This window comes from Chromobacterium sp. FG89 (genome assembly GCF_057808735.1).
This window is the reverse complement of the sequence record NZ_JBMDIQ010000001.1, coordinates 338,104-395,774: the sequence shown is the minus strand read 5'-3', so window position 1 is coordinate 395,774 and position 57,671 is coordinate 338,104. Positions and strand designations below refer to the sequence as shown.

Genomic DNA, 57,671 nt, shown 5'->3' with positions numbered 1-57,671 from the left:
CTCTTCCATCGCCGGGACGATTTCCTCCGGCGTGGAGATCATGCGCGCGAACTTGCTTATCGGGCTCACCAGAGCCACGATGTCGGCCTCTTGCTGCCCGTAGGTGCGCAAGGGAATGCCGGTATGGCGGCTGGTCTCGCGCAGGGTATTCTGGCCCGAGATGAAAATGCACGGCACCGCGTCCTGCCAGGCGCAGAGCACGCCGGTCAAGGTATTGGTGGATGCGCAGCCGGTAGACACCAGGCAAGCGCCCAAGCCCCCTCTTTGCTCCGCATAGGCCAGGGCGGCGAACGCGCAGGACTGCTCATGATGCAAGGACACCGGCTGCAAAGCCGCATGCTTGGCCAAAGCGTCGTTCAGAAACAAGGAGCCGCGCCCAGTCACCTGGAACACATGTTCCACGCCGGCTTGCGCCAGCCGCTGCATGATGTAGTCCGCAACCCGCATCATCATGCTTCCCTCGGCGCCTTGGGTTTGAACTGATCAAGAATATCCGGCACCGCCACCACGAATTCGGCGCTGCACGCCGGCTCGTCATCCACAAAGCTTTCGGCCGAGCCGATGGCGATGCCGCGCTTGAAGGACTTCAGGCTGGCTTCGATGCGCAGGGTGTCGCCCGGCACAATCTTGCGTTTGAACCGGATATTGTTGATTGAGACGAAGTTGGTCTTCATTCCCTTGTACTCCTCCTTGCACAAGAAGGTGAGGATGAAGGTCTGAACCAGGGTTTCGATCTGAACGAAACCGGGCACATTGGGCTCATCATCGAAATGGCCGGGAAAGAACCACTCGTTGTAAGTAAACCGTTTGACGCCGGTCGCCCGTTCTCCGGGCTGCAACTCAACAATCTTGTCGATCAACAGCACAGGATAGCGGTTGCGCTGACACTGGATGATGTCCTTGATATCGAGGGCCGCCGGTCCGTTCAACGTGCTCATGCCGCCGGCTCGATGACGACCTTGTACTTGGCCAAAATCCCCTGGCCCGCCGCATAGCTGGAAAACTCGATGATGTCGTCGATATCCATCTCGATGTCGAACGCCTCTTCCAACGCCGCCATCAAGGCCATATGCCCCACACTGTCCCAAGCCGCGATGTCTTGATACTTCAGCGCAGCCAAATCCTTTTGCTCCACCATGAAGGTTTCCATGAAAGCCTGGTCGTATTTTTCAAGATGACTCATCGCTTAATCCGTCGAAAGTTGAAAAACCTTAGTTTACCGGTCGCTGATCACTCTAGATAGCGTGCCGACCAAGTCGTAGCCGTCCCAAATCACGCCGATATCCAATGCTTTGCCCACCGGAACCACCCGGTCTATGCCAATCAGGCCTTCGGCCACGACAAACTGGATCAATTGCTGCCTGTCCACGCCAAAACAACTCAGGGTTTGATAACGCTCGCCCACTATCCGCTTCAGGCAATTCAGATCGGCGCAGACATATTCAAAAAAGAAACCATGGCTCCCTCGATGAATATCGATATCCTCAGGCAATTCCGCCAAACGCACGCGATAAATATCGTTGGCGTGCCGGTTCGAAGAAACGGCCGCATCCAAATGAATGGCCGTGCGGCACAAATGCGTAAACTTCTCGACAGCGTGCAGCGCCGGCGTCGCGCCCTTGCTCGCCAGCAAGCGCTGCATCCCCGGCCAGAAACGAAGCATCGCCGCTTCCGCTTGCTCTTGGCCGCCCAGCCATAAAATCAGATGCGGCGACGAGCAAGCGTTCTGATCCAGGAAAAACACATCGTTGTAAAACCCTTCGGCCAGCCCCCTCAGTTGCGGCTCGGAAGCCGTTAGCACCGCCTCCGCCGCCATCACGCACAGCGAGTAACGGTCGGCAAAAGCGACATCCACGCAACGCGCCTGCGTCGGCATCGCCCGCAAGTGGGCAATGGTGCCGTCTCCGCCCCACAGCACGCGCGCATGGCAGGCGCGGGACAGCGCCGCCGTGACCTCGTCGTTGCGCGGGTAACGGATCAAGGCGTTCATCGCCGCGATATCCGCGTGTTCCGGCAGGGCAAACAGGCGCTCTATCTCCTCGCAGATCACCGCCACTTGCGGATGAGCCACGCCGGGAACGCGCACGATATTGGCGTTGCCCGCCAGCAATCCGAAGGCGAACGAGAAAGCGAAATTGACCGGCACATTGGATGGCGCGATATGCAAGGCCAGGCCACGGCCAAGCCTATGCCCAGCCGAGCCAAAGGCGCCGGCCAGCCGCCTCAGGTTGGCTTTGCGGCACCAGAAGGCAAACGCGGCGATATCGGGATAGCGCCGCAGCTCCGGACGCGACAACAAGGCCTTGGAAAGATCCGCCAAAAACGCGATGGCGCTAGGCGAGTAAGGCGGCAACGGCCGGCAGGCGATCCGCTCCGGGCTGGCGCCGGCCAGAATCTCTACGGGGATATCAGACATGCGCTTCATAAGCATAGGTATCGCTGCAACCACGCGCTTCGGCCCGCGCCACGCGGCCGGACACTTTGAAATACTTGCCCAGCCGACCGCAAGGACAATCGTCCTCGCCCAGCACGGCGCCCAGATCCTCGGTCAACAGCGCATGGCCGGGGTAGCTGCGCGGCGCCAGCGACAAGACCTCGATCAAGCCCTCCTCTCCCACGTCCGCAAGACTGAAATCGCCGGGTCGTCGAACCAGGACATCCGAATAGATGGAGGCATGCAAATGGCCTTGCCCGCACTCCAGAAAGATGGAGCCGGTCTGCTCGACCATGCCGTAATAATTCACCACCTGCTCAACGCCGGCGCACTCCTGAAGCGCGCGGCGGAAATCCTCATTGCCCACGGCCAGATCCTGCAACTTTTTCCAGCCCCCACCATGCAGCACGATACCGCCGGCGATAGCCAGGCGTTGATTCATTTTCCGCAGCGGCAGCACCAAATGCTGCCAGATCATGAAGGTAAAACCGAAGATGAAGATAGGCTTCCCCGCATGCCGCTCCAGAAAGGCCTGCACCAGGCCCAGATCCAGTTCCATTCTCTCATTCAGCGCGTACGTCACATCCTGTCCGAACAGGGAGAAGCCCAGTATGCCGGCTCCCCGCGCGGAAAACGCCGCCCGGTCCCGCAGCACGCTTGGCGAATCGATCACCAGCATCGGCAATCTCTTCTTGCCCAGCACCGTTCCCATCAGCCGAGTCAGGATCTTGGTTTGCCAGGCCGCCGTCTCCTTATCCAGATAAATGCGCGACACTTGCTGACCAGAGGTGCCCGACGAAGTCATGGTCTTGAATACCTGGCTGCGCTCCACGCTGAGCAGATCAAACTCCTTGAACAAGCGGACAGGCAGGTATGGAACCCCCGCCAGCCCAACGGCCGACGCGTCTTCCCCGCCCTGCAATGCCAGGATTCGCGCATACTCCGGGCACTGGCCGGCATGCCATTGCGTCAGTTCCCGCAAAGCGGCGGAGAGCGCGGCGGATTTGGCCGCCGCATCCAACGAATACGGTCCCCACTCCAGCCATGGCGTGAAATCCGGCGCGCTCATGCCTGAGCTCCCCAAGCTTGCGGCGTCAATTCCGAATACAGGATTTTTCCCGAAGCATTACGCGGCAAATCGCCTCCCGTCATCACCTTGACCGACTGCGGCGTCACAGTCAGGTAGCGCGCCAGCATGATCTTGATCTCCTTGGCCAGGGCGGCGTCACCCTGCGGCACATAGACCTCGAGCCTGTCGTCGACGCCGGCGCAAGCGGCGACATGGCCAGCGTCAAGCAGATACTGCTCCACTTCCTGCAAATTGATTCGATGGCCGAACAGCTTCAAAAAACGTTTCAACCGCCCAACAATGTAGTAATCGCCGTCGCCATCCCTACGCGCGACGTCTCCGGTTCTCAGCACGCCCTGGCGCTCGTCGCCCGCGGCAAGATCGCCGAATCCGCAAGCATAGCCCATAGAGACATTGGGGCCTTGATACACCAGTTCCCCTTCCGCCTCCGCGCCGTCGAGCCGCTCGCCGCACTCATCCTCCAGCCAGAACTCGCCGCCCGGCACCGCCGCGCCTATGCTGCCCGCCTTGAGCGCCGCCTTGTCCGCCGACAGATAAGACATCCTGGCCGTGGCTTCGGTCTGACCATACATGGTGAAAAACCGCATGCCGCGGCTCTGGCAATGCAATGCGAACTCGCGGCTGAGCTCCGGCGCCATTCGCCCTCCGGCCTGGGTCAGCGTGCGCAAGCTGGGCAGCTCCATGCCGGTGAAGCGCAACTTCCTCAGCATCTCGTAATGGTAGGGCACGCCGCCGAAACTGCTCGCGCGCACGGCTTGCAGGAAGCCCCAAAAACCGCGCTCGAGAAACGTTTTCCGGCTCACCGCGATCTTGCTTCCCGCCAAGGCATGGCTGTGCAGGATCGACAGTCCGTAGGTATAGCTGGGCGCCAAAGTGGTAATCGGCACTTCGTCGGCATCCAGCTCCAAATACTGGGCGATGGCCATGGCGTTGCTCAACACATTGCGCTGCGACAGGCGCACAAACTTGGGACTGCCGGTGCTGCCCGAGGTGCTCAGCAGCAAGGCCAGCTCGTCATGAACGCGATAGTCGGCTTCCTCTTGCGCAATCAGGCAGTAATCGCGGTAGGCAAACAGAGCCGTCGCCTCTGGAAACTCTGCGCGCCTCGCGGCAGGCAGCCAAATGAACGCGGGCCGATACGCGTCCAGCAAGGGCTGCAATTGCTGACTGGGCAGATTGGCGGCCAGCATCAAAGGCACCGCGTTGACGCTTAGCAGATGGAAATAACCGGCCAAACCGCCTATATCGTTGTCGCAAAGACAGAACACCAGCCGCCGCGCCAAGTCGCTCCCCAGCGACGGCGGCGCCAGCGCCAGCACCTCGCCATATGAGACGACCTCGCCTTGCTCCGACTCGAACAGCGGACGCGCGCCATGCTCCGCGAACGCGCCGGTCATGGCTTCCATCAGGCTAAGCGCCCTCATCGCAGAATGCTCCATCCGCTCAGCGGCCTTGCAGCACATCGCGCACCACGCCCGCAATGCGCTCGATGTCATCCGGCGTCATATCGTGAAAGCTGGGCAGATTGATGGCGCAGGCCGGCAAGGCCCAGGCATTGCGGTTTTCTGGCTTGGCGTCAAACATCGGCAAGCCCGACAAAGGCCAAAAGAACACCCGCGCATCGGCGTTTTCCTCAGCGAACGCCGCCTGCAGCGCCTCGCGCGTAACCCCGGTCTCAGGCGAAAACACCGCGGTAGGCATCCAGGCGCCATTGACGACGCCCTCGGGTTCCGGATTCATCCTCACGCCGGAGAGCGGCTGCAACCGTTGGCGATAAGCGTCGAATATCTCACGCTTGCGCTGGATCAGTTCCTCGATGCGCTCCATCTGAGCGCAGCCCAGCGCGGCTTGGATATTCGACATCTTGTATTTGAAGCCCACCAAGTCCGGCCAGAACTGCTTGCTTTGACCGCTGGCGCGGCCATGATTGCTGAGGGTCAGCACGCGCTGATAGAGCTCGGCGTCATTGGTGACGAACATGCCGCCTTCGCCGGTGGTCAAGGTTTTGGTGCCGTGAAAGGAAAATGCGCCGAATCGCCCCATAGAACCGGCCCGCTTGCCGCGATACTCGGAGCCGATCGCCTCGGCGGCGTCCTCGATGACGGGAATCCCGTGACGTTGCCCTATCGCCAGCAAAGCGTCCATATCGCAGACATTGCCGTACAGATGCACGGCCACAATGGCCTTGGTCCGCGGCGTGATGGCCGCCTCCACTTGGGCCGGGTCGAGGCACCAGGAGTCGGGCAGGATATCGACGAACACCGGCTCGGCGCCGAGATGGACGATGGGAGAAGCCGTTGCAATCCAATTGGTGTCGGCCAGGATCACTTCATCGCCGGGACCGATGCCAAGCGCGGCCATCCCCATATGCAAGGCCCCGGTGCAGCTGGAGGTCGCAATCGCATAGCCCACCCCCAGATGGTTTTTGAACGCGGCCTCGAACTTGACGATGTAGTCGTAGCAGTGCTCGCCCCAGCCGTTGCGGGCGGCATCGGTCGCGTATTCGACCTCCAGATCGGTGATGGACGGCTTGGTGTAATGGATACGCGGTTTCATCTAATCTCCAGCGCGGGAGCCGCGGTGGCGAAGCGGCCGCCCCACTCCCGGATATAGTGAAGCTGTTGCATGACTTCGGCAGCGATATTCCAGGGCAGGATCAGCACGATGTCGGGTTTTTCCTGCTCCATCCTTGCCGGCGCGAAAATAGGCACATGGCTGCCCGGCAGGTATTTGCCCTGTTTCGATGGCGCGGCGTCGCAGACGAAAGGCAGCAGATCCGGCTTCACCCCGGCGTAGTTGAGCAAAGTATTGCCCTTGGCCGCAGCGCCGTAGGCGGCCACTTTCTTACCGGTCCGCTTTTGTTCCAGCAGGAAAGTCAGCAAGCCATCCTTCACCTCGTCCACCCGCTGCTGGAAGGCCGCATAGACCGTCAGTTGACGCAGCCCGGCCGCGGCCTCCGCGGCCAACACGGCGGCGATGGCGGGACCATCGGCTCTCTCGTCGTCAACGTGGCAGGCGAACACGCGCAGGCTGCCGCCATGGGTCGGCAGTTCCTCCACATCGAACACGCGCAGGCCGGCGGCGGCCAAAATGCGGGAAACGGTATACAGCGACAGGTAGGAGAAGTGCTCGTGGTAGACCGTATCGAATTGGACATGCTCGATCAGGCGCATCAGATGCGGAAACTCCAGCGTGATGGTTCCCCCAGGCTTGAGCGCCGCTTTCAGACCACGGCTGAAATCGTTGATGTCCGGGATATGGGCAAACACATTATTGCCGACGATCAAATCCGCTTGTCGTCCTTCCCGCGCCAGACGCCGCCCCAAGTCCTCTCCAAAGAACTCGCGCAACACCGGAATGCCCAAGCGCTCCGCGGCCGCGGCGGTGCTGGCGGTCGGCTCGATGCCCAGGCAAGGAATGCCGACGGCCAGCACATTCTTCAACAGATAACCGTCGTTGGCGGCAACCTCGACGACAAAGCTGTCCGCGCCCAGTCCCAAGCGCCCAAGCATCTCGTCGACATAGCGCGCCGCGTGAGCCAGCCAGCTGCTGGATGTCGAGGAGAAATACGCGTAGTCCTTGGAAAAGAGCAGGTCCGCCTTCGCGTAATCCTCGGTCTGAACCAGCCAGCAATTGCCGCAAACTTTCAGCTTGAGCGGGAAATAAGTTTCCGGCGCGCTCAACTCCGCCTCGCTTAGATAGGCGTTGGACGGCGGCGCGAAGCCTAGATCGAGAAAGGTGTGCTGCAACGGCTCTGCGCAGTGTCGGCAATTCATGGTTCAAGCCCGGTGAAATCAGAGGACAACAAGGGATGGTTTTGGTCCCGCGTGGAAAGATCGCGGACCGGCAGCGGCCAGCGGACGGCCACCCGCGGCTCATCGTAACGCAAGCCTCCTTCGGCGGCGGGCTGATAGAACGCCGTATGCAGATACAACAGCTCGCTGTCCGGCTCCAGCACCTGGAAACCATGCGCGCAGCCCTCGGGAATGATCAGCATGCGTCCCGTGTCGGGGCTCAGCTCTTCCGCATGCCAATGCAGGAAAGTGGGAGAACCCGCTCGCAGATCCACCAGCACATCCCACACCCGGCCGCGAATGCAGCGCACCATTTTCATCTCAGCATGCGGCGGGTGCTGAAAATGCATGCCGCGCACCGCGCCAAGCGCCTGGGTCCGCGAGTGATTGATCTGAACGATGCGTCGGCCGCCCAGCAAGCCGGCCAGCTCCTGCTCGCAAAACAAACGGGAAAACGCGCCACGGTGATCGGCATAAGGCGCAGTCTCCGCAAGCGCGGCGCCGTCTATGCTGGTTTGTCGAATACGCATCAGGACACCCAAACCGCGTTTGCCGCGCGAGCGGACTCGATATAGCTCGCAAGTTGATCGAAGGTGATGATCTGCCCGGAGGCGTGGTGATGACGATACCAGTCCGCCGTCATCTCCAGGCCTTGCTCCAAGCTCAATACTGGAAACCAGCCCAAGCGACTACGGGATTTCGCACAATCCAGGTACAACAAGCCAGCCTCATGCGGCTGCTCACCGACCGCCGCTTGCCAAGCCAATTGCGGCCAAAACCGCTGCAGCTTCGCCAATACATCCGCCACGCTGCGGTTGGCCTCCGCCTTCGGGCCAAAATTCCAGGCCTCGGCCAAGGCTCTCTCGCCCTCAAGCAAACGCTGGCCAAGCAGCAGATAGCCGGACAGGCACTCCAACACGTGTTGCCATGGCCGCGTAGCGCTGGGCGAACGGATGTGCAAGGCCCTTCCTTGCGCCACGGCGCGCACCAGATCAGGAATCAAGCGATCCTCGGACCAATCTCCTCCGCCAATGACGTTGCCGGCGCGAACCGTTGCCAACAGCGGCGCGTCGTCGTTCTGCCAGAAAGACTTCCGATAACTGTCCACCAGCAGCTCGCAAGCGGCCTTGGACGCGCTATAGGGGTCATGGCCGCCCAGCGCATCCACTTCTCGATATCCCCAAGACCACTCATGATTGGCGTAGACCTTATCGGTAGTCGCCACCACTACGGCGCGCACGCTAGGGGTTTGACGACACGCCTCTAGAACATGGGCCGTTCCCATCACATTGCTTGACCAGTTCTGCAACGGGTCGCGATAGGAACGTCTGACCAAGGCCTGAGCCGCCAGATGAAAAACCATCTCCGGCTGCGCCTGATCAAATGCGGCGCGCACGGCTGCGGGGTCGCGAATATCCGCTCGCAGATCCCGAACCGGGCACGCCAGCAGATCCCAGTGATTGGGCGAGCCGTCCGGGTCCAAAGCCAGACAGGTGACATCGGCCCCCAAACGCGTCAGCCAGGCGGCCAGCCAGCTGCCCTTGAAACCGGTGTGGCCGGTCAATAGCACCCTGCGGCCGCGATAGCGATCGCCAAACAGTCTCACGACCACACCTTCCACGGAGGATTGCCGTCCGCCCACAGTTTTTCCAACTGGTTCTTGTCGCGCAGCGTGTCCATTGCCTGCCAGAAGCCTTTATGCCGATAGGACATCAACTGCCCCTCCTTGGCCAAGCGCACCAGAGGCTCAGCCTCCCAACTGGTCTGATCATCCTCGATGTAATCGAAGATCTGAGATTCCAACACGAAAAAACCGCCGTTAATCCAAGCCCCATCGCCGGCCGGCTTTTCTTGAAACCCGCTCACCGTTTCACCCTTGATTTTCAGCGCGCCATAACGGCCAGGCGGCTGAATTGCGGTAACCGTGGCCGCCTTGCCGTGCGAACGGTGAAACTCAATCAAAGCCCTAATATCGATATCGGCCACCCCGTCGCCGTAAGTAAAGCAAAAAGGCTTGTTATTCAAATGCTCTCGGACTCGCTTAAGCCGCCCACCAGTCAACGTATCCTCACCGGTATTGACCAGCGTCACTCGCCAAGGCTCGACATAGCGCTGATGCACCTCGATCTCATTATTGGACATATCAATAGTGACATCGGACATATGCAAGAAGTAATTCGCAAAATACTCCTTGATAATGTAGCCCTTGTAGCCGCAGCAAATCACAAACTCATTCACGTCGTAATGCGAATAAGTCTTCATGATGTGCCATAAAATAGGCTTGCCGCCAATTTCAATCATCGGCTTAGGCTTCAAATAGGATTCTTCCGATATTCGAGTACCCAGCCCGCCTGCAAGTATCACCGCTTTCACATTTGCTCCTATTTATTCTTTTCGCAAAATGGAACACACGCCTTGCAATGCGGCGCTCTCCAGCACAAGCCCTCGCACCTTGCTCCAAGCGAAAATACTATTCGACTACCGCTGCTGCTTCAGCTACTTCGAACAACAAAACGCCGCCAACGCCGCCATCACGCCCTCGACGCCGCGCGCGCCGGTTTCCGGATTAAACTCCACCGTCGCCGCGCCGCCCTTGCCGGCCGCCCAGTTGCTGACCAGACACAGGTGCGCATAAGGCAGATTCATCTCCCGCGCCAAGGCCGCCTCCGGCATGCCGGTCATGCCGACTATATCGGCGCCATCCCGCTCCAACTTCAATATTTCCGCGGCGCTTTCCAAACGCGGCCCCTGAGTGCAGGCGTAAACGCCGCCCACCACGCCGCTGTGGCCGCTGTCCGCCATCGCGCGGATCAGGCGCTCTCGCAACGCCTCGTCATAAGGCGAGGAGAATTCGGCGTGCACCACCGGGCGGTCCAGCCCCTCGAAGAAGGTATGCTTGCGGCCCCAGCTGTAGTCGATGATGTTGTCCGGCACCACCAGGCGGCCCGGCGGCATGTCGGGGCGGATGCCGCCCACGGTGCCGATGGCGATCACGCCTTTGACGCCTTGATCGTGCAGCGCCCAGATATTGGCGCGGTAATTGATTTCATGCGGCGCCAGCGAATGGCCGTAGCCGTGGCGCGCGATGAACACCACGTTCTGCCCGTTCAATAGGCCGAAGGTCAGCGCGCAGGAGGGATCGCCGTACGGGGTGCGCACAACTTGACGGTGGGTGACTTCCAATACGGGCAGCTGGGCCAGGCCGCTGCCGCCGATGATGGCCAACATGATGTGTCCCCTTGTAATGGCGCGACGAATCGCTGTTTTTGCCGCGGCCTGAGCTGGGCGGCTGTGGGATTCTTGCTTGCGGCGAAGCGCCGACGCTCCAATTATGGCCGATTATTTTCCGCCGGCACATGCCGCCGCGCGGTGAATTTGCCCGCGGCCGCAGGGCTGGCGACGGCCGCTTTTGAAAACAAGCACTTGGCGAGCCAGCTGGAATTCCCGATGATTTATACAGACGTACAAATTCAGCTTGCATGGACTTATACGTTCGTATAAGAATAGATGTATGAAACTGAACAACGCGACTCGACAGCAATTGCTGGACTGCGGACTGGCCATGGCCAAGGAGGCCGGCCTGCGCGCGCTCACCGTGCGCGGCCTGTGCCAGCGCGCCGGGGTCAATCCGGGCAGCTTCGTCTACCACTTCGGCAGCCGCGACCGCTACTTGGCCGAACTGCTGGAAAACTGGTACGCGCCGCTGTTCCGCCACATGCAATCGCAGTTGCAGCAGCAAGCGTCGGCCTTGCCGCGGCTGCAGACCCTGCTGCGCCAGCTGCTGGCCTTCGTCGTCGAACACGGCGAGCTGATCGCCCACATGCTGCTGGACGCGGCCGCCGGCGAAACCGCCGCACAGGGCTTTCTGTCCACGCTGGCGCCCCGCCATCCCAAGCTGCTGCTGCAAAGCATTGCCGACGCGCAACAGGCCGGCGAACTGGAACGCGGCGATCCGCTGCACCAGGCGCTGTTCCTGATGTCGGCGCTGGGGCTGCCGGCGCTGGCCCAGCACATCATCGCCGGCAAGCCGCTGCTGCCCGGCCTGATCCAGCAAGCTTTCAACACCTACGCCATCGATCCGCGCCATATCGAGCAACGCCTGCAATGGGCGCTGCGCGGTTTGCGCCCATTGGAGCCACAGCCATGAAGCGTCCCCCTCTGCTCATCGGCCTCATCGTCGTCGCCCTGATCGCCGGAGGCGGCTACGCCTGGCGGCAACGGCAGCTCGCCCAAGAGCGCCTGAGCTTGTCCGGCAACGTCGACATCCGCGAAGTCAGTCTGTCCTTCCGGGTGGCCGGCCGCTTGCGGAGCCTGAACGTGGACGAAGGCGCCAGCGTACGCGCCGGCGAGCTACTGGGCGAACTGGACGCGCGGCCTTACCAAAACGCCTTGCGCGACGCCGACGCCGGCCTGGCCGCCGCCCAAGCGCGCAGGGCGCTGTACCGCGCCGGCCCGCGCGGCGAGGACATCGAACAGGCGCAGGCCAATCTGGACGCGCGTCGCGCCGCGCGGCTCAACGCCGAGCAGACCTACCAGCGCCAGCGCCAGCTGGCCGACACCGGCGCCTCCGCCCAACGCGCGCTGGACGAGGCCCGCGCGCAGCGCGACCAGGCGGCGGCGCAGGCCGAGGCGGCGCGCCAGCAATGGCAGGCGCTCAAGCGCGGCTACCGCAAGGAGGAAATCGCCGAGGCCGACGCCAACGCAGAACGCGCGGCGGCGCAGCAGGCCCAGGCCCAGCTGCAATTGGCCGACACCCGGCTGCTGGCCCCGGCCGACGGCGTCATCCTCACCCGCGCGGTCGAACCCGGCGGCATGCTGAGCGCCGGCGGCCCGGTGTTCACCCTGTCGCTGACCCGGCCGGTGTGGGTGCGCGCCTACGTCGCCGAGCCCGAGCTGGGCAAGGTCGCCCCCGGAACCAAGGTCAAAGTCCGCAGCGACGGCCGCGCCCAGCCTTACGACGGCGTGGTCGGCTTCGTCTCCCCCAGCGCCGAATTCACTCCCAAGAACGTGGAAACCCAGGACCTGCGCACCGCTCTGGTCTACCGGCTGCGCGTGGTGGTGCAAAACCCGGACGCCGCGCTGCGCCAAGGCATGCCGGTGACGGTGACGCTGGCGGACGGCCGCTGAGATGGACGCGCAAAACGCCATCGTCCTGCGCAGGCTGCGCCAGCGTTTCGACGCGCACGAGGCGCTGGCCGGCATAGACGCGACGATACGCCGCGGCGCGATCACCGGCCTGGCCGGGCCGGACGGCGCCGGCAAGACCACCTTGCTGCGGCTGCTGGCCGGCCTGCTGCAAGCCAGCGACGGCGCCGTCCGCGTCGAAGGGCTGGACCCCATCGCCGACGGCGACGCGCTGCGCGCGCTGATCGGCTATATGCCGCAGCAATTCGGCCTGTACGAAGACCTGACGGTGCTGGAAAACCTGGAGCTGTACGCCGATCTGCGCGGCGTCGCCGGCGAGCGCCGCCGGCACAGCTTCGAACGCCTGCTGGCCTTCACCGACCTGGCCCGCTTCACCGCGCGGCCGGCCGGCAAGCTGTCCGGCGGCATGAAGCAGAAGCTGGGCCTGGCCTGCGCGCTGCTGGGGGAACCGCGGGTCTTGCTGCTGGACGAGCCCAGCGTCGGCGTCGATCCGATTTCCCGGCGCGAACTGTGGAAGATGGTGGGCGAACTGGCCGCCGACGGCATGACCGTGCTGTGGAGCACCTCCTATCTGGACGAGGCCGAACGCTGCGACGAAGTGCTGCTGATCAACGCCGGCCAGCTGAGCTACGCCGGCGCGCCCGGCGAGCTGATTCGACGCATGGAGGGCCGCAGCGTGCAGCTGCGCGGCATCGCCGGCAACCCTCGTCAGATACTGCGGCGCGCGCTGCGTCAGCCGCAAGTGCTGGACGGCGTGATCCAGGGCCAGGCGCTGCGCCTGGTGCTGCGCCAGGCCGGCCGGCCGCCTGAGCTGAGCGCCTTGCAGGCCGGGCCGGACGCCTGTTTCGTCGTGGTTCCGCCGCGGCTGGAGGACGCCTTCATCGAACTGCTGGGCGGCGGCCCCGGCGGCGACTCGGGCCTGGCCGAGCAGATGCCGCCGGCGCAACTGCCGGCCGGCGTGGACCCGGACGCGGTGATCCGCGCCGAACAGCTCACGCGCCGTTTCGGCGATTTCGTCGCCGCCGACAATATCGACTTCCAGGTGCGGCGCGGCGAGATCTACGGCCTGCTCGGCCCCAACGGCGCCGGCAAGTCCACCACCTTCAAAATGCTGTGCGGCCTGCTGCGGCCCAGCGCCGGCCAGGCCAGCGTGATGGGCATAGACCTGAAACGCAGCGCCAGCCGCGCGCGCCGGCAGCTGGGCTATATGGCGCAGAAATTCGCGCTCTACGGCAATCTCAGCGTCGCCCACAATCTGGACTTCTTCTCCGGCATCTACGGCCTGAGCGGCCAGACGCAACGCGACACCGTCGCCGAAATGGTCCGCGTGTTCGCGCTCGCGCCCTATCTGGACATGCTCGCCGGCGCGCTGCCCCTGGGCTTCAAACAGCGGCTGGCGCTGGCCTGCGCGCTGATGCACCGGCCGCCGCTGCTGTTTCTGGACGAGCCCACCTCCGGCGTCGACCCCATCACCCGCCGCGAATTCTGGACCCATATCAACGGCCTGGTGGACAAGGGCGTCACCGTGATGGTCACTACCCATTTCATGGACGAGGCCGAATACTGCGACCGCATCGGCCTGGTCTACCGCGGCCGGCTGATCGCCAGCGGCACGCCGGACCAGCTCAAGCGCCAGGCCGCTGGCGTCGATGAAGACATCACCATGGAGGAAGCCTTCATCCGCCTGGTGGCGGCCGACGACCGCGCCGGAGCCCCCGCATGAGCGCCGCCGTCAAACCCGCCCGCCTGCTGGCCTTGTGCCGCAAGGAAGCCATGCAGATCGTGCGCGACCCCAGCAGCATCCTGATCGCCTTCGTGCTGCCGATGGTGCTGCTGTTCATATTCGGCTACGGCATCAATCTGGACGCCAACAAGGTGCGCATCGGCGTGGTGCTGGAAGACAGCGGCGTCGAAGCCCGCCGCTTCGCCGACGCGTTGGCGGGCTCGCCCTATCTGGACGTCCGTGCCGGACATGACCGCGCCGAGATGCGCGCGCGGCTGGCCGCCGGCGAAGTCCGCGGCATGGTGGTGATTCCCGCCGACTTCTCCGCCAAAACCCTCCAGGGACGCGGCGCGGCCGCGGCGCAGCTGCTCACCGACGGCGCCGAGCCCAATACCGCCAACTTCCTGGCCAGCTATCTGCAAGGCGCCTGGCAGATCTGGCAGACCCAGCGCGCGCAGGATCGCGGCCAGCCGCCGCCGGCCCCGCTGCGGCTGGAGCCGCGCTACTGGTTCAATCCCGACACCGTCAGCCGCAACTATCTGGTGCCCGGCTCCATCTCGGTGATCATGACCATCATCGGCGCGCTGCTCACCTCGCTGGTGGTGGCGCGCGAATGGGAGCGCGGCACCATGGAGGCGCTGCTGTCCACCCCGGTGACCCGCGCCGAACTGCTGCTGTCCAAAATCCTGCCCTATTACCTGCTGGGCATGGCCGCGATGCTGGTCTGCGTGCTGGCGGCCACCTTGTTGATGGACGTGCCGCTGCGCGGCTCCTGGTGGCTATTGTTCATCGTCAGCAGCCTCTTCCTGGGCAGCGCCCTCGGCCTGGGCCTGCTGCTCTCCACCGTCACCCGCAACCAGTTCGTCGCCGCCCAGGGCGCGCTCACCGCCGCCTTCCTGCCGGCCACCATGCTGTCCGGCTTCGTATTCGAGATCAACAGCATGCCGCCGCCGGTGCAGGCCGCCACCTATCTGGTGCCGGCGCGCTATTTCGTCAACGCGCTGCAAACCCTGTTCCAGGCCGGCGACATCTGGCCGGTGTTGTTGCTCAACACCGTCTGGCTGCTGCTGTCCGCGGCCTTCTGGCTGGGGCTTACCGCGCTTAAATTCCGCCGTCGGCTGGATGATTAGAGCCTGTTCAAAATCTCGCGAGCAAGAGCGAGACAAGGCGAAAACGGCTGAAGAAGCGGAATGTACATAAAGTACATGAGCATTCTGAGGAGGTTTTCAACGCGGTATCGCCGCAGCACAGCAGATTATGAACAGGCTCTTAGAAAGGTCTACCATGTGGCACGCACTGCTCACCCTGATCCACAAAGAACTGCGGGCCCTGCTGTCCAACCCGCAAAGCCGCCGGCTGCTGATCATGCCGGTGCTGTTGCAACTGCTGCTGTTCCCCTTCGCCGCCACGCTGGAAGTCAAGAACAGCACCCTGGCCATCTACAACCAGGACGGCGGCGCCGCCTCCATCGAACTGTCCCAGCGCCTGGCCTCGGCCCAGGCTTTTCCGCAGCTGCTCAATATCCGCAGCGAAGCCCAGTTGCGCGACGCCATAGACCGCCAACAAGCGCTGCTGGCCATCCGCATTCCGCCGGATTTCTCCCGGCGGCTGGCTCAAGGCAGCGCGCCGCCGCTGCAGGCCGTCATCGACGGCCGCCGCTCCAATAGCGCGCAAATCGCCTTCGGCTACGCCCAGCAAATCGTCGCCCAGTACGCGCGCGAGCTCAGCCCCGCGCCGCCGCCGGCCCAATTGCTGGTTCGCCATCTGTACAACCCCAATCTGGAATACCGCTGGTTCGTGCTGCCCAGCCTGGTGGCCATCATAACCACCATAGGCTGTCTGATGGTCACCGCGCTGTCATTGGCGCGCGAACGCGAGGAAGGCACGTTCGACCAATTGCTGGTCACCCCGCTGACGCCCGGCTACATCATGGCCGGCAAGGCCGTGCCCGGCATGCTGGTGGCCGCGCTGCAAGGCAGCGTCATTTCCGCCGCCGCGGTATGGATCTGCCAAGTGCCCTTCGGCGGCGGCATCGCCCTGCTCTATCTTTCCATGCTGTGCTACGGCCTGGCCCTGTCCGGCTGCGGCCTGCTGATCTCGGCGCTGTGCGCCAACCAGCAGCAGGCCTTTCTCGGCGTGTTCGGCTTCATGGCCCCGGCGGTGATTCTGTCCGGTTATATGGCGCCGGTGGAAAACATGCCATGGCCGCTGCGCGCGCTCAGCGCCGCGGACCCGCTCAGCCATTTCATCATCGTGATCAAGGGCCTGTTTCTCAAAGGCTACGGCGCGGCCGAGGCCTGGCCACATTTGTGGCCGCTGCTGCTCATCGCCGCCGCCACCCTTGGCCTGGCCTACCTGATCTTCCGTCACCGGAGCGGACAATGAATCCATCTCGCCTCGCCATCTGCGTCTTGCTAGCCCTGCTCGCCGGCTGCGCCGTCGGCCCCGACTACCGGCCGCCGACGCCGGCGCAACTGCTGCCCGCCGCCAGCACGGAAACCGAGCCGGAAGCCGCCGGCTGGTGGCAGGCCTTCCAGGACCCGGCGCTGAACCGCCTGGTCGGCGCCGCGCTGCGCTATAGCCCGGACCTGGCCAGCGCCAACGCCAACATCCGCCAGGCGCGCGCCGCGCTGGAGATCAACACCGGCGCGCAATGGCCTCAACTCAACGCCGGCGGCCGCATCAGCCGCGACCAACTAAGCCGCCGCGGCGAAGCGCTGGCCAATATCCCCTTCGCCAACCCGCAGACCCTATTTACCGACTACCGCGCCGACTTCGACGCCAGTTGGGAAATCGATCTGTTCGGCCATACCGCCCGCAGCGTGGAAGCCGGCCGCGCCCGGCTGGACGCCAGCCGGGAACAAGCCGCCGACGCCGCCTTGCGCGTGGCCGCCGAAACCGCGCGGCTGGCGCTGGACTACCGCTACTGGGGCTTGCGCGCCGACAACGCCGCCGCCCAGGCCCGCTGGCACGCGGAACTGGCGCGGCTGAGCCGGCTGCAAGTCCAGGCCGGCCTCGCCGGCGCCGGCGAACTGGATCAGGCGGAAACCGAAAGGCTGCGCGCCGACGCGCAGTTGCAACCGCTGCTCGCCGCCCGCCAGGCCGCGCTCGCCGCGCTGGGCCCGCTGACCGCGCTGCCGACGGAACAATTGCGCGCGCTGCTGGACGCCGCCGGCCTGCCGTCGGAACTGCTGCTGCGCCGGCCGGACCTGCGCTCCGCGGAACGGCAGTTGGCGGCCGCCAGCGCCGACATCGGCGTGGCCGCGGCCGAGCAATACCCGCGCTTCAGCCTGCTGGCCAGCGGCGGCTGGGACAGCGTCCGCCCCGGCGACTTCGCCTCCCAGGCCAGCCGCTACTGGAGTTTGGGGCCGCAACTGAGCCTGCCGCTGTTCGCCGGCGGCCGGCTGCAAGCCCAGGTCCGGGCGCGCGAGGCAGGCTACGACGCCGCGCTGGCGCAATACCGCAAGGCGGTGCTGCAAGCGCTGGCCGATGTGGAAACCGCGCTGCTGCGCAGCCAGGCCGGCCGCGTCCAGGACACGCGGCTGGCCGAGGGAGAAGCCGCGCTGCAACGCCAGCTTGGCTACGCCCGCCAGCGCGTCGCCGTCGGCGAGGCCGCGCAAAGCCACGTGCTGGAAGCGCAGTTGCAGCTTGCCGCGCTGCGCGAACAGCGGCTGGCCGCGCGGCAAACGCTGTCCGCCGACCTGATCGCGCTGTACAAGGCGCTGGGCGGCGACACCCAGGCCGGCAAGCCGCCACGCTAAACCGGCCCCCGCGCCGCGTTTAAGCTGCGCTTAAGTTTGCGGTGTTCCAATCGCCTTAATCCCCTATCGCAAGAAAGGACATGGCGATGAACCGTAGACTCCCCCTGCTCAGCCTGCTGCTGCTCGCCAGCGGCGCCTTGTACGCCGCCGCCAGCCTGTGGCAAAACGGCCTGCCGGCCAACTACTGGCAATGGCGACACGAACTGGTGCTGCTCAGCGGCGTGCAATTGATGGCCGTGATGAGCGCCGCCATGCTGCTGGCCGTGCGCCCGCGCTGGCTGGAACCGCTGCTGGGCGGCCTGGACCGCCTCTACGCGCTGCACAAGCAGCTGGGCATCGCCGCCGGCCTGCTGCTGGCGGCTCACTGGCTGGTCAAGCTGTCGCCCAAGCTGATGCTGGCGCTGGACTGGGTCGCTCCCCGCATCAGAAGCGGCGGCGGCGGCAAAGACCCGCTGGTCTCGCTGGCCAAGGACATGGGCGAATGGGCGGCCTGGGCGGTGCTGGCCATGGTGATCCTGGCGCTGCTGCGCGCCGTGCCCTATCGCTTCTGGCGCAAGCTGCACCAGCTGTTCGCCCCGCTCTACCTGATGAGCGCCTTCCACGGCCTGATCCTGATGCCGGCCGAGATGTGGGCGCAGCCGGTGGGCTGGCTGCTGGCCGCGCTGATGCTGATCGGCTCCGGCTGCGCGCTCTACTCGCTGGCCGGCCGCATCGGCAAGCGACAACAATACGCCGGCCAGGTGCATAGCATCGAAGCGCTGCCTGCCGGGCAGTTGGAAGTGATCTGCCAGATGGACGCCTGGCCCGGCCACCGCGCCGGACAATTCGCCCTGGTCAGCTTCGACGCCGCCGAAGGCGCCCATCCCTTCACCATCGCCAGCGCCGACCATGGCGACGGCCGGCTGCGTTTCATCATCAAGGCGCTGGGCGATTACACCCGCCGCCTGCCAACCGAACTCCAGATCGGCCAGGCCGTCACCGTGGAAGGCCCTTACGGCCGCTTCCAGCCGCGCGGCGGCGCGCGCCAAGCCTGGGTAGCCGGCGGCATCGGCGTCACCCCTTTCCTGGCCTGGCTGCAAAGCCGGGAACTGAAGGAGAAGCAGCTCGACGTGGATTTCTACTACTGCGTGCGCAACCGCGGCGAAGCAGCGCGGCTGGAAGAAATGCGCCAGGCCTGTCGTCAGCGCGGCGTGCGGCTGCATCTGATCGAAAGCGAAGCCGGGGCACAGTTGAACGCCGGCATGCTGCCGGAAGTGGACGAGGTCTGGTTCTGCGGCCCGCAAGGCTTGGGCGAGGCGCTGCGGCGCGGCCTGAAACAACGCGGCGCGCAGGCGCCGGCTTTCCACCACGAGGCGTTCTCAATGCGCTGACGCAAGACGGGCGTTCCGGCTTGCCGGAACGCCCGTCATACACTCAAGCAAGCCGCTGCAAGGCGGCTGGCGCATCACCAACTTTAACGCGTGGCGTAGACGCTGCGCCTCCCCTGCTCATCAAAACTCAACACCTGATAAGGCTGCTTGCTCGGCCCCTCCATGCCCGGGCTGCCCATCGGCATGCCCGGCACCGCCAGGCCGACGATCTTGGGCTTGTCCTTCAGCACCTTCTTCACCAGATCCGCCGACACATGGCCTTCGAACACATAGCCGCCGATCTCGGCGGTATGGCAGGAACGCAGATCCGCCGGCACCTTCAAGCGGGCCTTCAACGCTGACATATCCGCCTCGTTGCGGCTTTGCAGCGCCACGCCGTTCTTTTGCATATGCTCGGCCCAAGCGGAGCAGCAACCACAATACGGGTCCTTGTGCATCACGCCGCCGGCGGCGGCCACCACGGGGGACATCAAGGAAACGGCCAGCGCGGCGGCGGCCCAATACATGCGTTTATTCATGAGATGAAATCCAATGCTATTTGAATGAAAAAGCGAACCAGCCCGCAAAACCGCGGTTGGCGCAAAAAAAGGATCATTCAACAGATTGGGGAGGCCGCTCCGGCGGCGCGGGGATGAAACCGGACCACACTATTTCAGCCTTGGCCTGCAGCACCGGGCGGATCGCCTGCAAGGGCAGGCTGGGCGCCGCCGGCCATGGAGCGGCAGGCAACTGGCAGCAAGCGGCGGCCTGAGCGGCGCTGGCCGGCTGGGTATGGCAAGCCGCGCCGTCGTCGGCCATCCAGACGCAGGGCGCGCTGGCGTCCACGCGTCCGCCCATGCTCCAACCCGCCTGCGGCAAGAGCAGCAGACACGTTAGCAACAGTAGCAAGGGCAGACGAATAGGCATCGATTCAGGTAGGGCGCTGAGTCCGGAACAGGCTTGAGACTGGCGGATAGCGCCTTGGTTCCCAAGCCATTTCGCCATTTCTCCCACCCCGTGCAAAGTTTGAGCCAGGTCATATCCGCGCCAGATTTGTGGCGACCGAGTACAATCATACCCTCAATCAATAACGATTCGCATTTGCGTTCGCATTAATTCGGTGGGATACTTATGGTCCCATTTGACATTCCTTGCGCAAACTAAACGCCAACGGCATGCACACAGCGCCGGCCTTGCCGGACGCGGATCAAATGGGCTTCGTTCATGTGATGATTTCCAGGTATCCACGATAATGAAAACCTTTGACTCCGCCGCCCGTCACGGCGTGCGCCTTGCCCTGTTGTCCGCGGCGGTTTCCGCCCTCTACCTGCCCGCCGCCCACGCGGCGGAAGCCGAAGCCACGCTGCCCTCGGTCGTGGTCACCGCCTCCGGCTACGAGCAAAAAATCAAACAGGCTCCGGCCAGCATCTCGGTGATCACCCGTGAAGACTTGGCGAAAAAACCGTTCACCAATCTAACCGACGCGCTGGTTGACCTGGAAGGCATCAACATCAACGGCTCCGGCCCTGGCGACAAGGACATCTCCATCCGCGGCATGCCCGGCGAATACTCGCTGATCCTGGTGGATGGTCGCCGCCAAGGCACCCGCGAAGTGCGTAGCCGCGGCACCGGCGGTTTCCAGCAATACCAGATCCCGCCGATGGAGGCGATTGAGCGCATCGAAGTGGTGCGCGGCCCGATGTCCTCGCTATACGGCTCCGACGCCATGGGCGGCGTGGTCAACATCATCACCCGCAAAGCGCCCAAGGAATGGCATGGTTCGATGACGCTGGGCGGCACCATCACCGAACATTCGAACGAAGGCAATACCGGCCAGAGCAGCTTCTGGCTGGGCGGCCCGCTGATGAAGGACCTGCTGTCGCTGCAAGTCTACGGCTCGCTGAACAACCAGGCTGAAGACAATATTTTCTACAGCAAGAGCGGCGACGGCGGCAAAGACGCCAATCACATGTCCGACATCAACGCCAAGTTGAGCTTCACCCCGAACCAGGACCACGAGATCACCTTCGAAGCCGGCCATAACGAACTGCGCAAGACCACCACGGGCGGCAAGAGTTTGTCCCCGACTCTCGGCAAATACGATCAATACGATACCCGTGATCACTGGAGCCTGAGCCACAACGGCAAATACGGCAATATCCGTTCCAATGTCGCGCTGTATCAGGAAATGGCCAAGTCCAGCTCGGACGAAAACAACGTCAGCGACGGCAAAGGCGTGAAGTTGGCCAATACCACGCTGGACGGCCAACTGACCTTCCTGCTGGATCGGCACACAGTGAAGGTTGGCACCCAGTTTGGCCGACAAGTTGGTTCCGATCTTCAGGCACAAGAGGCCCTGCTTCCGCCATTCCAATACAAAGGCCCTGCCAATCCGGATAAAGTTACTGTCAATACTTGGGCCCTGTTCGCCGAGGACAGCTATGAGGCCACTGACAATCTGACCATCACCGCCGGCGGTCGCGTCGACCACCACAGCGTGTTCGGCACCCACTTCACCCCGCGCGTTTACCTGGTCCAGCACCTGGGCTCGCAGTGGACACTGAAAGGCGGCGCGGGCAAGGGTTTCAAGGCGCCGACCATTCGCCAAAGCACCGACGGCTATTGCATGCGTACCGGCAGCCGCGTAGAGACTGGTTTGCTGTGCGGCAACTCCAAACTGAAGCCTGAGGAAAGCACTTCTTATGAAGTTAGTCTTCATTTCGACAATAGCCGGAACCTGAACAGCAGCGCCACTCTGTTCTACAATCGTTTCCGCAACAAGGTAGTCAGCTACGGTACGGACCAATTTACCGATCAGTTGAAGTACTTCGATAGAAACGACAAGCAATACAAAGATGCGAGAGTCTATGTCTACGACAACGTAGACCAAGTTGATATCCGTGGTCTCGAGCTGTCCAGCAGTTGGACCTTCATGCCGAAATGGACGCTGTCCGGCAATTACACCTACACCAAGTCCAAGCGCGAAGGTGGCAAGGAAACCTCGCTGTCCGGTCAATCGCTGAACGGCTTACCGCTGGACAAGACACCGGAACACGCCGGCAATGTGAAGCTGGCTTGGGCGCCGATGGAAAAGCTGGACCTGTACACTCGCCTGAACTTTGAAGGCAAACAGTACTACACCGGCTTCCGCAACGGCGCTTACGATGCGCGCACCCGCGGCGGCTCCAGCACCTGGGACTTTGGCGGCAGCTACAAGCTGAGCAAGAACTTCGACGTCAACTTCGCCGTCTTCAATTTGACCGACCGCAAAGTACCGATCGACGACCGCGTAGGCAACGCAGAGAAAGACAAAACCAAAGCGCCGCTTAACGGCAACTGGATGGTCGACGAGGGCCGCCGCTATTGGCTGACCTTGACCGGCAAGTTCTAAGCCGCACCCTGACGGCCCGTCCCCGGACGGGCCGGAAACACCGCACGGCAGTTGCCGAATCCACCGGATTCGCCAACTGCCTGTTCCCGTTTTTACGATTGGAGAATTGATGATGTTGAGCAGCCGCGCCCAATTGACCACGCCCAATGCCGACAAGGTGCTGTACAAGCTGTGCAAGCACTACGCGCTGAAAGTCCCGGTGGAGTTCGACAGCCACCAGGCTCATGTGCACTTCCCCATCGGCGAATGCCGGATTCAGCGCCAGGACGACACCCTGGACATGATCTGTGCCGCCGACGCCGCCGACAAGCTGGCCAAGATCGAATTCATCATGGACGAGCACCTGGGCCTGATGGCCAAGACGCCGGACTTGAAACTGGATTGGGCCAAGACCGAGTAAGAACCCCAGCCCAGCCGCGTTTTCCGAGCGCGCCGGGCCTGCCCGGCGGCTCCCGTTTCTGTATGATGCTTGCCACCCGCTCCACGGCTAAAGCCCGTCCACCCGCCCTCTCCACCGCGGCGGGCTTTGGCAGCGGAGCCGTATCGCTCAAGGAATCACAATGAAAACACTGTTCTCCCGTCTGCTGCTGGCCGGCGCGCTGGCCGCGGCCACGCTGGCGGCCCAAGCCGCCACCGTCACCGACATCGCCGGCCGTAAAGTGGAAGTGCCGGCCAAGGTCAACCGCATCCTCCTGGGCGAAGGCCGGCTGTTCTACGCGCTGGCCCTGCTGGAAGGCAAGCAGCCCATCGCCCGCATCGCCGGCTGGCAGGGCGACTTCCGCCAGCTGGACCCGCAAACCTACGCCCAGTACAAACAACGCTTCCCGGCCATCGACCAGATTCCGCTGATCGGCAAAACCAGCGAGAACTCGGTCAGCGCCGAAAAAGTGCTGACGCTGCGCCCCGACATCGCCGTGTTCAGCATCTCCGGCCACGGCCCGGGACTGAACAATCCCATCGTGCAGCAATTGCAAGCAGCCAAGGTGCCGGTGGTCTTCGTCGATTTCCGCAACGCGCCGCTGGAACACACCGTGCCCAGCCTGCGCATCATGGGCAAGGCGCTGCAGCGCGAGGCCGAGGCCGAGCGCTTCATCCGCTTCTACCAGGGCAAGATGGACGCCATCCGCAAAGTCGTCGCCGCCATCCCGGCGCAGCAAAAGCCCAAGGCCTTCCTGGACCTGCGCGCCGGCGCCTTCAGCAACGTCACCAGCGCCGGCCGCGGCAGCCTGGGCGAGCTGGTGGACGCCGCCGGCGGCGTCAATATCGCCGACAAGCTGATTCCCGGCGCGGTGGGCGAAGTGAATATGGAGCATGTGCTGGCCAGCAATCCGGATCTTTACATCGGCACCGGCACCGCGGACGCCGCCGACAAGACCGGCATTCAGTTCGGCGCCAACATCAGCGCGGCGCAGGCGCAGGCCTCGCTCAAGCGCACCGCCGCGCGCAGCCCGGTGGGCGCCTTGCGCGCGGTGCGTGAAGGCCGCACCTTCGGCGCCTGGCACCACTTCTACAACACGCCTTACCACATCGTGCTGCTGGAAGCCTTCGCCAAGGAACTGCAACCGACGCGCTTCGCCAAGCTGGACCCGGACGCCAGCTGGAAGCAGCTGCACCGCGACTTCCTGGCCATAGAGCCGCAAGGCACTTACTGGGTCAAGGGCGTTAAATGAGCGGCGAAACCCTAACGCTTTCCGCCGCCATGGTGGCGGCGGACTACCGCCGCACCCTGCTGCGCCGGCTGCTGCTGGTGGCCGTGCTGCTGAGCCTGCTCGCCGTCTCGCTGACGCTGGACGTCACCACCGGCGCCAGCGGCATGCCGCTGGCCGAGTTCTGGCAGACGCTGTGGCACCCGGCCGCCGCCGATCCGGCCACCGAGGTGATCGTCTGGCAGATCCGCCTGCCCTATGCGCTGATCGCCATCGCCGCCGGCCTGGCGCTGGGTCTGGCCGGCGCCGAAATGCAGACCGTGCTGCACAACCCGCTGGCGGACCCGTTCACCCTGGGCTTGCAGCCGGCGGCCGCTTTCGGCGCGGCGCTGGCCATCCTGCTGGATGTCAGCCTCCCCGGCATCCCCGGCCCGTGGATGCTGCCGGTCAACGCCTTCGTGTTCGCGCTCGGTTCCGCGCTGCTGCTGGACGTGGTGGCGCGCTGGAGCAATATGCCCACCAGCGGCGTGGTGCTGTTCGGCATCGCGCTGTTCTTCAGCTTCAACGCCCTGGTGTCCTTGCTGCAATTCGTATCCACCGCGGACTCGCTGCAAGACTTGGTGTTCTGGCTGATGGGCAGCCTTTCGCGCGCGGACTGGCCCAAGATCGCTTTGCTGTTCGGCGCTTTCGCGCTGATCCTGCCCTGGTCGCTGAGCCAGTCCTGGCGGCTGACCGCGCTGCGGTTGGGCGAAGACCGCGCCGCCAGCTTCGGCATCAATGTGCGCCGGCTGCGCCTCAGCTCGCTGCTGCGCGCCAGCCTGCTCACCGCGCTGGCGGTGGCCTTCGTCGGCACCATAGGCTTCATCGGCCTGATCGCGCCGCATATCGCGCGCCGGCTGGTGGGCGAGGATCACCGCTTCTACCTGCCGGTGAGCGCGCTGACCGGCGCCGCCATCCTGTCCATGGCCTCGGTGGTGACCAAGAATCTGGTGCCCGGCGTCATCGTGCCGGTGGGCATCGTCACCTCGCTGGTGGGCATCCCCTTCTTCATCGCCATCGTGCTGCGCAACGGAGGCCGCCAATGAGCTCCGCCCTGTCCATCCATCAACTCTCGGTCAGCTACGGCAAGCGCCAGGTGATACGCGGGCTGGACGTGCCCTGTCTGCGGGCGGGCGACATCACGGCCTTGCTCGGCCCCAACGGCAGCGGCAAGTCCACCTTGCTGCGCGCCTTGGCCGGCCTGCAGCACAGCCGCGGCGACGTCCGCCTGGACCAGCGCGCGCTCAGCCGCCAGCGCGGCGAAGTGGCCTACCTGCCGCAAACCCTGCCGCCCAGCGTGCATCTGTCGGTGTTCGAATCGCTGATGGTGGCCGGCCAGGCCACCGCCGCCGGCCTGTCGCGCCGTCACGACGACCAACAGGTGTTCGCGCTGCTGCAATCGCTGGGCATCGAGCAACTGGCGCTGCGCTACCTGGACCAGTTGTCCGGCGGCCAACGCCAGCTGGTGGGCATCGCCCAGGCGCTGATCCGCGAACCGGCGGTGCTGCTGCTGGATGAGCCGCTGTCCGCGCTGGACCTCAACTACCAGTTCCACGTGATGGACCTGCTGCGCCGCGAAACCCGCCGCCGCGGCATGGTCACCGTCATCGTGCTGCACGACCTCAATGTGGCGCTGCGCCATTGCGACCGGGTGCTGATGCTGAAGGACGGCGCGCTGCAAGCCAACGGCGCGCCGGACGAGGTGATAGACAGCCAAAGCCTGCGCCGCGTCTACGGCGTCAGCGGCCGGGTGGAGCGCTGCTCTCAGGGCGTGGCGCATGTGCTGGTGGACGGGCTGCACAGCGGTTTGCGCTGAGCCCCCACACGGCCGAGGCCCCCGGCGATACGCTCGCCGCCTCGGCCGTTTTCATTGCTGGCGCGCCTCAAGCCTTGCAAAACCCCAGCGCCGGATGGAAGCGCCAGCCATTGTCCGACCGCGGCAAGCTCAGCCCGCCAAAGCGCCGCGCACAGGCGTCCAGCTCCATGCCCAGCTCCGCCGCTAGTTCGGCCAAGGCCGCCGGATACTCGCTGTGGCCCCAGGCTCGGATATTCGGCTGCGTCAACGCCGCGTCTGGCACCCGCTGGTTCTTCTGTTTCTCAGCCGGAATAAAGTCCGGCGGCTTCGGCCACGGCTGGGCCACCACCCGGTGCAGCACATAATTGCCCCCGTCCTCGGTGGGCAATAACAGCAAATCCACCTCCGGCTCGCCACTGGCGCGGAAAGGCTGCTGCTGCGCCAACACTCCGCTGAGCAGCGCCTGCGGCTGCTGCCAACAGCTATACGCGCCCAAGGGCGCGATGGCCTGACCCTCCCGCCCCGGCCTGCTGCTGGCAGCCTTGGCCTGGCCGGCCGGCGACATCATCTGCGCCAGCCGCGCATGCTCCAGGTGCGACAAGCGCCGCTTCGGCCGCAAGGGCTCCGGCTGCACGATGCGCGGCCGCGCGTCCAGATGCCGGTACTCGTCCTCCTCCAGCAGTTCGCTCAATAGATGGCTGTCCAAGGCAAACGCCTCGTTCTCGAAGCCCGGCCTGCGGAAGGCCGGCTGGCTGGGCTGTTCCACGCTGCGCAGATTGCGCTCACAAATCAGCACATTCACCTTGTCCCAAGGGTCCGGACGGTGGCGGCGCAGCCGGCCGGCCAGCTGGATCAGCGAACGCATCGACGAGGGCTCGACGATCGCCCAGTCGTAATCGTGATCCCGACCTACCTCGGTTACCGGCGAGCCCAGCACGATGAACACATGCTCGCGCTCCGGCTCAGCGTCCAGCTCGCGACGGATGGCCGGCAGCGTGAACACCGCTTCCGCTTGTTCGCGGTTCAGCGCCTGGTCCAGCTGGCGCTCGATGGCGGAACGCAACAGCAAGGGGTATTGCGAGTGATAGACGCATAAATGCAGTTGCCAGTGTGCCGGCCACGGCAGCGCGTACAAGGCCAGCGCCACCTCGAACAAGGGCTGGATATTGGCCATGCGCACCAGGCCGAAGCTGACCGCCTGGCCGCTGATCGGGTCCCGCTGCTGATTGAGCCGGTGCAAGCGCTCGATGGCCGGCTGCAACTGGGCGGCGAACTCCCGACGCAAGGCCGGCGCCTGCCCCGGACCAAAGCTCAACGGCAGCAGCTCGGCATTGCGCCGCGCCGGCTGCGTGGCCAGCCAATCGGCGCGCCGGCCGGCAAACTGACGTTGCCGCCGACGGAAAGCGTCGACATCGGCGCAGTCTTCCTGGGCCCGGTCCTGTTCATCCACCCAGGCACAGCATACCGCCAGCGGCCGCCCCGGCTGGCCGCGATTGGCCTGGAACTGACGGCGGCCAGCCAGATAGGCCTCGAACAAGCCTTCGATCAGCGCCGGCGGCAAGGTGGCGGACGACAGCAGTAGCCGGCTGCCCAGCAAGCCGGCCCAATGCGCCAGCCGGGTCAGCGCCGGCAAGTCCGCCAGGTCGAAATCATCCGGCTCGTCCAGCACCAGATCTCCGCTCATCAGCCGCAACATGGGCGCGATCTGCCGCCCGCCGCGCTGGCTTTCCGTAGCCGGCGTCAGATGGTCTATGGTGCACACCAGCAGCGGCGCCTGCAGCAGCTTGGCCGTTTGCGGATCGCGCAGCGCACGCGACAACAGCGGGTGCTCGCCGCCGGCCTCGTAACGCACCTCGCCGCCCTCGTCCCACAAGGCTTGGCGCGAGGCCGAGCCGCTGGCCTCCGCCTGCCGTTGATAGTGTTTGAACAACTGGGTGTTGGCGCTGCCGCCCACGCAGATGGCCAGATCGTCCTCGTTCAGGCGCAGCCGCTGGCGGAAGGCTTGGCCGGTTTGCAGCGTCAGCGCGCGCAAGCCCAGCGCAAACGCGCAACGCAGGCCCAGCGTCGGGTCCGCCAAGGCGTACATGATCCGCGCATTGCCCAGCGTCTTGCCGCAGCCGGTGGACGCCATGTTGACGATGAAAGCGCCCTGCTCCGCCGCCCGCGCGCGCATTCCCGCGGCCAGGTCCGCGGCGCGGTCCTGCCAACGGAAGCGCGCATCGGCGTTGCGTTGCTGCAAACGCTTGCGCCGCGATAGCCGCGGCAGCTCGCGCTCAAAACCGGGCAAGGCGCGGCATACCAGGGCGCTCTGCTCCGCCACGCCCAGCAAATGCTCGTCCAGCGGCTGATTGAAATCGCCGGACCGGCCATGGGTATTCGCCCACAGCGGATAGCCGGCCTGGCCGCGCTTGTGCCGCAGCTGGCCGTAATCCAGGCTGGAAAAATGGTGATCCGCCAGCATCAGGCTCAGCCGCGCCACGTGCATCGCGTAAAGATTGTCCAGCCAGCGCGTCTCGCCGCGCACGGTCAGGCGCGCGGCCAGCTTGTCCGCCAGCCGCGCGGCGCGGCGGCTCCAGGCCGGCGTGTTCACCGGCAGGCCCTGCGGGAAACGCCAATACGGCGCCAGCTGCGCCGGCTCGGCCTCCGTCTCCCGCCATTCGTTCCAGCGCGCGTCGATATGAGCCGGAATATTCAACAGCATGCGGCTTTGAAAACCCTGCAGCTTGCCGCCCAAGCGGCATTGCCGCTCCTGCTCGAACTCCGGCATCAGCGGCAGCCGGTGATGCGTCAGCACCAGCCAGCCCACCGCGGCGGCCAGCGGAGGCAGACGGGAAAACGGCGGTTCGCACGCCTCCCCCATGCCGTCCGCCTGCAAACGCGCCAGCCAGCTGGCATGGTCCTGCTCCGTCGGCTGTCGCAAGCGCGCCAGCCAGCCGGCGTCGTCGTCATTGCCGACAAAGGCCTGAAACAAGCGCAACGACACCCACTCGTGGCGGTAGAGATTGCGCTCGCTCCGCTCGCCGCGCAGCCGTTGCTGAAACGCCTGGCTGGCCTTGCCCAGGTCGTGCAGCAAGGCCGCCAGGCCGGCCAGCAGCTGGATGTCCTCGCCGCTGTGCCAATCGTTCTCGTCCGCGCTGCGCAGCACATTGCGGCGGGTGCTGTGCGTGGGTGTGGCGCCGTCGGCGTTGAAGCGGCTGGCGTCGCCGACGATCCACAGCAGCTCGCTATGGTCCTGGCCGCGTATCCAGTGGCAGGCCACCGCGGTGTTCTTCCGCGCGCTCTGGCGCAGCAAGCGCCGCAGCGTGTCCAGCCCGGCCTGGGTGATCGGCGTTTGCCAGACGCGATCGCCGCGACGCTCGGCGAACTGGTCCAGAATCTGCCGGCTGCGCGTCAGCGCCATCTTGTCGCATTGTGAAATCAGCAGGATATTCATGCCGCCCGCCCCCGCCGCTCGGCAATGTCCTTCAAGGTGTCGATGATGAAGTCCAGCGCCTCGCCGCGGGTCAGCGCCTCGATGCAGGCCTGGCGGAAAGTCTGCTCATCGTCGCCGCGCATCGCGGAAACAAAGGCCTGCGGCAGAATCAGCGCGTCCTTGACCAGGTCCGCCGCGTCGAACACCAGCCCGCCGCGCCGGGTCTTGCCGTGCAACACCGCCAGGCCGTGCGGCAAACCCAACACCCAGGCCGCGGTGGCGCCCAGGCCGTAAGCCAGGTAATTGCCGTGATCCAGAAAGGCGTTGGCCGGGTCCGTGCCGGCGCCGCGCTTGGCGCGGCTGAAATCGCCATAACCGGTGGCCTGCGCCGCCAAACGGAACAACAGCTTGGTCAGCCGCGCCTCCTCGGTCAGCAAATGCGCGTGGTCCGGCGCCTGGGCGATCGCCTGGCGCGAAGCCTGCAAGGCCGCCTCCAGACCGGCCTCCTCCACCACGAAACCGGCTTCGCGCAAGGCGCGGCTGCCCAGCCAATGCCGCTGCAAGCAGCCCAGCCGCGCCAGCTGCACATCCTTGGCCGCAGCCAGCCGCTGCGCGTCGTCAAACCAGAAACGCACCCAGTGCTGCAGATACTCGGTGGGCCGGTACTCGCTTTGCGGCGCAAACCACGCCGCCTCCTGCTCCAGCTCATTGGCGCTAAACAAGGGCGTGCCGCCCCCGCCGCAAAACCCCACCATCACCCCGGCCTTGGCCAGCTCCCGCATCGCCGCCTGCGTCACCGAAGTGCCGGTTCCCAGCAGGATACAGCTGGTATTGGCGATGGGGATATTCCAATACAGTGAAGCCTTGCCCGCGTCGGTGACGTACTCCACCCGCCCGCCGTTGACCAGTACCCGGCAGTGCTGCAGGTAGTAAAGATTGGCGCGCTTGGAATGCAGAATAGTCTTGAGATCGGACGGGGAAAAATCGGACACGGCGAATCCTTCGGGATGGAACGCGACAGCGCATCTTGCCATGGGCATGAGCGCAGGGACAGCCAGCGCGGACTACCCTTTTTTTCTGCCCCCAGGGGCCGACATTTAAAAACAATGACTTAGCGATAAGCTGAAAATTTGGGTCAAAGCCGGAAGAATCGCTGCAAATGCCCACGCCATAAGGACTGTGGGCGGTGTAGACTCTAGTTCACTGCCGGATAGGCAGCTTAGAAAACGCTGATCAGCGTGTACTTGACCAACTTGGCGTTCACTGCCGGATAGGCAGCTTAGAAAAATTTAAGACGACTTAATCATGCTGACTTTGAGTTCACTGCCGGATAGGCAGCTTAGAAAAGGCTGATCTCCGGGTAGTCGGCCAGCAGCTCGTTCACTGCCGGATAGGCAGCTTAGAAAAGCAATACGCGGATTCTCAGCCTCATATATCGGTTCACTGCCGGATAGGCAGCTTAGAAACACGATCCGAAGCAAGACGCTCAAGCGCAACGGTTCACTGCCGGATAGGCAGCTTAGAAAATCAAAAAGGAAGCAAGGGAAGCCATTTACTCGTTCACTGCCGGATAGGCAGCTTAGAAAATGGGCTGAATTTTGACATGGCCGAATGAGTAGTTCACTGCCGGATAGGCAGCTTAGAAAACCGACAAGCTAAATTCGGACTCATGCTTAACGTTCACTGCCGGATAGGCAGCTTAGAAATGCAAGGCCAGAACCCTGTGTTCATGACAGAAGTTCACTGCCGGATAGGCAGCTTAGAAAAGTTCTTCGGACAGCTTCACCGCTGCCTGTTCGTTCACTGCCGGATAGGCAGCTTAGAAATCGCACCCGCATTGGAAGATCGCCGGGGATATGTTCACTGCCGGATAGGCAGCTTAGAAATGTTCGTGGGCCGCAGCGAGGTAACTGCTGCCGTTCACTGCCGGATAGGCAGCTTAGAAAGCACAGAATAAGCAATAACAATCGATTTTTCTTGTTCACTGCCGGATAGGCAGCTTAGAAAATATGTGGGAAGAGGGTATTTGTTCTCATGGTGTTCACTGCCGGATAGGCAGCTTAGAAACTCTCCGGTTAAAAAGGGCTAGGCTTTTTTGAGTTCACTGCCGGATAGGCAGCTTAGAAATGTAGAAACCGATGGCACCATTGTTGCCAGCGGTTCACTGCCGGATAGGCAGCTTAGAAATGTGCGAGTCGATGGGCTCGCCGATACTCTCTGTTCACTGCCGGATAGGCAGCTTAGAAAAAGAAACGCCATGCTAGCCTCCAAAGATGATTGGTTCACTGCCGGATAGGCAGCTTAGAAATGGTGCCGCACCTGCGCCCAGATCGGCGCCGGGTTCACTGCCGGATAGGCAGCTTAGAAATCCGGCCGGCGGCCAGCGTGGCATGGCTGACGTGTTCACTGCCGGATAGGCAGCTTAGAAAATGCGCTGGTCCATGTCGCAACGGTTCAGCCAGTTCACTGCCGGATAGGCAGCTTAGAAAACACCGGGACCGCAGCGCCGGCACCCACGTCGGTTCACTGCCGGATAGGCAGCTTAGAAAAGATCACCAAAGCGAGGACAAACTGGGAGGCGGTTCACTGCCGGATAGGCAGCTTAGAAAGGCAATAATGGCACCGCCAGCGATGGCCGATAGTTCACTGCCGGATAGGCAGCTTAGAAAATGGGGTCGATGTTGAGCACCTGCGCGACAACGTTCACTGCCGGATAGGCAGCTTAGAAATGGGGTGCCAAAGTAAGCCGGCGGCGCGCCAGGTTCACTGCCGGATAGGCAGCTTAGAAAGTATGAGCCGCTTCTCCTGGCTGCCCGGAATGGTTCACTGCCGGATAGGCAGCTTAGAAAGTTGCGTTGTTGATATATCAATCATAGAGACAGTTCACTGCCGGATAGGCAGCTTAGAAAATCACGGCTACATGCAGGCGGGCGTGGATTTCTGTTCACTGCCGGATAGGCAGCTTAGAAAGCATCTCGGCGCAGTCGCTGGCGGAAATCCAGGTTCACTGCCGGATAGGCAGCTTAGAAATTCCAGATCGCGGCCTCGAAACGCTGCTGAAAGTTCACTGCCGGATAGGCAGCTTAGAAATGGAGAAGCTCTGCCAGAATTCACGCTCGAAAGTTCACTGCCGGATAGGCAGCTTAGAAAATTGATTAGGACCCGGATGGTGATGTCCGCCAGTTCACTGCCGGATAGGCAGCTTAGAAACACGGACAGCGTCAGCTCGCCCAGGCACTGCAGGTTCACTGCCGGATAGGCAGCTTAGAAATACACGCATCCGGTACAGGACGTGCAGTCGGAGTTCACTGCCGGATAGGCAGCTTAGAAATCGCGGACGTCAGGGCGTGAACAACAGCCGCAGTTCACTGCCGGATAGGCAGCTTAGAAAACCGAGCACCCTTACCTATCTGCAGACTCAATGTTCACTGCCGGATAGGCAGCTTAGAAATTCGGGCAGGTCGTGACCGGCTGGGAGCTCGACGTTTACTGCCGGAATAGGCAGCTTAGAAAATTCGGCGACGGTGAAACCGGGGCAGGTTTTGGTTCACTGCCGGATAGGCAGCTTAGAAAAGAACGGCAGCCATGCGGGCTTCATCCTGTACGTTCACTGCCGGATAGGCAGCTTAGAAATGCGATGAAGCGGCGCCTTTGGATTCCTCCTCGTTCACTGCCGGATAGGCAGCTTAGAAAAGTTCGGCGTTGCCGAGTCGGCCGGCCACCAGGTTCACTGCCGGATAGGCAGCTTAGAAAGGCTTGCGAACGGGTGTTGGTGCCGTTGGTTTGTTCACTGCCGGATAGGCAGCTTAGAAAAGTCACCGAGGAAATGCACCGCGCGGCGGTGAGTTCGAAAACGGAGACGGGGCAATTCCACTTGCCATACACAGCGATTGCCTGAAAACGAGCACAGCAAGAATCGGGTCGCCCGCAGGGGTACGCCGCCATAGACTTCGGACATTTCAATGATACGAAGGAGCGCGGCATGGCTTGGCAACTGGAAACCTTGGATCCGGTTTTCGTCGAACGGGCACGACACAAAGGGATTGATGCGCTCGGCCAGCCCGTGCGGCGGATGGCTGCCGCCGGCGGCGAACCGTTCCGCGATGCGCTGCGCCGCGCCATTCCGGGTGAGGAGCTGATTCTGGCGAGCTACAGCCCATTCCACCAAGTCGGTCCATACCGCGAGTATGGCCCGGTTTTCCTGGCGGCTGAATCACAACCGGAGCCTCTGCCCGAGCTGTCAGCGCTACTGCACCGCGTCGGCGTGAATGCCTACCTCGGCGACAGCGTGGCGCTGCGCGCTTACGACAAAGAACAGACCATGCAAGAAGCCGCACTGCTGCCAACGCATGAGGTGGAGGCGACACTGACTCGCTGGGAGGCACGGCCCGAGATCGCTTTCGCGATGCTGCGTTTCCCCGCCCATGGATGCTATGCGCTGCGACTGAACCGGTACGAATAAATGGAGCCCATGCGATGCGTGATCGGCCACCTGAAAATCAGCCCTTAGAACCTGTTTACGATCTGCTGCGCGTACACGGTAAGCAGCCCTTCGAAATGCTCATGTACCGGATGTACACTCCGCTTTCTCAGCCGCAACGCCTTGTCTCGCTCTTGCTCGCGAGATCGTAAACAGACTCTTACGGAGCAAGCCGCGCTCAAAAAGCAAAAACGCCGCTCACCCAAGGTGAACGGCGTTTTTCATCAAACCGGCGCGGCTCAAGTCAAGCGTCGCGCCAATTCCTCGCCGATCCTTCGCATCGGCTCCGGATCGCTCATGCCGAAGTGGTCGCAGTCCAGCTCCACGCACTCCAGCGTGCCGCCGAGGAAGGGCCGCCAATCATCCGGCTTGGACGCGTCTTCCGGGTGGATGCCGGCGCGGAACAGCAGCACGTCGCCGTCGTAAGGCGGGGTTTGGCTGTCGCGGAACAATTGCATGCCGTGCAGCGAGGCCGCGCCCAGCCGTTCCAGCGCGGCGCGGCCCAGCGGCGCCAGCGGGCTGCCGGGGCGCAGCAGGCGCTGGTAGATCGCCTCATTGTCCAGCGGCTGGCCGTTCTCGTCGGCGTCCACTTCGCCGTTGACGCTGAGCACCGTCACCAGCGCGTCGTGCAATGTCGGTTGCGGCCGGCCCTGCCAGCTGGCGGTCGGATAGCTGTCCATCAGCGCCGCCAGTTCCACGGTTTCGCCGGCGGCGCGCAGCTGCGCCGCCATCGCCTGCGCCAACCCGCCGCCCAGGGACCAGCCCAGCAGCCGGTACGGCCCTTGCGGCTGGACCTCGCGCACGCGGACCACGTAGTCCGCCACCATGGCGTCGAAGCTGGCCGGCTTGTCGCCGGTGATGCCGGTGGCCTGCAAGCCGTAGATGGCCACGCCGGGCAGGTGCTTGGCCAGGCCCAGATAGCACCAGGACAGGCCTTCCGCCGGGTGCAGGCAGAACAGCGCCGGCAGCGCGCCGGGCTGGATGGTCAGCAGCGGCGCGAATTCCTGACCTTCGCTGGCCGACGGCGGCCGGTGCGCGGCGGGCGCGCTCAGCGCCTGCGCCAGCGCCGCCACCGTGCTGTGGCTGAACAGCGCGGACACCGCCACTTCGCGGTTCAGGCGCTGCGCCAGCCGGTTGGCCACTTGGATGGCTTGCAGCGATTTGCCGCCCAGTTCGAAGAAGTTGGCGTGGCGGCTGGGCGGGGTGACGCCCAACACTTGCTGCCACACCTCCATCACCTGGCGTTCCAGCGGGCTGGCGTCTTCCGCCGCGGCCGGCGCTTGCGCCTCCATGCCGGCGGCCAGCTGCTTGCGGTCTATCTTGCCGTTGACGTTGCGCGGCAGGCTGTCCAGCCAGCGCCAGTGATCCGGGATCGCCGCCGCCGGCAGCACCTCGGCCAAGCGCGAGCGCATCGTCGCCGGCTCGGTCTCGCCGCCGCTGAGGAAGGCGGCCAGCGTATAACCGCCGCCGGCCAGCGGCAGGCCCACCACCGCGGCCTCGCGCACTTCCGGGCAGGCCAGCAGCGCGTTTTCGATTTCGGCCGGGTCGATGCGCAGGCCGCTGATCTTCATTTCATGGTCAAGCCGGCCCAGGAAGCGTAGTTGGCCGTCGCTCAGGCGCGCACGGTCGCCGGTGCGGTAGGCGCGCGGCGCGCCGGGCAACGCGTCCAGCGTTACGAAGCGGCGCGCGGTCAGTTCTTCCCGGCCCAGGTAGCCGATGGCCAGTGCCTCGCCCAGCAGGCACAGTTCGCCGTCCTCGCCCTGCGCCACCGGCTGCAGGCGCTCGTCGACGATGGCGGCGCGCACGCCGGGGCGCGGCAGGCCGATGGGCACGCTGTCGCCGCCGTCCCACACCGCGCCGGGGCCGGACAGGATGGCGCTGGTGGCGATGATGGAGGCCTCGGTGGGCCCGTAGCTGTTGAGCAGCACGCTGTTGGGTAGCAGCGCCTGCCAGCGGCCGGCGCGTTCCGGCAGCGCGGCTTCGCCGCCGATGATGGTCAGCCGCACGCTGGCCAGCTGCGCGGCCAGTTCCGGCTGCAAGGCGAAGGCCAGTTCGTGCCAGAAGGCGGTGGGCAGGTCCAACACGCTGATGCGCTGGCGCGCCACCGCGGCGGCGAAGGCCGGCATGGATTCCAGCATCGCGTCGGTGCGCAGCACCAGGGTGCCTCCATGGCACAGCGCCAGGAAGATTTCCTCGATGCTGGCGTCAAAGTGCAGCGGCGCGAATTGCAGAATGCGTTCGTCGGCGCCGATGCGGTACAGCTGGCCGGCGCTGCTGACGAACTGGGCCAGCGCGCCGTGGCTGACCAGCACGCCGTTGGGCTTGCCGGTGGAGCCGGAGGTGTAGAGCAGATAAGCGGCTTGGCCGGCTTCCGGCGCCGGGTCCGCGGCCGCCAGCGCGTCCTGTTGCGGCGGCAGGTCCAGGCACAGCGCCGGCACGGCGCCCAAGAGCGGACGCCAAGCGCTCAGGGTGACGGCCAGCCGCGGCTGCGCGTCGTCCAGCACCATGGCCAGCCGCGTCGGCGGGCCGTGCGGGTCCAGCGGCACATAGCAGCCGCCGGCCCACAGCGTGGCCAGGATGGCGACGATGGCTTCCGGGCTGCGCGGCAGCACGATGGCCACCCGCTCCTCCGCCTGCAGGCCGGCGGCTTGCAAGCGGCCGGCCAGTTGCAGCACGCGCTGCAACAGCTCGCGGTAGGACAGGCGCTCGCCGTCCTGTTCCAGCGCCGTCGCGTCCGGCCGCGCGGCGGCGGCGGCGCGGATCAGGCTCAGCACCTCCCGCGGTTCGCGCTCCAGCGCCGCGCCGTCCAGCACGCTCAGCGGCGGCAGCTCCGGCAGCAGCTCGCTCAGCGCGGCGTCCGGCGCGCGGCCGGCCCAGGCGTCCAGCCAGGCCAGCAAGTCGTCGCGCAGGCCGTCCAGCTCCGTCTGCGGGTAGGCGTTGGGGTTGGCTTCCAGGCACAGCCGCCATTCGGTGTTCAACAGGCTGAAATTGATCGACACGTCCTCCACCGGGCCGGAGCCCAGCGGCAGCACCCGGCTATCCAGGCCGGCGAACGGCGCGCGGCGGTCGAAAGGCATCAGGTTCACCACTGCGCCGAACAAGCGCTGCTGGCCGCCAACGCGCGCCAGATCGCCGCGCAGCTGCTCGTAGCGGTAGCGCTGATGCGGCCGGATCGCGCGCAGGCTGTCCGCCAATTGGCGGCTCAGCTCCGCCGCGCCCAGCTCTTCGTCCAGCCGCAGGCTCAGCGGCGCGATATTCATCGCCATGCACGGCACCGCCAGCGCCGGCGTGCCCAGGCGGTTCATCACCGGCAGGCCCAGGGTCAGCGCGCGGCGGCCGCTGTGCTTGGCCAGCCAAGCGCCCACCGCCGCCAGCAGCCAAGCGCCCCAGTCCACGCCGTGCTGTTTGGCCGAAGCCTGCCAGGCGGCGATCTGCGCCGGGCTCAGCCATTGCTCGGCCTTGTTGACCCCGTCCGCCAGCAAGGCGGCGGGCGCCAGCGTGCTGGCCACCGGCTGCCGGCCTTGGCGCTGCAACCAGAAAGCGCGGTCCTGCGCGCAGGCCTCGCTGGCCTGGTAGTCGTGATCGGCGGCGACGATCTTGTCCAGCGACCAATCCGCCAGCGGCGGCAGGGCCTGCTGCTTGACACGGGCGCTGTAGCGCGCCGCCAGCGCCTGACTCAGCAGGCCGTAGGCGAAGCCGTCCAGCGCGATATGGTGGGTCTGCAGATACCACCAGTGCCGCTCCGGCCCCAGCTTCAACACCGCGCCCAGATAGAGTGCGTCACGCGCCGGATCGCATGGCCGCGCCAGCGCCTGAGCCACCCAGGCGCGCGCCGCCGCTTCCGGTTCCGCTTCCGCGCTGAAGTCCAGGCAGGGTATCTCCGCCTGCGCGGCCACCGGCTGCTGCCACAGCTGGCTGCCGTCAAACTCGAAGCGCATGTTCAGCGCCGCGCAGTGAGCCAACACCTCGGCGGCGCTGTCGCGCAAGGCGTCCAGGTCCAGCGCGCCGCGCAGCTCGGTGGCTTCGGCGGTGAGGTAACTCGGGTTGTCCGGGGAAAGTTGCTGTCCCATCCAGATGCCGTGCTGCGCGGCGCTGACGGGGAGGCGAGAAGCGGTCAAAGTCATAAGAAGGCGTGCCGTTGCGGTTCCATGCCAGCGCTATGATGCGTGGGCAGATCAAATGAGAGCAGCAATCTTACACTATAAATGGGAATGATTATCAATATTGGTTTGATTAGGCCTATCCCTCCTCCAGCCTCAGCCCCGCTCTGCAAAGCCGCCTATCTCCCAGCGGCATGCCTCATGCCAAGCACCATTCCTCCCCCGCATGATGCACATCAAGTAAACCCCGACCACTGTCCATACCAATATCACCGGCTCGCAGGCACACTAGTAGATGGCATGCCAAGCGGATGGACGTAAAAAAAGGCCAGTCGCTTACGCGCTGGCCGGTCTGAGCTGCCTATCCGGCAGGGAGCCACTTCCAAAAGAACATCTATTTTCTAAGCTGCTTATCCAGCAGGTTAGTGGCGATCTTACCACCCATTTGACTAGATCACGGTGATCATAGTGGATGCACTGCTTTCATAGCAATTCCAAAAGAACTTCTATGGAAAAAAATATTTGACCCACGAGTAGAGGTTCTTCTAGAATGCTCATTATCAAATGAAGCAGCGCTAGGAATGTTGCAGCATCCCTAGCGCCAGTACAACAGTCTCATCGCAGTCGAGACACCCTATTTGCAAGGGTCGATGCAAAAGAGCAAGGAGGACATGGTGGCTAGCAATCACTTCATAAGAAGGTAATGTAGCTTGACCGTAAAAACAGCTCCCGCTCCAGTTACTACTGGAACGGGAGTTTATGCCATTCCCACAAGCTTGCCAAATTTCCAGAAGATAATTCTATCTCAGCAGCACAAAAAAAGAGCCGACAACCGCAGTATCGACCCAGGACTGCCTATCCGGCAGCCTGGACTATTTCTAAGCTGCCTTGTGCCCGGCAGTGGCGCAGATGTTACAAGTCGCCACTGCTTATTAACGATAAATGTCACTTTAACTAGGTAAAAAAATGGCGGATGTCGGTGTTGCGCAAGCGCGTGACAAAGTTGGAGGACCGACCCACACCCATCCCTATCCCGTGCAAAACAGGAGGATGCGCATGCAATGAAGCACAGAGCCAAGGCCCCGGCAGCCCAATCGCGCCGGGGCCGCGCTGCTGTTTGTTCCTGATTTTGATCCAAGGACCAGCCATGCCCCCTACCCTCACGCCCCGCGCCGCAGCACTACGCGCCTTGATGACCGACTTCATCCGGCAACGGCGCGACGATAAGTTGAACAAGCTCGAGCCCGACGACGACGCCAAGCGCGAAGCGCTGCTGGCCCAACACCAGCCCGCCGCCTGGCTGGCGGACGCCGCCCGCCGCGCCGGCCAGCTGCAAGCCGCCACCCACACCCTTAAAGCCATCCACCCGGACGCCCGCGGCAGCAATCTGTACGCGCCGCCCTCCACCCTGCCGCCGCGCCGCGAAGTGGGCAGCCACTGCCTGGGCGCGGATTTTGCCGACGACGTGGTAGGCAACGCCGCCGCGCTGGATGTGTACAAGTTTCTGAAGCAGCAGCACGACGGCCAAAGCCTGCTGGCGCTGGCCTTGGCGCAGGACGCCGACCTGGCCGCCGCGCTCAGCGACGACCCTGAGCAGGCGCAGGCCTGGATCGCCGCCTTCGCCGCGCTGACCGACGCCGGCGCGGCGGCCGCCAGCCATAGCCGCGCCAAGCAAGTGTATTGGCTGGTGGGTTACGAGCCGGCCAAGGACGAGCACTACCACCTGCTGGCTCCGCTCTACCCCAGCGCGCTGGCGCAGCGGCTGTACCAAACCATCCAGGAGCACCGCTTCGGCGAAGCCGCCAAGACCGCGCGCCAGGCCCGCCGCGAGCAACGCGATCACCCGCACGGCTATTGCGACTATCCGCAGCTGGCGGTACAGAAGCTGGGCGGCACCAAGCCGCAGAATATTTCCCAGCTCAATAGCGAACGCAAGGGCAATAACTATCTGCTGGCTTCCCTGCCGCCGCAGTGGCAAAGCCTGGGCCTGAAACCACCGCTCAATAGCGAAGACGCGCTGCTGCGCTTTGGCCGCCGCAACGATGTGCGCAGGCTGGTCCGCCAACTGCGCGCCTTTCTGGAAAGCCAGCCGCGCAAGATCATGGACACCCGCGACCGCCGCGACGAGCTGAGCGATGCGCTGCTGGAGGAGCTGCTGTTGTTCGGCAAGGAGATGCACGAAGGTCTGCCGCCCGGCTGGAGCGCGGACACGCGTTGCCGGCTGCCGGAATACCAGCAGTTGTGGCTGGACCCTTGGCGCGCCGATACCGACGCGGACTTTGCCGCGCGCTGGCACGGCGAGGACTGGCCGCTGGAAGTGGCCAAACGCTTCGGCCGCTGGCTGAACCAGCAATTCGACGCCAGCCCGCTGGAGATGGGCGACGCGGAATTCCGCCACTGGGCGCGCGAGCTGGCCGGGGACCTGGGCTGGCAGGCCCAGCACGATCAAACCCGCCGCCAGCTGGCGGCGATGGCCAAGGAGCAAGCATGAGCACTCTGCCCGTGATCACCGGCTTGCTGAGCGTGCCCCGGCTGCGGGTGCAAAACGCCAACGCCATTTCCAGCCCCTTCACCTGGGGCTTTCCGGCCATTACCGCCTTCACCGGCCTGGCCCAGGCGCTGGAGCGCAAGCTGGCCGGCAGCCTGGATTTGCAGTTCGAGGCGGTGGGCGTGGTCTGCCACCATTACCAGGCGCAGACCAGCGGCGCTTACACCCAGGGCTTCCACCTCAGCCGCAACCCGGTGGACAAGGACGGCGCCACCGCCGCCATCGTGGAGGAAGGCCGCATCCACCTGGATATCAGCCTGCTGTTCGGCCTCACCGGCGAAGCGCTGGCCGCGCCCGGGGAGCAGCTGCCGGAACTGGCGCGGCAGGTAACGGACACCCTGCACGGCATGCGCATCGCCGGCGGCAGCGTGATGCCGCCGCTGCCCGGCCGCCGCCGTCCCGCGCCGCAGTTGATGACCTTGAGCGAGGACGAGACGGAACGACTCAAGCAATTCCGCCAGCTGCGACGCAGCCTGCTGCCCGGCTTTGCGCTGGTATCCCGCGACGACCTGCTGCAAAGCCACCTGGCCGCCTTGCGCGCCAGCCAGCCGCAGACAGACCTCTTCGACGCCTGGCTGGATCTGTCCCGCATCAACCACGCGCCGCACTGGCAGGAACAAGCGGACCCGACCGGCGGCGAGCCGCGCCGCACGCTGGAATGGCGCAGCCAACGCGGCCACAGCCAGGGCTGGACCGTGCCGATGCCGGTGGGCTACGGCGCGCTGTCCCCGCTCTACCCGGCCGGCAGCGTCGCCAACGCCCGCGACGCGCATACGCCGTTCCGTTTTGTGGAAAGCCTGTATTCGCTGGGCGAATGGGTCAGCCCGCACCGGCTGCATGATGTCGGCCAGTTGCTGTGGTACGCCGACGACGACACCGCCAGCGGTTTGTACCGCTGCCGCAATGATTACGCCGCCACCTTGGAAATAGAAGACTAGAAAGGAAGCCTCATGAGCACCGCACCGCTGAAAACCGCTACCGTATTGGCCTTTGAACGCAAGCTGGACCCGTCCGACGCCTTGTTCCACGCCGGCGACTGGCAACAGCGCGAGCAGCACGCCGGCTGGGAGCCGGTTCTTGTTGTTCCCAAATCCGTGCGCGGCACCATTTCCAACCGCCTGAAAACCAAGGACCAGGACCCGGCCAAGCTGGACGCGCAGATTGAAAACCCCAACCTGCAAACCGTGGACGTGGCCGCGCTGCCGCACCACGCGGATACCTTGAAGATCAGCTTCACGCTGCGGGTGCTGGGCAATGTCGGCGCGCCGTCCGCCTGCAACGACAGCGCCTACCAGGCCAAGCTGCGCGCCACCGTGGCCGGCTATGTGCAGGCCCACGGCTTTGCCGAGCTGGCACGCCGCTATGCCTGCAACCTGGCCAATGGCCGTTTCCTGTGGCGCAACCGCGTGGGCGCGGAGCAGGTGGAGGTGCGGGTGGCGCTGCTGGAGCAAGGCCAGCCGGCGCAGCAATGGCAGTTCGACGCGCTGGCGCTGTCCCTGCGCCACTTCGACCCCGGCAGCCAGGCCGCCGTGCTGGAACAACTGGCCGCCGCCATCGCCGCCGGCCTGGCCGGCCAGCGCCATCTGCTGCTGCAAATCACCGCCTTTGCGCGGCTGGGCGCCGGCCAGGAGGTGTTCCCCTCGCAGGAACTGGTACTGGAGCGCGGCCGCGGCGACAAGAGCAAGACCCTGTACGCCATCGAGCAAGGCGCGCTGAAAATCGCCGCCATCCACTCGCAGAAGCTGGGCAACGCCATCCGCACCATAGACGACTGGCACCCGGAAGCCGAGCAGCTCGGCCCCATCGCGGTGGAGCCCTACGGCTCGGTCACCACGCTGGGCAAGGCCTGCCGCCAGCCCAAGGCCAAGTCCGACTTCTACACCCTGCTGGACAACTGGGTGCTGAAAGACCAGGCCCCGGCGCCGCATGATCAGCACTTTGTGCTGGCCACGCTGATCCGCGGCGGCGTGTTCGGCGCGGCGGAGTAAGCCATGGATCATTACCTGGACATCCGGCTGCGCCCGGACCCGGAGTTTGCGCCCACGCTGCTGATGAACGCGCTGTTCGCCAAGCTGCACCGCGCGCTGAGCGAGCAAGGCCGCGACGACATCGGCGTCAGCTTCCCGCGCGCGGCCCCGGCCGCCGCGCTGGGCGACACCCTGCGCCTGCACGGCGGCCACGCCGCCTTGCAGCGGCTGATGGCCGGCGACTGGCTCAGCGGCATGCGCGACCACATCGCGCTGGCCGCCATCCAGCCGGTGCCGCCGCAGGCGGAAGCCTGGCAGGTGCGGCGCAAGCAGGCCAAGACCAATCCGGACAAGGAGCGCCGCCGGCTGGTGCGGCGGCTGGGCATCAGCGCGGAAGAAGCCGCGCAGCGTTTCCCGGACAGCGCCGCCCGCCGTCTAACCCTGCCCTTCCTCACCCTCAACAGCGCCAGCACCGGCCAGCGTTACCAGATGCACATCGAGCAACGCCCAGCCCCGGCCACCCACAGCGGCCGCTTCAACGCCTTCGGCCTCAGCCCCGACGCCACCGTGCCGTGGTTCTAACCCTTTTTTTGCTCCCCGCCGCCAAGCCTGTTAAATCAAGGGCTTGGTGCGGGCCGGGAGAAAAGGGTTTTTATTGGGGAAGCGCTGCTTGCCCCCGCTGGCGCGGGTTTGCGGGGGAAAGGCTCTAGTTCTCTGCCGGATGGGCAGCTTAGAAAAGTCACTGGTAGAAAGAGATATTTGAACCATTGTTCTCTGCCGGATGGGCAGCTTAGAAAGTATGCGCCGGTTCAGATGGCGCTGTGGGAGCGTTCTCTGCCGGATGGGCAGCTTAGAAAACTGAAGGCCAGCTCATGCTAGGTCACAACCGGTTCTCTGCCGGATGGGCAGCTTAGAAAAGGTGGAACACAAGACCATGGTAGCGGCCGACGTTCTCTGCCGGATGGGCAGCTTAGAAATGGAACGGTTCGTGACTACCGTTGGCGGCGTTGTTCTCTGCCGGATGGGTAGCTTAGAAACACAAGCGCCTGGGCGACATCGGACAAGATGTGTTCTCTGCCGGATGGGTAGCTTAGAAAGCGGCTTCTCCGGTGGCGGCTGGACCGGTCCCGGTTCTCTGCCGGATGGGTAGCTTAGAAAGTAGACATGAAGCCAGCCGGCGAGCCGGTGGCGTTCTCTGCCGGATGGGCAGCTTAGAAATCTAGCAGCCATTCCTCCAGCGCTTGAACGCTGTTCTCTGCCGGATGGGCAGCTTAGAAACAGCCAATGCAAAAATAAGAACAAATTTACCGGTTCTCTGCCGGATGGGCAGCTTAGAAATTCAGTGTCTGCACCGCCAAGTGGAAATCGTCGTTCTCTGCCGGATGGGCAGCTTAGAAAAGTCAGCATGCCCCATTTGCTTTGCTACCCACATTCTCTGCCGGATGGGCAGCTTAGAAAACTCGGCAACTCGCTGCTGATCTTCGTCCAATGTTCTCTGCCGGATGGGCAGCTTAGAAACTGGCTAGTCCAGTTGACCTCTCAAGCATGGCGTTCGCTGCCGGATGGGCAGCTTAGAAAGAAACTTCCCAACGCTCCCGGTCGCCAACATCGTTCTCTGCCGGGTAGGCAGCTTAGAAATTGGCCTGGGTTTCCAGCGCCGCCAGCGTCGAGTTCTCTGCCGGGTAGGCAGCTTAGGAAGGATCGGCAGCAGCAGCGGCGACGACGCCCGGATCGTGCTCTGCCGGGTAAGCAGCTTAGAAAATCCACAATTTGATCTGGTGTCCGAAAGGCGGCTTCTCTGCCGGACAGGCAGCTCCCCACAACAAAATCAATGCTATATTAGGCATCTAAATTGATTTTAATTAGGGAGAAATTATGGACTTGGTACTTGCCGATGTGGCTGTCAGCGTCACCGAGCTCAAACGCAATTTTGCCGGCATCATGCGCGAGGCCGCAGGGCATCCGGTGGTGATCCTGAATCACAACCGCCCGGAAGCCTATCTTGTTCCTGCCGCCCAGTACGAACGCATGATGAACCTGCTTGAAGACATCGAGGACGCAAAGTTGGTGCTGGAACGTCGGCAGCAGCCCACCGTCAAGGTGGACCTGGATGAGCTATGAAGTTGTCTTCCGGGTGGATGCGGAGAAGGAATGGCGAAAGTTGGACCCATCAATCCGACAGCAGTTTGCCAAGAAACTGAGAGAACGAGCCGAGCATCCGCACAACCCTTCCGCCAAGCTGCATGGCCTGGAAGGCTGCTACAAGATCAAGCTGCGTCAGACCGGATACCGGCTGGTCTATGAGGTGGACGACGGCAAAATCATCATCATCGTGGTGGCTATCGGACATCGCGACAAGAATGAAGCGTATCTGAAGGCTAAAGCGCGCCAGGGCTGAGCCGACGCAAGCCCGTGACAGCGCATCCACGGTTCTCACTCTCCCAACCCCTCCCCTGCCACAACGGCAAACCCCGCGCCCAATCCCCACCCACGCCAAGCTCCCGCAATGCTTCCAATCACATTATTCTCAATTTGAATAACAATCTAATTTTCCAGATTTTTAACATATATGCAATCGTGCTAGATTTTGTTTTCCAAAATCAATAAAGGGCCGGCGCAGCCGGCATTCCACGATGGCATATCCCCATTTCACTCTCTCCGCGCTGGCGCTGGCCTTGGCAGGGCAAGCCTTGCCGGCGCTGGCCGCCGACGGCAACACGCTGGACAGCGTCACCATCACCGGGTCGCGCATTGCCCGCGCCGGCAAGGAAGGCCCCACCGGGGTCACGGTGCTGAGCGGCGCCGATATCGAAAAACAGGGTTACACCAATGTCTACGACGCGCTGAACAATCTGGCGCAGAACACCGGCTTCACTCAGGGCGCGGATTTCGGCAATACCTTCACCCCGGCCGCCAACGCCATCAGCCTGCGCGGGCTGGGGCCCAACCATACGCTGACCTTGCTCAACGGCCGCCGCATCGCCGATTACCCGGTGGCTTACGAGGGTTCGGTCAACTTCGTCAATCTGGCCAATATCCCGGCGGCGATGATTGAGCGCATCGAGGTGCTCAACGGCGGCGCGTCGGCGATTTACGGCTCGGACGCCATCGCCGGCGTGGTCAATGTGATCCTGAAGAAGAAGGCCGACGGCACCACGGTCAACGTCAAGGCCGGCGGCAGCGAGCATCACGGCGGCGAAAACCTGCGCCTGCAACTGAGCGGCGGCAAGAGCTGGGACAAGCTGAATCTGGTCTACGCGCTGGAGTTGAGCCAGCGCAACCCGATCTGGTCGCGCCAGCGCGGCTTCATGGCGGACAACACCGTCAACGGCGCGGCGCCCACCACGGTGTGGTCGCAGAAGGATGTGAGCAGCGGCAAGTTCATCGACCCCGGCGCGGCTTGCGGCGCGCTGGGCGGCTTGTACGCCGGCAGCGTGCGCGCTTACCGCAGCAGCAAGAGCAATGTCTGCGCCAGCCCGCTGGCCAAGGCCTCCTACTGGACGGTGCAGACCGCCAACCAGAGCCAGAACGGTTATCTGAGCCTGAATTACGCGCTCAACGATCACCTGGAGTTGTTCAGCGACGCGCTGCTGGCCTTCAACCACAGCGAGAACAACACCCGCGGCCCCAGCTGGACCTCGGCCGCCGGCAACGGCGGCTATTTCCTGAACCAGAACAGCGGCCGCTACGAGGTCTGGAGCCGCTTGCTGTCGCCGGAGGAGATGGGCGGCGCCAGCCGCTACAACCGCAAGTGGGACGATGTGGCGGCCAACCTGACTTTCGGCTTGCGCGGCACGGTGCCGGACAGCAGCTGGAGTTACGAAGCCGCTTACAACGCGTCCATCTATACCAGCCAGAACATCGCGCCGCGGCTGCTGGCCAATGCGGACAACTTCTTCCTGGGCCAGCAGCAGGGCGTGGACGCCAAGGGGGTGCCGATTTACGCGCCGTCGGCCGGGCCGTTCAACCGCCGGCTGACGCAGGCGGAGTTCGACAGCATCGCCGGGCGCTCGGTGAGCCAGAACAAGTCCTGGCTGCAGGCGCTGAGCCTGAGCGGCAGCGGCGAGTTGTTCAAGCTGCCGGCCGGCGCGGTGAAACTGGCCGGCACGCTGGAATGGGGCAGCCAGGGCTTCAGCAACGATCCGGACCCGCTGATCAATCAGGGCGCGTTCTACAACACCTCGCCGGCCGTGCACGCCGGCGGCACCCGCTCGCGCCAGGCGCTGGGCGGCGAGTTGTTCATCCCGGTACTGAAGCGGCTGGACCTGACGCTGTCCGGCCGTTACGACCGCTACCAACTGCCGGACAGCAGCGCCGGCAAGTTCACTTACGGCGCCGGCCTGGCGTTCCGGCCGCTGAACAGCTTGCTGCTGCGCGGCAGTTACGCCACCAGCTTCCGCGCACCGGACATGAATTATCTGTTCCTGACCCAGAGCCGCGGCTATTACTCATCCAGCACTGATTACTGGCGTTGCGCCCAGGCCGGCCAGCCCTTGGCCAGCTGCGACTACAAAAGCATGTCGCCGGGCGCGGACTACGTGAAGAACGGCAACGCCGAACTGAAGCCGGAAAATGGCAAGTCCTACGGCTTCGGCTTTGTATGGTCGCCCAGCAGCAGCGCGGATATTTCGGTGGATTACTGGGACATCGCCATCAATGATCTGGTCACCGACCTGAGCGGCGACAAGCTGTTGCGCGACGAGGCGCAGTGCCGCGCCGGCGTGCTGGACGCGTCGTCCCAGCTGTGCCAGGACACGCTGCGCCGAGTGCAGCGCAATCCGGCCAATGCCTTGATCAATCCAGGCGCGATCAAACAGATCGTGGTCAACCCGATCAATGCCGCCAGCGAGCGCACCAGCGGTTTCGACATCGCCGGCAAGCTGCGCTGGAAAACCGCCAGCTGGGGCAGCTTCCTGCTGAAAGCCAATTACACCAAGGTGCTGAAACACACTTACCAGCAGTTTGCCGGCGATGTGGAAAAGAATATGTTGAACGACCCGGAAAACACCGATTGGCCGGACAAGCTGGACACCAGCCTGAGCTGGGACATCGGCCCCTGGTCGTCCACCGTGCTGCTGACCCGCTACGGCAAGATTCCCAAGGCCAGCGGCAATGGCAATCTGACGCCCACGGTGCTAGCCAATTTCAGCACTCAGTATCAATGGAGCAAGCAGACTTCGGTGGGGCTCATCGTCAACAATGTGCTGGACACCATCAAGCGCGACGATACCAGCAACTGGCCCTACTACCCGGTGGGCAGCTATCTGCCCTATGGCCGCCAGTGGTGGGTGGAGTTGAATCACAAGTTCTGAACGGCTGGCGCGCTCACGATTCATTGTAATAAGCAACTATTTAGTTGTATGTTACAACCATTACCACAGGAGAGCGCGCATGAACCCTTCACAGCCGCAGCAGCTTGTCATCGACCAGATCCGCTCCGCCTCGCGGCGCATCGTGCGCGAGCTGGGTTTCATGCGCAGCACCCTGGCCATGAGCCAGCACTCCGCTTCCGCCGTGCATGCGGTGGTGGAGATCGGCCTGGCCGGCAGCTTGTCCGCCAGCCAGCTGGCGGACAAGCTGCAGCTGGAAAAATCCACGGTGAGCCGGCTGGTGCGCAAGCTGACGCAGGGCGGCGAGCTGCTGGAGCAGCCCTGCCCCAGCGACGGCCGGACCAAGCTGCTGGCCTTGAGCCCGTCCGGCCAGCAGCTGTTCGCGCAGTTGCAGGATTATGGCCGCGGCCAGGTGGGCGGCGCCCTCGTCCACCTGTCGGCGGAGCAGCAGCGGCAGGTGGAACAGGGCCTGAATTGCTATGCGGCGGCGCTGGAAGCCAGGCACGCCGAGCACACGCCGCCGGCCGCCGCGCCCATCGCCATTGAAACCGGTTACCGTTGCGGCGCGCTGGGCAGCATTGTCGCCATGCATGCGCGCTATTACCACGCCCACGCCGGCTTCGGCGCTTTCTTCGAACGGCAGGTGGCCACCGGCCTGGCCGATTTCCTCGGCCGCCTGAGCCAGCCCGGCAATCAGCTGTGGCTGGCCTTGCGCGACGGCCGCATCATCGGTTCATTGGTGATTGCGGCGGAGCCGGACGCGCCGGGGCAGGCGCAGCTGCGCTGGTTCATTCTGAACGAGGAGGCGCGCGGCAGCGGTCTTGGCCGCCGCATGATGGAACAGGCGATGGCGTTTTGCGATCAGCAGCGCCTTGCCGTCCGGCTGTGGACCTTCCAGGGCTTGCTGGCGGCGCGGCATTTGTACGAGGCCTTCGGCTTTGTCTTGAGCGAGGAGCGCCCAGGAGCACGCTGGGGCGAACAGGTCGTGGAGCAGTGCTTTACACGGCCCGCCAAAAGCTAGCCGCGCGCCGTGCTGCTGCCGGATGGGCCGCTTAGAAACAGCGGTCCCGTGTGGTGATGGTGCCGATGGGGTTCACTGCCGGATAGGCAGCTTAGAAATGCAAAAAACCCACCGCTTGCGCGATGGGTTTTTCTGAATCTGGCGTCCCCACGGGGAATCGAACCCCGGCTACCGCCGTGAAAGGGCGGTGTTCTAACCGCTAAACTATAGGGACAGCAAGTGGCGCACCCGGAGCGATTCGAACGCCCGACCCTCTGGTTCGTAGCCAGATACTCTATCCAACTGAGCTACGGGTGCGCTGATTGGCCTAGAAAGAGGTATTCGCGAAAATGCCCACTTTCAAACAACCAAACCCTTGAATTTTCTAGCAGCAGCGCTTGCTGTGCTGTCGATCAAGAGGCGCACAGTATGTGTCCTTTGCTGGACCTTGTCAACAGCTTGCTCTGAAATTTTTCCAAACCCGCAAAATGGAGAAAATTTTCGCAAAGCCATGCCTGACTCAACAAACTCGCAATTTTCCCCGCCCGGCCTAGAGCAAGCGCGCCCCGCCGATTCTCATTTGTACGGTTCATTTTGGGTATGGCGTGTGGGCATCCTTCCGGTTCGCCGATGACGATGGCAGGTATGAGGATAGCGGCGGCTACTCGCTGCTCGACGAAGTGCCCTGGCAAGCTAGACCAAAAGTATCCAATTTGGATGTTTTCGGCTGATTCAAACGTCCAACCAAGGTACAAGTTTCATCAGCTTTAACCCCTCAATCGAATCCAGCTGATGGCCTTGTTAATGAAAGGCTTTCAGCGGCTTTTGATGGCGGTTCACTCCGTTCCCCCGGGAGAAAATGCACGCATGGCCAAATTGGCCAGACTGCAGAAGCGGCGCCTGCGGATGCGGATGATCCCCATGCCCTGTTCCGCAAAGAAAGGCAAGACCCGGTCATTGAGCAAGTTGGCCCCCGTTCGACGGGTCGCCGCAGCGACCTAGACCGGAGCCGTTCCCTCCTTACCTGTTCCCGGGTTGCGACAAGCTCAAGCAAGATTATCGACAACGATAAATTTCTTGCATAATACCAATGTCCTATTTATCGTTTAACAATAAACCCAGGAGGAGGAAATGATGCCTAGCCGTCCGAACCTTTTGTCTACGACCCGCCTGGTCTTGCGCGCCCTGCTCAGCCTGAACTTCATATTGGGCATGGGAGTTGGGGCACTTTTGCTTGCCAGCTTTATCGCGCCGCCCGGCTGCAAGCCATTGCTTGGGCGCTGCTCGCCATACAAATTCTCAACCTTGCCGTCGGCGCGGTTTGCGCAAGCGTATCCATGATCTACCCATTGGACATTGGGTGGAGCCCTTCGGTCGATGGATGGCTATCCGTGTTGCTGCTGTTTATTCTGGCGCGAGTATTTGATGCAGGAACGACAATGCGTATCGATTTGGAAGGAACCGTATAAGCCATGGCTATTCTGGTAAAGCTCGATGGCCTGTTGCATGAGCGAAGAATGACTTTGAGCGAGCTTGCGGATCATGTAGACATCACCCTGGCGAATCTTTCCATCCTCAAAACCGGAAAAGCCCGCGCCATCAGGTTCTCGACCTTGGAAGCAATTTGTGAAGCCTTGCAATGTCAGCCGGGCGATTTGCTGGACTATGCGGCCAGCGCTAAGGAAGACCAAGCCGTTCCAAAATAAAGCTTAAGCCATCTGTTTACGCGCCGGGCCTTGGCCAGTTCCATCTGGCGGGCCAGTAGCGCCAGTAGCAAGCGCCCGCCAAATCGAACGGCGTCCGAAGCAAGCTGTATCCACTCGCCCAAATGGGTCATTTTCATGGAGAAAGATAAAATGCAAGACATTTCACTATTTCGCCTGAACTGCTTGAGAGGCCTGTATCTGTTTATCGCCGTCGGATTTGGAGTCTCCCTGCTGCCTAATATCTTGAGTCCCCATACCCCGGCAGTTCCCACTAGAACCGTGGTGGACCACATGCTCTTGGCCTTTTGGCTGTTAACCCTATTTGGCGTGCGCTACCCGCTGCAAATGCTCCCGGTGCTGCTATGGGAAATGATCTGGAAAACCCTGTGGGTGGTGTTGGTAGCCATTCCCCAGTGGCGCAGCGGGCGCATAGAACCCTTTACCGAAGCCAATCTGGGCTGGATTCCCTTGCTGATCGTCTTCTATGCAGTCGTGCCCTGGCGCTACGTATACGCCAACTACCTGCTCAAGCCATCCGAGCCATGGCGAAAGAAGACCAGCGCACCGGGCAGCGCGTCGCTGGCGGATTAGCGGGTCGGGCGTCTGCTCTAGCGCCATTACGCTACCGGACAGGAAGTGGCGGTGACTGAAACAGAGGCAACTATTCAGCCCCCTTGGCGGTTTGAATAGCAGCATGAGCAAGCGACAAAATGGCCGGAGCGGACCACCCACCTGCTTCCGGCCATCAATCGAATTCATCCGCCTCCATCCTCCAGCCGATGGAAGCCCCCCTTTTCCCAATACACAAAGGCAATCGGGAATTGCCGCGCAAACCGATCGAGGGCGTGTCTCGACTATGTTTTATCTCGGTCAAATGGATTGATCGCGTTTTCGCAGAGACGGTTACGCTTCTAGGAAGCTCTTGGTCTTGTTGATCCGTTTCAGGAATCTAACGATGAGGTTCGGACCGCTAGGACGCAAAAAAGCCCTCGACTGTTTCCAATCAAGGGCTTAATGCGAACTGGCGGAGAAAGAGGGATTCGAACCCTCGATACAGGTTTAAGCCCGTATGCTTCCTTAGCAGGGAAGTGCCTTCGACCACTCGGCCATTTCTCCGTTCAGAGAGCGCCATATTAATTAGCGCTGCGCCCCCTGTCAAGCGTGTATCCGAAATTATTTACGCCGGCTGGTCCAGCCCGAAAACTTTATGCAAAACGCGAACCGCCAGCTCCAGATACTTCTCGTCCAATAGCACCGACACCTTGATTTCCGAGGTGGAGATCATCTGGATATTGATGCCCTCTTCCGCCAGGGTGCGGAACATGGTGGAGGCGATGCCGCAGTGCGAACGCATGCCCACGCCCACGATGGAGATCTTGGCCACCTTGTCGTCGGCGTCGATCTTGGCGGCGCCGATATGGGTCTGCACTTCGCGCAGGATGGTCAGCGCGCGCTGGAATTCGCCGCGCGGCACGGTGAAGGAGAAATCGGTCGCGCCGTTTTCGCCCACGTTCTGGATGATCATGTCCACTTCGATATTGGCATCGGCGATCGGCCCCAGAATCTGGTAGGCGATGCCAGGCTTGTCCGGCACGCCCTTGACGTTGATGCGCGCTTCGTTACGGTCAAATGCGATGCCTGCGACAACGGCCTTTTCCATGCTTTCATCTTCCTCATACGTAATCAGGGTGCCTTCGCCTTCGTCTTCGAAGCTGGAGAGCACGCGCAAACGAACCTTGTACTTGCCGGCGAACTCCACCGAGCGGATCTGCAGCACCTTGGAGCCCAGCGACGCCATTTCGATCATTTCCTCGAACGTGACGGTCTTCAGGCGGCGCGCTTCCGGCACCACGCGCGGATCGGTGGTGTAAACGCCGTCCACATCAGTGTAGATCTGGCATTCGTCGGCCTTCAGCGCGGCGGCCAGCGCCACGGCGGAGGTGTCCGAGCCGCCGCGGCCCAGCGTGGTGATGTCGCCGTCCTCGTCCACGCCCTGGAAGCCGGCGACGATGACGACGCGGCCTTCATTGAGGTCGGAGCGCATCGCGGCGTCGTCTATCTCCTGGATGCGGGCCTTGGTGTGGGCGTTGTCGGTGACCAGCTTCACCTGCCAGCCGCAGTAGCTCTTGGCCGGCACGCCGATTTCCTTCAGCGCCATGGCCAGCAGGCCGATGGTGACCTGCTCGCCGGTGGATATCACCACGTCCAGCTCGCGCGGGTCCGGATAGTCCTGAATCTCCTTTGCCAGGGCGATGAGGCGGTTGGTTTCGCCGCTCATGGCGGACACCACCACCACGACATCATGTCCCTGCGACTTCCACTTGGCGACACGGCGGGCAACGTTCTTGATCCGTTCGGTGGTTCCAACCGAAGTGCCGCCGTACTTTTGTACGATGAGTGCCATGCTTGTTTCTTATATTCGAAAGGGTTGAAATGTCGAGCTTCGATTCTGACCCTATCCTGGCCAGAATTGCAAGGCGGAATTCTCCGCGGATGCTGCAACGCAAAACCCGCGGCCAGCCCCAGCCGGCACTGCGCGGCGCAAGCTGCCGACGCTGCGACGCTTGCCGGCATCAATCCACGGCTGCCATGCCGTTTACTGGCAGAATATTTCTGTTGGATTACATGCGCAAACGTTCGGGGCAGCTGTACAGATTGGCGCGGCCGTGGCCGGCGAAGCCGATCAGGGTCAGGCCGTAGCGCGCGGCCATCTCCACCGCCAGCGAGGTGGGCGCGGACAGCGCGATCAGGATCTCGATGCCGGCGGCGGCGGCCTTCTGCGCCATTTCATAGCTGGCGCGGCTGGTGACGATGGCCGCGCCGTCGCGCCAGCCCTGGCGCGCGCGCGCGCCTATCAGCTTGTCCAGCGCCACGTGGCGGCCCACATCCTCGCTAAGGTGCAGAAGTTCGCCCTGCGGCGTCACCCAGCCGGCGGCGTGGGCGCAGGCGGTGGCCTGGGACAGGCTTTGCGCCTGCTGCAGCACCGGCAAGGCGCGCGCCAGCGCGTCCAGGCTGAAGCTTTGGGTCTGCGGCAGCGGCGGCAGCGGCCGGTGGATTTCGGCCAGCTGTTCCACGCCGCACAAGCCGCAGCCGGTACGGCCGGCCAGCTGGCGGCGGCGCTCCTTCAAGGCCATGAAGCGGGCCGAGGCCAGATCGATGCGCGCTTCCACGCCGCGTTCGCCCGGAACGATGTCGATGCCGTAGATCTCGCCCGGATGGGCGACGATGCCTTCGGCCAGGCTGAAGCCCAGCGCAAAGTCTTCCAGCTCCCGCGGGCTGGCCATCATCACCACGTGGGAGAGGCCGTTGTACACCAGCGCCACCGGGGTTTCCACCGCCACCCAGTCCTGCCTGGCCTGGGCGCCGCCGTGACGGCAATCGACAATGCCGAGCTCAAGCGCCGCCTGCTCCAGCGCTTCGGTTTTTTTCATAAAATGTGGCCTGCCATTCACTGCAATAGTTTGTACTAATTGATACCTAGGGCGATAATAGATTTTCCGCTGTGAGTGAGCAACGCGTCCTTGGTGGGTCAGGGACGCGCCCAGTTCAACCCCAAGGAGACAAACCCATGCAAGTCAGCAGACGGCAGTTTTTCAAGCTCTGCGCCGGCGGCATGGCAGGCACCACCATCGCGACCCTGGGCTTCATGCCCGAGACCGCGCTGGCCGACACCCGCAGCTATAAATTGCTGCGCGCGACGGAAACCCGGAATACCTGTCCATACTGTTCGGTGGGCTGTGGCATCTTGATGTACAGCCTGGGCGACGGCGCCAAGAACGCCAAAGCCGATATTTTCCACATTGAAGGCGATCCGGACCATCCGGTCAATCGCGGCGCGCTCTGTCCCAAGGGCGCCGGCCTGATCGACTTCATCCACAGCCCCAACCGCCTGCGCTATCCGGAAGTGCGCGAAGCGGGCTCCAACGAATACAAACGCATCAGCTGGGACGAGGCCTTCGAGCGCATCGCCGCCCATATGAAGCGCGACCGCGACGCCAACTTCGTCGAGAAGAACGCGGACGGCGTCACCGTCAACCGCTGGCTGACCACGGGTTTCCTGGCCGCTTCCGCGTCCAGCAACGAGGCCGGCTGGCTGACCCACAAATTCACCCGCAGCCTGGGGCTGCTGGCGGTCGACAACCAGGCGCGTGTATGACACGGACCAACGGTGGCAAGTCTTGCCCCAACATTTGGTCGCGGTGCCATGACAAACCATTGGGTCGACATCAAGAACGCCAACCTCATCGTCGTCATGGGCGGCAATGCGGCCGAGGCGCACCCGGTGGGTTTCCGCTGGGCGATTGAGGCCAAGACCCGCAACAAGGCGAAGCTGATCGTCATCGATCCGCGCTTCACCCGCACGGCCTCGGTGGCGGATTATTACGCCCCCATCCGCACCGGCACGGACATTGCGTTCCTGTCCGGCGTGATCCGCTACCTGCTGCAAACCGGCAAGTACAATAAGGAATACACGCTGGCCTACACCAATGCCGCGCTCTTGGTGAATCCGGACTTCAAGTTCGACGACGGCCTGTTCTCCGGCTACAACGCCGACAAGCACAGCTACGACAAATCCACCTGGACCTACCAGCTGGACGACAAGGGCATGGCCAAGCGCGACGACAGCCTGTCCGACCCGCGCTGCGTGATCAATCTGATGCGCGAGCACGTGGCCCGTTACACGCCGGAAATGGTGGAAACCCTCTGCGGCACGCCCAAGGACGCCTTCCTCAAGGTCTGCGAATACCTGGCGGAAACCGGCGCCCACGACAAGACCACTTCCTTCCTGTACGCGCTGGGCTGGACGCAACACTCCATCGGCTCGCAGAACATCCGCACCATGGCGATGATCCAGCTGCTGCTGGGCAATATGGGCATGGCCGGCGGCGGGGTCAACGCGCTGCGCGGCCACTCCAACATCCAGGGTCTGACCGATATCGGCCTGCTGTCCACCAGCTTGCCGGGTTATCTGAACATGCCATCGGAGAAGGAGCCCACGCTGGAGTCCTATCTGAGCAAGTACACCAGCAAGCCGCTGGCCGACGGGCAGATGAACTACTGGCAGAACTATCCCAAGTTCTTCGTTTCGCTGATGAAGGCGATGTGGGGCGACAAGGCCACCGCCGACAACCAGTGGGGCTACGATTGGCTGCCCAAGTGGGACAAGAGCTACGACGTGCTGCAGTACTTCGAGCTGATGCATCAGGGCAAGATCAACGGCTATTTCTGCCAAGGCTTCAACCCCATCCTGGCCTTCCCGGACAAGAACAAGGTGGTGGCCTCGCTTTCCAAGCTGAAATACCTGGTGATCATGGACCCGCTGGCCACCGACACTTCCACTTTCTGGAAGAACCACGGCGAGCAGAACGATGTGAAAACCGCGGAGATCCAGACCGAGGTGTTCCGTCTGCCCACCACCTGTTTCGCCGAGGAAGACGGCGCGGTGGTCAATTCCGGGCGCTGGCTGCAATGGCACTGGAAAGGCGCGGACGCGCCGGGCGAAGCCATCACCGACGCGGAAATCCTGGCCGGCATCTTCACTCGTCTGAAGGCGCAGTACGCCAAGAACGGCGGCAAGAACGCCGAGGCCATCATGAGCCTGTCCTGGGCTTACGGCGATCCGCACGAGCCCAAGCCGGAGGAACTGGCCAAGGAGCTCAACGGCAAGGCGCTGGCGGACATCCCGGATCCCAAGAACCCGGGGCAGTTCCTGGCCAAGAAAGGCGAGCAGTTGTCCGGCTTCGCCCTGATGCAGGCCGACGGCAGCACCGCTTCCGGCTGTTGGATCTTCGCCGGCAGCTGGACCCAGGCCGGCAACCAGATGGCGCGCCGCGACAACAGCGATCCGTCCGGGCTGGGCAATACCCTGGGCTGGGCCTGGGCGTGGCCGGCCAACCGCCGCGTGCTGTACAACCGCGCTTCCTGTAAGCCGGACGGCACGCCCTGGGACAAGAAGCGGACGCTGATCAAGTGGAACGGCGAAAAATGGACAGGCATCGACGTGCCGGACTTCAAGGCCGACGAGCCGCCCGGCAGCGCCATGGGCCCCTTCATCATGCAGGCCGAGGGCCTGGGGCGGCTGTTCGCTCTCGACAAGATGGCCGAAGGCCCCTTCCCCGAGCACTACGAGCCGTTCGAAACGCCGCTGGGCACCAACCCGCTGCATCCCAAGGTGGTGTCCAATCCGGCGGCGCGGGTGTTCCCGGCGGACCGCGAGCAGATGGGCAAGCACGACGCCTTCCCGTACGCGGCCACCACTTACCGGCTGACCGAGCACTTCCACGGCTGGACCAAGCACGCGCGGCTGAACGCGATCGCCCAGCCGGAGCAGTTCGTGGAAATCGGCGAGGCGCTGGCCAAGGAGAAAGGCATCGCCCACGGCGACACGGTGAAAGTGTCGTCCAAGCGCGGCTATATCAAGGCCAAGGCGGTGGTGACCAAGCGCATCCGCGCGCTGCAGTCGGGCGGCAAGACGGTGCACCAGGTCGGGATTCCGATTCACTGGGGTTATGAAGGGGTGGCCAAGAAAGGCTTCAGCGCCAACACGCTGACGCCGTTTGTAGGCGACGCCAACACCCAGACGCCGGAATTCAAGTCCTTCCTGGTCAACGTCGAGAAAGTATAAGGAGCGACCATGTCATCACTGCAATCGCAAGATATCCTGCGCCGCTCCGCCAGCCCCACCCAGCCGCCGGTGGTGCGCGATTACAAGGCCGAGGTGGCCAAGCTGATCGACGTGTCCACCTGCATAGGCTGCAAGGCCTGTCAGGTGGCCTGCTCGGAGTGGAACGACATCCGCGACGAAGTGGGCAGCAACGTCGGCGTCTACGACAACCCGGCCGATCTCACCGCCCACAGCTGGACGGTGATGCGCTACAGCGAGGTGGAGGAAAGCGGCAAGCTGGAATGGCTGATCCGCAAGGACGGCTGCATGCACTGCGCCGACCCGGGCTGTCTGAAG

Annotated in this window: 44 protein-coding genes, 3 tRNA genes and 3 CRISPR repeat arrays (2 of these 50 only partly in view); of the genes, 25 read left to right on the top strand and 22 right to left on the bottom strand. The window is 63.5% G+C overall.

Annotation, left to right across the window (positions count from 1 at the left end; all coding sequences use genetic code 11):
* The 12 genes from ACODRW_RS01905 to ACODRW_RS01850 all read right to left on the bottom strand — a co-directional run.
* On the bottom strand, positions 1–453 hold the beginning of the coding sequence (locus tag ACODRW_RS01905; RefSeq protein WP_486635783.1) for a thiamine pyrophosphate-binding protein. Its footprint begins 1,338 nt before the window's first position; the window shows 453 of its 1,791 coding nt (coding positions 1–453); it begins with the start codon at positions 451–453; the stop codon falls past the left edge of the window.
* A complete protein-coding gene (gene fabZ, locus ACODRW_RS01900; RefSeq protein ID WP_235086905.1) occupies positions 450–938 on the bottom strand; it encodes a 3-hydroxyacyl-ACP dehydratase FabZ in 489 nt (162 codons plus the stop codon). Before fabZ ends, ACODRW_RS01905 begins: the two co-directional genes overlap by 4 nt.
* Positions 935–1,183: a phosphopantetheine-binding protein gene (locus ACODRW_RS01895; protein ID WP_235086902.1), complete on the bottom strand. Its 249-nt coding sequence runs from the start codon at positions 1,181–1,183 to the stop codon at positions 935–937. The genes fabZ and ACODRW_RS01895 overlap by 4 nt, the downstream gene beginning before the upstream one ends.
* A 33-nt stretch (positions 1,184–1,216) precedes the next feature.
* Positions 1,217–2,416, bottom strand: a complete 1,200-nt coding sequence (locus ACODRW_RS01890) for an acyl-CoA reductase (RefSeq protein WP_488905074.1) — start codon at positions 2,414–2,416, stop codon at positions 1,217–1,219.
* Complete coding sequence (locus ACODRW_RS01885; RefSeq protein ID WP_488905073.1) at positions 2,409–3,503, bottom strand: LuxE/PaaK family acyltransferase; 1,095 nt, start codon at positions 3,501–3,503, stop codon at positions 2,409–2,411. Before ACODRW_RS01885 ends, ACODRW_RS01890 begins: the two co-directional genes overlap by 8 nt.
* Positions 3,500–4,948 carry an AMP-binding protein gene (locus ACODRW_RS01880; RefSeq protein WP_488905072.1) on the bottom strand — a complete coding sequence of 483 codons (1,449 nt, stop codon included), beginning with the start codon at positions 4,946–4,948 and terminating at the stop codon, positions 3,500–3,502. The genes ACODRW_RS01885 and ACODRW_RS01880 overlap by 4 nt, the downstream gene beginning before the upstream one ends.
* 19 nt (positions 4,949–4,967) lie before the next feature.
* Positions 4,968–6,080 (bottom strand): DegT/DnrJ/EryC1/StrS family aminotransferase, encoded by a 1,113-nt coding sequence (locus ACODRW_RS01875; protein WP_488905071.1) that lies wholly within the window; start codon positions 6,078–6,080, stop codon positions 4,968–4,970.
* A complete protein-coding gene (locus ACODRW_RS01870; protein WP_488905070.1) occupies positions 6,077–7,300 on the bottom strand; it encodes a methyltransferase domain-containing protein in 1,224 nt (407 codons plus the stop codon). The genes ACODRW_RS01875 and ACODRW_RS01870 overlap by 4 nt, the downstream gene beginning before the upstream one ends.
* Entirely contained in the window at positions 7,297–7,860 is a 564-nt protein-coding gene (locus tag ACODRW_RS01865; protein WP_488905069.1) for a dTDP-4-dehydrorhamnose 3,5-epimerase family protein, read from the bottom strand. Before ACODRW_RS01865 ends, ACODRW_RS01870 begins: the two co-directional genes overlap by 4 nt.
* Positions 7,848–8,924, bottom strand: coding sequence for a CDP-glucose 4,6-dehydratase (gene rfbG / locus ACODRW_RS01860; RefSeq protein WP_488905068.1), 1,077 nt, complete (start codon positions 8,922–8,924; stop codon positions 7,848–7,850). The genes ACODRW_RS01865 and rfbG overlap by 13 nt, the downstream gene beginning before the upstream one ends.
* Positions 8,921–9,691 (bottom strand): glucose-1-phosphate cytidylyltransferase, encoded by a 771-nt coding sequence (gene rfbF / locus ACODRW_RS01855; RefSeq protein WP_235086877.1) that lies wholly within the window; start codon positions 9,689–9,691, stop codon positions 8,921–8,923. Before rfbF ends, rfbG begins: the two co-directional genes overlap by 4 nt.
* Positions 9,692–9,814: 123 nt before the next feature.
* Complete coding sequence (locus tag ACODRW_RS01850) at positions 9,815–10,546, bottom strand: S-methyl-5'-thioinosine phosphorylase (protein ID WP_235086875.1); 732 nt, start codon at positions 10,544–10,546, stop codon at positions 9,815–9,817.
* A gap of 283 nt (positions 10,547–10,829) precedes the next feature.
* Here ACODRW_RS01850 and ACODRW_RS01845 point away from each other — a divergent pair, with 283 nt between their 5' ends.
* From ACODRW_RS01845 to ACODRW_RS01815, 7 genes are all read left to right on the top strand, one after another.
* Positions 10,830–11,465 (top strand): TetR/AcrR family transcriptional regulator, encoded by a 636-nt coding sequence (locus ACODRW_RS01845; RefSeq protein WP_235086873.1) that lies wholly within the window; start codon positions 10,830–10,832, stop codon positions 11,463–11,465.
* Entirely contained in the window at positions 11,462–12,445 is a 984-nt protein-coding gene (gene hlyD, locus ACODRW_RS01840) for a secretion protein HlyD (protein WP_235086871.1), read from the top strand. The genes ACODRW_RS01845 and hlyD overlap by 4 nt, the downstream gene beginning before the upstream one ends.
* Before the next feature lies 1 nt (position 12,446).
* A complete protein-coding gene (locus ACODRW_RS01835; RefSeq protein ID WP_488905067.1) occupies positions 12,447–14,186 on the top strand; it encodes an ATP-binding cassette domain-containing protein in 1,740 nt (579 codons plus the stop codon).
* Positions 14,183–15,316, top strand: a complete 1,134-nt coding sequence (locus tag ACODRW_RS01830) for an ABC transporter permease (protein WP_488905066.1) — start codon at positions 14,183–14,185, stop codon at positions 15,314–15,316. The genes ACODRW_RS01835 and ACODRW_RS01830 overlap by 4 nt, the downstream gene beginning before the upstream one ends.
* 154 nt (positions 15,317–15,470) lie before the next feature.
* Positions 15,471–16,571, top strand: coding sequence for an ABC transporter permease (locus ACODRW_RS01825; protein WP_488905065.1), 1,101 nt, complete (start codon positions 15,471–15,473; stop codon positions 16,569–16,571).
* On the top strand, positions 16,568–17,947 hold the full coding sequence (locus ACODRW_RS01820; protein ID WP_488905064.1) for an efflux transporter outer membrane subunit: 1,380 nt from the start codon (positions 16,568–16,570) through the stop codon (positions 17,945–17,947). Before ACODRW_RS01825 ends, ACODRW_RS01820 begins: the two co-directional genes overlap by 4 nt.
* Positions 17,948–18,033: 86 nt before the next feature.
* Positions 18,034–19,317, top strand: a complete 1,284-nt coding sequence (locus ACODRW_RS01815) for a ferredoxin reductase family protein (protein ID WP_488905063.1) — start codon at positions 18,034–18,036, stop codon at positions 19,315–19,317.
* A gap of 83 nt (positions 19,318–19,400) precedes the next feature.
* Here the strand turns inward: ACODRW_RS01815 and ACODRW_RS01810 are convergent, their stop codons facing one another.
* Together ACODRW_RS01810 and ACODRW_RS01805 are read right to left on the bottom strand one after the other, a co-directional pair.
* Positions 19,401–19,835 (bottom strand): DUF411 domain-containing protein, encoded by a 435-nt coding sequence (locus tag ACODRW_RS01810; RefSeq protein ID WP_488905062.1) that lies wholly within the window; start codon positions 19,833–19,835, stop codon positions 19,401–19,403.
* Between the two features lie 73 nt (positions 19,836–19,908).
* Complete coding sequence (locus ACODRW_RS01805; RefSeq protein ID WP_253313764.1) at positions 19,909–20,223, bottom strand: hypothetical protein; 315 nt, start codon at positions 20,221–20,223, stop codon at positions 19,909–19,911.
* A 325-nt stretch (positions 20,224–20,548) separates the two neighbouring features.
* Between ACODRW_RS01805 and ACODRW_RS01800 the strand changes: the two genes are divergently transcribed.
* The 5 genes from ACODRW_RS01800 (at position 20,549) to ACODRW_RS01780 (ending at position 26,188) form a co-directional block, all read left to right on the top strand.
* A complete protein-coding gene (locus ACODRW_RS01800; protein WP_166452707.1) occupies positions 20,549–22,687 on the top strand; it encodes a TonB-dependent receptor domain-containing protein in 2,139 nt (712 codons plus the stop codon).
* Between the two features lie 109 nt (positions 22,688–22,796).
* Positions 22,797–23,087, top strand: coding sequence for a DUF2218 domain-containing protein (locus ACODRW_RS01795; protein WP_227104831.1), 291 nt, complete (start codon positions 22,797–22,799; stop codon positions 23,085–23,087).
* Between the two features lie 160 nt (positions 23,088–23,247).
* Positions 23,248–24,357, top strand: coding sequence for an ABC transporter substrate-binding protein (locus ACODRW_RS01790; RefSeq protein WP_488905061.1), 1,110 nt, complete (start codon positions 23,248–23,250; stop codon positions 24,355–24,357).
* Positions 24,354–25,418 carry a FecCD family ABC transporter permease gene (locus tag ACODRW_RS01785; protein WP_107800468.1) on the top strand — a complete coding sequence of 355 codons (1,065 nt, stop codon included), beginning with the start codon at positions 24,354–24,356 and terminating at the stop codon, positions 25,416–25,418. The genes ACODRW_RS01790 and ACODRW_RS01785 overlap by 4 nt, the downstream gene beginning before the upstream one ends.
* A complete protein-coding gene (locus tag ACODRW_RS01780; RefSeq protein WP_488905060.1) occupies positions 25,415–26,188 on the top strand; it encodes an ABC transporter ATP-binding protein in 774 nt (257 codons plus the stop codon). The genes ACODRW_RS01785 and ACODRW_RS01780 overlap by 4 nt, the downstream gene beginning before the upstream one ends.
* Before the next feature lie 67 nt (positions 26,189–26,255).
* On the opposite strand, the gene cas3f is transcribed toward ACODRW_RS01780, so the two are convergent.
* Positions 26,256–29,600, bottom strand: coding sequence for a type I-F CRISPR-associated helicase Cas3f (cas3f, locus tag ACODRW_RS01775; protein ID WP_488905059.1), 3,345 nt, complete (start codon positions 29,598–29,600; stop codon positions 26,256–26,258).
* Positions 29,597–30,571, bottom strand: coding sequence for a type I-F CRISPR-associated endonuclease Cas1f (gene cas1f, locus ACODRW_RS01770; protein WP_488905058.1), 975 nt, complete (start codon positions 30,569–30,571; stop codon positions 29,597–29,599). The genes cas3f and cas1f overlap by 4 nt, the downstream gene beginning before the upstream one ends.
* Positions 30,572–30,777: 206 nt before the next feature.
* A CRISPR array of direct repeats spans positions 30,778–33,030; the repeat unit is 28 nt; unit sequence GTTCACTGCCGGATAGGCAGCTTAGAAA.
* A gap of 93 nt (positions 33,031–33,123) precedes the next feature.
* Positions 33,124–33,392: a CRISPR direct-repeat array (repeat unit 28 nt; unit sequence GTTCACTGCCGGATAGGCAGCTTAGAAA).
* Between the two features lie 169 nt (positions 33,393–33,561).
* Between cas1f and ACODRW_RS01765 the strand changes: the two genes are divergently transcribed.
* Positions 33,562–34,041 (top strand): DUF1203 domain-containing protein, encoded by a 480-nt coding sequence (locus ACODRW_RS01765; RefSeq protein ID WP_253313759.1) that lies wholly within the window; start codon positions 33,562–33,564, stop codon positions 34,039–34,041.
* Between the two features lie 257 nt (positions 34,042–34,298).
* On the opposite strand, the gene ACODRW_RS01760 is transcribed toward ACODRW_RS01765, so the two are convergent.
* The gene (locus tag ACODRW_RS01760) at positions 34,299–38,183 is read right to left on the bottom strand and encodes an amino acid adenylation domain-containing protein (RefSeq protein ID WP_488905057.1); all 3,885 of its coding nucleotides are present in this window, start codon (positions 38,181–38,183) and stop codon (positions 34,299–34,301) included.
* Positions 38,184–39,306: 1,123 nt separating this feature from the next.
* Here ACODRW_RS01760 and csy1 point away from each other — a divergent pair.
* From csy1 to ACODRW_RS01720, 8 genes are all read left to right on the top strand, one after another.
* Positions 39,307–40,650, top strand: coding sequence for a type I-F CRISPR-associated protein Csy1 (csy1, locus tag ACODRW_RS01755; RefSeq protein ID WP_488905056.1), 1,344 nt, complete (start codon positions 39,307–39,309; stop codon positions 40,648–40,650).
* Positions 40,647–41,645 (top strand): type I-F CRISPR-associated protein Csy2, encoded by a 999-nt coding sequence (csy2, locus tag ACODRW_RS01750; protein ID WP_488905055.1) that lies wholly within the window; start codon positions 40,647–40,649, stop codon positions 41,643–41,645. The genes csy1 and csy2 overlap by 4 nt, the downstream gene beginning before the upstream one ends.
* Before the next feature lie 12 nt (positions 41,646–41,657).
* On the top strand, positions 41,658–42,695 hold the full coding sequence (csy3, locus tag ACODRW_RS01745) for a type I-F CRISPR-associated protein Csy3 (protein ID WP_488905054.1): 1,038 nt from the start codon (positions 41,658–41,660) through the stop codon (positions 42,693–42,695).
* A gap of 3 nt (positions 42,696–42,698) precedes the next feature.
* Positions 42,699–43,256, top strand: coding sequence for a type I-F CRISPR-associated endoribonuclease Cas6/Csy4 (gene cas6f / locus ACODRW_RS01740; protein ID WP_488905053.1), 558 nt, complete (start codon positions 42,699–42,701; stop codon positions 43,254–43,256).
* A gap of 127 nt (positions 43,257–43,383) precedes the next feature.
* A CRISPR array of direct repeats spans positions 43,384–44,435; the repeat unit is 28 nt; unit sequence GTTCTCTGCCGGATGGGCAGCTTAGAAA.
* A 114-nt stretch (positions 44,436–44,549) separates the two neighbouring features.
* Positions 44,550–44,795: a type II toxin-antitoxin system Phd/YefM family antitoxin gene (locus tag ACODRW_RS01735; protein WP_019103002.1), complete on the top strand. Its 246-nt coding sequence runs from the start codon at positions 44,550–44,552 to the stop codon at positions 44,793–44,795.
* Positions 44,785–45,072 (top strand): type II toxin-antitoxin system RelE family toxin, encoded by a 288-nt coding sequence (locus ACODRW_RS01730; protein ID WP_235086829.1) that lies wholly within the window; start codon positions 44,785–44,787, stop codon positions 45,070–45,072. Before ACODRW_RS01735 ends, ACODRW_RS01730 begins: the two co-directional genes overlap by 11 nt.
* A 235-nt stretch (positions 45,073–45,307) precedes the next feature.
* Complete coding sequence (locus ACODRW_RS01725) at positions 45,308–47,986, top strand: TonB-dependent receptor plug domain-containing protein (RefSeq protein WP_488905052.1); 2,679 nt, start codon at positions 45,308–45,310, stop codon at positions 47,984–47,986.
* Between the two features lie 79 nt (positions 47,987–48,065).
* The gene (locus tag ACODRW_RS01720) at positions 48,066–49,025 is read left to right on the top strand and encodes a bifunctional helix-turn-helix transcriptional regulator/GNAT family N-acetyltransferase (RefSeq protein ID WP_488905051.1); all 960 of its coding nucleotides are present in this window, start codon (positions 48,066–48,068) and stop codon (positions 49,023–49,025) included.
* 139 nt (positions 49,026–49,164) lie between these two features.
* Here ACODRW_RS01720 and ACODRW_RS01715 read toward each other — a convergent pair.
* A tRNA-Glu gene (locus ACODRW_RS01715) sits at positions 49,165–49,239 on the bottom strand.
* Between the two features lie 6 nt (positions 49,240–49,245).
* Positions 49,246–49,322 (bottom strand) — tRNA-Arg (locus ACODRW_RS01710).
* Positions 49,323–50,476: 1,154 nt separating this feature from the next.
* Here ACODRW_RS01710 and ACODRW_RS01705 point away from each other — a divergent pair.
* Positions 50,477–50,710: a helix-turn-helix domain-containing protein gene (locus ACODRW_RS01705; protein ID WP_488905050.1), complete on the top strand. Its 234-nt coding sequence runs from the start codon at positions 50,477–50,479 to the stop codon at positions 50,708–50,710.
* Positions 50,711–50,845: 135 nt separating this feature from the next.
* The gene (locus ACODRW_RS01700) at positions 50,846–51,301 is read left to right on the top strand and encodes a hypothetical protein (RefSeq protein ID WP_488905049.1); all 456 of its coding nucleotides are present in this window, start codon (positions 50,846–50,848) and stop codon (positions 51,299–51,301) included.
* A gap of 431 nt (positions 51,302–51,732) precedes the next feature.
* On the opposite strand, the gene ACODRW_RS01695 is transcribed toward ACODRW_RS01700, so the two are convergent.
* The 3 genes from ACODRW_RS01695 to fdhD all read right to left on the bottom strand — a co-directional run bounded on the left by ACODRW_RS01695 (position 51,733) and on the right by fdhD (position 54,141).
* Positions 51,733–51,826, bottom strand: a tRNA-Ser gene (locus ACODRW_RS01695).
* A gap of 61 nt (positions 51,827–51,887) precedes the next feature.
* Complete coding sequence (locus tag ACODRW_RS01690; protein WP_227104858.1) at positions 51,888–53,114, bottom strand: aspartate kinase; 1,227 nt, start codon at positions 53,112–53,114, stop codon at positions 51,888–51,890.
* Positions 53,115–53,331: 217 nt separating this feature from the next.
* The gene (gene fdhD / locus ACODRW_RS01685) at positions 53,332–54,141 is read right to left on the bottom strand and encodes a formate dehydrogenase accessory sulfurtransferase FdhD (RefSeq protein ID WP_488905048.1); all 810 of its coding nucleotides are present in this window, start codon (positions 54,139–54,141) and stop codon (positions 53,332–53,334) included.
* 137 nt (positions 54,142–54,278) lie between these two features.
* Between fdhD and fdnG the strand changes: the two genes are divergently transcribed.
* Positions 54,279–57,335, top strand: a complete 3,057-nt coding sequence (fdnG, locus tag ACODRW_RS01680) for a formate dehydrogenase-N subunit alpha (protein WP_486635815.1) — start codon at positions 54,279–54,281, stop codon at positions 57,333–57,335.
* Between the two features lie 9 nt (positions 57,336–57,344).
* Positions 57,345–57,671 carry the 5' portion of a formate dehydrogenase subunit beta gene (gene fdxH / locus ACODRW_RS01675; RefSeq protein ID WP_488905047.1) on the top strand. It continues 549 nt past the right edge of the window, so 327 of the gene's 876 nt are visible here — the first part of the coding sequence; its start codon is at positions 57,345–57,347; its stop codon lies beyond the right edge, outside the window.

Excerpts from the sequence above, each read along its gene's own strand:
- cas3f (WP_488905059.1), bottom strand. The coding sequence starts at position 29,600 with ATGAATATCCTGCTGATTTCACAATGCGACAAGATGGCGCTGACGCGC.
- csy3 (WP_488905054.1), top strand. The coding sequence starts at position 41,658 with ATGAGCACCGCACCGCTGAAAACCGCTACCGTATTGGCCTTTGAACGC.
- ACODRW_RS01890 (WP_488905074.1), bottom strand. The coding sequence starts at position 2,416 with ATGTCTGATATCCCCGTAGAGATTCTGGCCGGCGCCAGCCCGGAGCGG.
- hlyD (WP_235086871.1), top strand. The coding sequence starts at position 11,462 with ATGAAGCGTCCCCCTCTGCTCATCGGCCTCATCGTCGTCGCCCTGATC.
- ACODRW_RS01690 (WP_227104858.1), bottom strand. The coding sequence starts at position 53,114 with ATGGCACTCATCGTACAAAAGTACGGCGGCACTTCGGTTGGAACCACC.
- ACODRW_RS01765 (WP_253313759.1), top strand. The coding sequence starts at position 33,562 with ATGGCTTGGCAACTGGAAACCTTGGATCCGGTTTTCGTCGAACGGGCA.
- csy1 (WP_488905056.1), top strand. The coding sequence starts at position 39,307 with ATGCCCCCTACCCTCACGCCCCGCGCCGCAGCACTACGCGCCTTGATG.
- ACODRW_RS01760 (WP_488905057.1), bottom strand. The coding sequence starts at position 38,183 with ATGACTTTGACCGCTTCTCGCCTCCCCGTCAGCGCCGCGCAGCACGGC.
- ACODRW_RS01700 (WP_488905049.1), top strand. The coding sequence starts at position 50,846 with ATGGAGAAAGATAAAATGCAAGACATTTCACTATTTCGCCTGAACTGC.
- ACODRW_RS01875 (WP_488905071.1), bottom strand. The coding sequence starts at position 6,080 with ATGAAACCGCGTATCCATTACACCAAGCCGTCCATCACCGATCTGGAG.
- ACODRW_RS01880 (WP_488905072.1), bottom strand. The coding sequence starts at position 4,948 with ATGAGGGCGCTTAGCCTGATGGAAGCCATGACCGGCGCGTTCGCGGAG.
- ACODRW_RS01810 (WP_488905062.1), bottom strand. The coding sequence starts at position 19,835 with ATGAATAAACGCATGTATTGGGCCGCCGCCGCGCTGGCCGTTTCCTTG.
- ACODRW_RS01780 (WP_488905060.1), top strand. The coding sequence starts at position 25,415 with ATGAGCTCCGCCCTGTCCATCCATCAACTCTCGGTCAGCTACGGCAAG.
- ACODRW_RS01825 (WP_488905065.1), top strand. The coding sequence starts at position 15,471 with ATGTGGCACGCACTGCTCACCCTGATCCACAAAGAACTGCGGGCCCTG.
- ACODRW_RS01730 (WP_235086829.1), top strand. The coding sequence starts at position 44,785 with ATGAGCTATGAAGTTGTCTTCCGGGTGGATGCGGAGAAGGAATGGCGA.
- ACODRW_RS01790 (WP_488905061.1), top strand. The coding sequence starts at position 23,248 with ATGAAAACACTGTTCTCCCGTCTGCTGCTGGCCGGCGCGCTGGCCGCG.
- ACODRW_RS01705 (WP_488905050.1), top strand. The coding sequence starts at position 50,477 with ATGGCTATTCTGGTAAAGCTCGATGGCCTGTTGCATGAGCGAAGAATG.
- ACODRW_RS01830 (WP_488905066.1), top strand. The coding sequence starts at position 14,183 with ATGAGCGCCGCCGTCAAACCCGCCCGCCTGCTGGCCTTGTGCCGCAAG.
- ACODRW_RS01820 (WP_488905064.1), top strand. The coding sequence starts at position 16,568 with ATGAATCCATCTCGCCTCGCCATCTGCGTCTTGCTAGCCCTGCTCGCC.
- ACODRW_RS01735 (WP_019103002.1), top strand. The coding sequence starts at position 44,550 with ATGGACTTGGTACTTGCCGATGTGGCTGTCAGCGTCACCGAGCTCAAA.
- ACODRW_RS01800 (WP_166452707.1), top strand. The coding sequence starts at position 20,549 with ATGAAAACCTTTGACTCCGCCGCCCGTCACGGCGTGCGCCTTGCCCTG.
- ACODRW_RS01795 (WP_227104831.1), top strand. The coding sequence starts at position 22,797 with ATGATGTTGAGCAGCCGCGCCCAATTGACCACGCCCAATGCCGACAAG.
- fdhD (WP_488905048.1), bottom strand. The coding sequence starts at position 54,141 with ATGAAAAAAACCGAAGCGCTGGAGCAGGCGGCGCTTGAGCTCGGCATT.
- ACODRW_RS01885 (WP_488905073.1), bottom strand. The coding sequence starts at position 3,503 with ATGAGCGCGCCGGATTTCACGCCATGGCTGGAGTGGGGACCGTATTCG.
- cas6f (WP_488905053.1), top strand. The coding sequence starts at position 42,699 with ATGGATCATTACCTGGACATCCGGCTGCGCCCGGACCCGGAGTTTGCG.
- ACODRW_RS01845 (WP_235086873.1), top strand. The coding sequence starts at position 10,830 with ATGAAACTGAACAACGCGACTCGACAGCAATTGCTGGACTGCGGACTG.
- ACODRW_RS01850 (WP_235086875.1), bottom strand. The coding sequence starts at position 10,546 with ATGTTGGCCATCATCGGCGGCAGCGGCCTGGCCCAGCTGCCCGTATTG.
- ACODRW_RS01805 (WP_253313764.1), bottom strand. The coding sequence starts at position 20,223 with ATGCCTATTCGTCTGCCCTTGCTACTGTTGCTAACGTGTCTGCTGCTC.
- fabZ (WP_235086905.1), bottom strand. The coding sequence starts at position 938 with ATGAGCACGTTGAACGGACCGGCGGCCCTCGATATCAAGGACATCATC.
- ACODRW_RS01815 (WP_488905063.1), top strand. The coding sequence starts at position 18,034 with ATGAACCGTAGACTCCCCCTGCTCAGCCTGCTGCTGCTCGCCAGCGGC.
- ACODRW_RS01785 (WP_107800468.1), top strand. The coding sequence starts at position 24,354 with ATGAGCGGCGAAACCCTAACGCTTTCCGCCGCCATGGTGGCGGCGGAC.
- csy2 (WP_488905055.1), top strand. The coding sequence starts at position 40,647 with ATGAGCACTCTGCCCGTGATCACCGGCTTGCTGAGCGTGCCCCGGCTG.
- ACODRW_RS01725 (WP_488905052.1), top strand. The coding sequence starts at position 45,308 with ATGGCATATCCCCATTTCACTCTCTCCGCGCTGGCGCTGGCCTTGGCA.
- ACODRW_RS01720 (WP_488905051.1), top strand. The coding sequence starts at position 48,066 with ATGAACCCTTCACAGCCGCAGCAGCTTGTCATCGACCAGATCCGCTCC.
- ACODRW_RS01870 (WP_488905070.1), bottom strand. The coding sequence starts at position 7,300 with ATGAATTGCCGACACTGCGCAGAGCCGTTGCAGCACACCTTTCTCGAT.
- ACODRW_RS01835 (WP_488905067.1), top strand. The coding sequence starts at position 12,447 with ATGGACGCGCAAAACGCCATCGTCCTGCGCAGGCTGCGCCAGCGTTTC.
- ACODRW_RS01895 (WP_235086902.1), bottom strand. The coding sequence starts at position 1,183 with ATGAGTCATCTTGAAAAATACGACCAGGCTTTCATGGAAACCTTCATG.